At 50.0% G+C, this 57,671-nt stretch carries 51 protein-coding genes, 1 tRNA gene and 2 rRNA genes; 28 read left to right on the forward strand and 26 right to left on the reverse strand.

The genetic code is table 11. The features are described 5' to 3' along the window. Positions 1-7 precede the first annotated feature (7 nt). From rrf (BEB54_RS18870) to rrf (BEB54_RS18880), 3 genes are all read left to right on the forward strand, one after another. Positions 8-123, forward strand: a 5S ribosomal RNA gene (gene rrf / locus BEB54_RS18870). 153 nt (positions 124-276) lie between these two features. Beyond that, positions 277-352 (forward strand) — tRNA-Thr (locus tag BEB54_RS18875). 39 nt (positions 353-391) lie between these two features. Next, positions 392-507: ribosomal RNA gene (rrf, locus tag BEB54_RS18880) — 5S ribosomal RNA — on the forward strand. Positions 508-738: 231 nt separating this feature from the next. On the opposite strand, the gene BEB54_RS18885 is transcribed toward rrf (BEB54_RS18880), so the two are convergent. The 7 genes from BEB54_RS18885 to acrE form a co-directional block, all read right to left on the reverse strand. Then, positions 739-1,497 carry an amino acid ABC transporter ATP-binding protein gene (locus BEB54_RS18885; protein WP_032185228.1) on the reverse strand — a complete coding sequence of 253 codons (759 nt, stop codon included), beginning with the start codon at positions 1,495-1,497 and terminating at the stop codon, positions 739-741. Between the two features lie 7 nt (positions 1,498-1,504). Further along, on the reverse strand, positions 1,505-2,608 hold the full coding sequence (locus BEB54_RS18890; protein ID WP_032185227.1) for an amino acid ABC transporter permease: 1,104 nt from the start codon (positions 2,606-2,608) through the stop codon (positions 1,505-1,507). Positions 2,609-2,617: 9 nt separating this feature from the next. Continuing rightward, positions 2,618-3,799: an amino acid ABC transporter permease gene (locus tag BEB54_RS18895; RefSeq protein ID WP_105276818.1), complete on the reverse strand. Its 1,182-nt coding sequence runs from the start codon at positions 3,797-3,799 to the stop codon at positions 2,618-2,620. A gap of 67 nt (positions 3,800-3,866) precedes the next feature. Then, entirely contained in the window at positions 3,867-4,892 is a 1,026-nt protein-coding gene (locus BEB54_RS18900; RefSeq protein WP_000738584.1) for an amino acid ABC transporter substrate-binding protein, read from the reverse strand. Between the two features lie 430 nt (positions 4,893-5,322). Then, a complete protein-coding gene (locus BEB54_RS18915; RefSeq protein WP_000825639.1) occupies positions 5,323-5,544 on the reverse strand; it encodes a membrane protein in 222 nt (73 codons plus the stop codon). Between the two features lie 252 nt (positions 5,545-5,796). Next, positions 5,797-8,901, reverse strand: coding sequence for a multidrug efflux RND transporter permease subunit AcrF (gene acrF / locus BEB54_RS18920; protein ID WP_001273306.1), 3,105 nt, complete (start codon positions 8,899-8,901; stop codon positions 5,797-5,799). 11 nt (positions 8,902-8,912) lie between these two features. Further along, on the reverse strand, positions 8,913-10,070 hold the full coding sequence (gene acrE, locus BEB54_RS18925) for a multidrug efflux RND transporter periplasmic adaptor subunit AcrE (RefSeq protein ID WP_000160362.1): 1,158 nt from the start codon (positions 10,068-10,070) through the stop codon (positions 8,913-8,915). A 397-nt stretch (positions 10,071-10,467) separates the two neighbouring features. Between acrE and acrS the strand changes: the two genes are divergently transcribed. After that, positions 10,468-11,130, forward strand: coding sequence for a multidrug efflux transporter transcriptional repressor AcrS (gene acrS / locus BEB54_RS18935; RefSeq protein WP_001129503.1), 663 nt, complete (start codon positions 10,468-10,470; stop codon positions 11,128-11,130). Positions 11,131-11,132: 2 nt separating this feature from the next. On the opposite strand, the gene BEB54_RS18940 is transcribed toward acrS, so the two are convergent. From BEB54_RS18940 to BEB54_RS18980, 9 genes are all read right to left on the reverse strand, one after another. Then, entirely contained in the window at positions 11,133-11,312 is a 180-nt protein-coding gene (locus BEB54_RS18940; RefSeq protein WP_001295275.1) for a DUF2556 family protein, read from the reverse strand. A gap of 83 nt (positions 11,313-11,395) precedes the next feature. Beyond that, positions 11,396-12,280, reverse strand: a complete 885-nt coding sequence (yhdJ, locus tag BEB54_RS18945; RefSeq protein WP_001258939.1) for an adenine-specific DNA-methyltransferase — start codon at positions 12,278-12,280, stop codon at positions 11,396-11,398. An 85-nt stretch (positions 12,281-12,365) separates the two neighbouring features. Next, on the reverse strand, positions 12,366-12,662 hold the full coding sequence (gene fis, locus BEB54_RS18950) for a DNA-binding transcriptional regulator Fis (RefSeq protein WP_000462905.1): 297 nt from the start codon (positions 12,660-12,662) through the stop codon (positions 12,366-12,368). 25 nt (positions 12,663-12,687) lie between these two features. Next, entirely contained in the window at positions 12,688-13,653 is a 966-nt protein-coding gene (dusB, locus tag BEB54_RS18955; protein WP_063114703.1) for a tRNA dihydrouridine synthase DusB, read from the reverse strand. A gap of 328 nt (positions 13,654-13,981) precedes the next feature. Next, complete coding sequence (prmA, locus tag BEB54_RS18960; RefSeq protein WP_032185218.1) at positions 13,982-14,863, reverse strand: 50S ribosomal protein L11 methyltransferase; 882 nt, start codon at positions 14,861-14,863, stop codon at positions 13,982-13,984. A gap of 11 nt (positions 14,864-14,874) precedes the next feature. Continuing rightward, a complete protein-coding gene (gene panF, locus BEB54_RS18965) occupies positions 14,875-16,326 on the reverse strand; it encodes a sodium/pantothenate symporter (RefSeq protein ID WP_039021315.1) in 1,452 nt (483 codons plus the stop codon). Beyond that, a complete protein-coding gene (locus BEB54_RS18970; protein ID WP_062891041.1) occupies positions 16,316-16,558 on the reverse strand; it encodes a YhdT family protein in 243 nt (80 codons plus the stop codon). Before BEB54_RS18970 ends, panF begins: the two co-directional genes overlap by 11 nt. 92 nt (positions 16,559-16,650) lie before the next feature. Further along, positions 16,651-17,586 carry a sugar kinase gene (locus tag BEB54_RS18975; RefSeq protein WP_105276817.1) on the reverse strand — a complete coding sequence of 312 codons (936 nt, stop codon included), beginning with the start codon at positions 17,584-17,586 and terminating at the stop codon, positions 16,651-16,653. Positions 17,587-17,617: 31 nt separating this feature from the next. Continuing rightward, a complete protein-coding gene (locus tag BEB54_RS18980) occupies positions 17,618-18,448 on the reverse strand; it encodes a DeoR/GlpR family DNA-binding transcription regulator (protein WP_105276816.1) in 831 nt (276 codons plus the stop codon). A 341-nt stretch (positions 18,449-18,789) separates the two neighbouring features. On the opposite strand from BEB54_RS18980, the gene BEB54_RS18985 reads away from it, so the two are divergent. From BEB54_RS18985 to BEB54_RS19010, 6 genes are read left to right on the forward strand one after another with little or no spacing between them, the layout of a single operon-like run. Next, positions 18,790-19,644, forward strand: a complete 855-nt coding sequence (locus tag BEB54_RS18985; RefSeq protein ID WP_000275531.1) for a tagatose bisphosphate family class II aldolase — start codon at positions 18,790-18,792, stop codon at positions 19,642-19,644. Between the two features lie 35 nt (positions 19,645-19,679). Next, complete coding sequence (locus BEB54_RS18990) at positions 19,680-20,570, forward strand: substrate-binding domain-containing protein (protein ID WP_024212244.1); 891 nt, start codon at positions 19,680-19,682, stop codon at positions 20,568-20,570. Between the two features lie 60 nt (positions 20,571-20,630). Beyond that, complete coding sequence (locus BEB54_RS18995) at positions 20,631-22,130, forward strand: sugar ABC transporter ATP-binding protein (protein ID WP_105276815.1); 1,500 nt, start codon at positions 20,631-20,633, stop codon at positions 22,128-22,130. After that, positions 22,131-23,120, forward strand: a complete 990-nt coding sequence (locus tag BEB54_RS19000) for an ABC transporter permease (RefSeq protein ID WP_000137049.1) — start codon at positions 22,131-22,133, stop codon at positions 23,118-23,120. A 21-nt stretch (positions 23,121-23,141) separates the two neighbouring features. Then, positions 23,142-24,104 carry a sugar kinase gene (locus tag BEB54_RS19005; protein ID WP_000048610.1) on the forward strand — a complete coding sequence of 321 codons (963 nt, stop codon included), beginning with the start codon at positions 23,142-23,144 and terminating at the stop codon, positions 24,102-24,104. Then, the gene (locus BEB54_RS19010; RefSeq protein ID WP_105276814.1) at positions 24,101-25,147 is read left to right on the forward strand and encodes an aldose 1-epimerase family protein; all 1,047 of its coding nucleotides are present in this window, start codon (positions 24,101-24,103) and stop codon (positions 25,145-25,147) included. Before BEB54_RS19005 ends, BEB54_RS19010 begins: the two co-directional genes overlap by 4 nt. Before the next feature lie 91 nt (positions 25,148-25,238). On the opposite strand, the gene accC is transcribed toward BEB54_RS19010, so the two are convergent. From accC to acuI, 3 genes are all read right to left on the reverse strand, one after another. Continuing rightward, the gene (gene accC, locus BEB54_RS19015; protein ID WP_000884620.1) at positions 25,239-26,588 is read right to left on the reverse strand and encodes an acetyl-CoA carboxylase biotin carboxylase subunit; all 1,350 of its coding nucleotides are present in this window, start codon (positions 26,586-26,588) and stop codon (positions 25,239-25,241) included. A 10-nt stretch (positions 26,589-26,598) separates the two neighbouring features. After that, positions 26,599-27,069 carry an acetyl-CoA carboxylase biotin carboxyl carrier protein gene (gene accB, locus BEB54_RS19020; protein ID WP_000354622.1) on the reverse strand — a complete coding sequence of 157 codons (471 nt, stop codon included), beginning with the start codon at positions 27,067-27,069 and terminating at the stop codon, positions 26,599-26,601. A gap of 977 nt (positions 27,070-28,046) precedes the next feature. Further along, positions 28,047-29,021: an acrylyl-CoA reductase (NADPH) gene (gene acuI, locus BEB54_RS19030; protein ID WP_032185207.1), complete on the reverse strand. Its 975-nt coding sequence runs from the start codon at positions 29,019-29,021 to the stop codon at positions 28,047-28,049. A gap of 151 nt (positions 29,022-29,172) precedes the next feature. On the opposite strand from acuI, the gene csrD reads away from it, so the two are divergent. The 8 genes from csrD (at position 29,173) to tldD (ending at position 41,648) form a co-directional block, all read left to right on the forward strand. After that, positions 29,173-31,113 carry an RNase E specificity factor CsrD gene (gene csrD / locus BEB54_RS19035; protein ID WP_105276813.1) on the forward strand — a complete coding sequence of 647 codons (1,941 nt, stop codon included), beginning with the start codon at positions 29,173-29,175 and terminating at the stop codon, positions 31,111-31,113. A 304-nt stretch (positions 31,114-31,417) separates the two neighbouring features. Continuing rightward, the gene (mreB, locus tag BEB54_RS19050) at positions 31,418-32,461 is read left to right on the forward strand and encodes a rod shape-determining protein MreB (protein ID WP_000913396.1); all 1,044 of its coding nucleotides are present in this window, start codon (positions 31,418-31,420) and stop codon (positions 32,459-32,461) included. 65 nt (positions 32,462-32,526) lie between these two features. Next, a complete protein-coding gene (gene mreC, locus BEB54_RS19055; protein ID WP_000802511.1) occupies positions 32,527-33,630 on the forward strand; it encodes a rod shape-determining protein MreC in 1,104 nt (367 codons plus the stop codon). Next, entirely contained in the window at positions 33,630-34,118 is a 489-nt protein-coding gene (gene mreD / locus BEB54_RS19060; RefSeq protein WP_000179409.1) for a rod shape-determining protein MreD, read from the forward strand. The genes mreC and mreD overlap by 1 nt, the downstream gene beginning before the upstream one ends. Before the next feature lie 8 nt (positions 34,119-34,126). Further along, positions 34,127-34,720: a nucleoside triphosphate pyrophosphatase YhdE gene (gene yhdE / locus BEB54_RS19065; RefSeq protein WP_000203103.1), complete on the forward strand. Its 594-nt coding sequence runs from the start codon at positions 34,127-34,129 to the stop codon at positions 34,718-34,720. After that, positions 34,710-36,179 (forward strand): ribonuclease G, encoded by a 1,470-nt coding sequence (gene rng / locus BEB54_RS19070; RefSeq protein WP_000123197.1) that lies wholly within the window; start codon positions 34,710-34,712, stop codon positions 36,177-36,179. The genes yhdE and rng overlap by 11 nt, the downstream gene beginning before the upstream one ends. Positions 36,180-36,246: 67 nt before the next feature. After that, on the forward strand, positions 36,247-40,047 hold the full coding sequence (yhdP, locus tag BEB54_RS19075; RefSeq protein WP_105276812.1) for an AsmA2 domain-containing protein YhdP: 3,801 nt from the start codon (positions 36,247-36,249) through the stop codon (positions 40,045-40,047). Positions 40,048-40,202: 155 nt separating this feature from the next. Further along, on the forward strand, positions 40,203-41,648 hold the full coding sequence (gene tldD, locus BEB54_RS19080) for a metalloprotease TldD (RefSeq protein WP_088491887.1): 1,446 nt from the start codon (positions 40,203-40,205) through the stop codon (positions 41,646-41,648). Positions 41,649-41,775: 127 nt separating this feature from the next. On the opposite strand, the gene aaeR is transcribed toward tldD, so the two are convergent. Then, the gene (gene aaeR, locus BEB54_RS19085) at positions 41,776-42,705 is read right to left on the reverse strand and encodes an HTH-type transcriptional activator AaeR (RefSeq protein WP_000440317.1); all 930 of its coding nucleotides are present in this window, start codon (positions 42,703-42,705) and stop codon (positions 41,776-41,778) included. Positions 42,706-42,887: 182 nt separating this feature from the next. On the opposite strand from aaeR, the gene aaeX reads away from it, so the two are divergent. The 4 genes from aaeX to BEB54_RS19105 all read left to right on the forward strand — a co-directional run bounded on the left by aaeX (position 42,888) and on the right by BEB54_RS19105 (position 46,368). Then, the gene (gene aaeX, locus BEB54_RS19090) at positions 42,888-43,091 is read left to right on the forward strand and encodes a p-hydroxybenzoic acid efflux pump operon protein AaeX (RefSeq protein WP_000051841.1); all 204 of its coding nucleotides are present in this window, start codon (positions 42,888-42,890) and stop codon (positions 43,089-43,091) included. Between the two features lie 7 nt (positions 43,092-43,098). Beyond that, entirely contained in the window at positions 43,099-44,031 is a 933-nt protein-coding gene (gene aaeA, locus BEB54_RS19095; RefSeq protein ID WP_000854033.1) for a p-hydroxybenzoic acid efflux pump subunit AaeA, read from the forward strand. 5 nt (positions 44,032-44,036) lie between these two features. Then, complete coding sequence (gene aaeB / locus BEB54_RS19100; protein WP_000510964.1) at positions 44,037-46,004, forward strand: p-hydroxybenzoic acid efflux pump subunit AaeB; 1,968 nt, start codon at positions 44,037-44,039, stop codon at positions 46,002-46,004. Positions 46,005-46,095: 91 nt separating this feature from the next. Then, positions 46,096-46,368: a barstar family protein gene (locus BEB54_RS19105; RefSeq protein WP_001029013.1), complete on the forward strand. Its 273-nt coding sequence runs from the start codon at positions 46,096-46,098 to the stop codon at positions 46,366-46,368. A 55-nt stretch (positions 46,369-46,423) separates the two neighbouring features. Here BEB54_RS19105 and yhcN read toward each other — a convergent pair whose 3' ends face one another. Both yhcN and argR read right to left on the reverse strand, forming a co-directional pair. Then, on the reverse strand, positions 46,424-46,687 hold the full coding sequence (gene yhcN / locus BEB54_RS19110) for a peroxide/acid stress response protein YhcN (RefSeq protein ID WP_000695690.1): 264 nt from the start codon (positions 46,685-46,687) through the stop codon (positions 46,424-46,426). Between the two features lie 364 nt (positions 46,688-47,051). Next, the gene (argR, locus tag BEB54_RS19115; RefSeq protein WP_001257846.1) at positions 47,052-47,522 is read right to left on the reverse strand and encodes a transcriptional regulator ArgR; all 471 of its coding nucleotides are present in this window, start codon (positions 47,520-47,522) and stop codon (positions 47,052-47,054) included. A gap of 434 nt (positions 47,523-47,956) precedes the next feature. On the opposite strand from argR, the gene mdh reads away from it, so the two are divergent. Beyond that, positions 47,957-48,895, forward strand: a complete 939-nt coding sequence (gene mdh / locus BEB54_RS19120) for a malate dehydrogenase (RefSeq protein ID WP_001352905.1) — start codon at positions 47,957-47,959, stop codon at positions 48,893-48,895. A gap of 62 nt (positions 48,896-48,957) precedes the next feature. On the opposite strand, the gene degS is transcribed toward mdh, so the two are convergent. The 3 genes from degS to zapG form a co-directional block, all read right to left on the reverse strand. Then, the gene (gene degS / locus BEB54_RS19125; RefSeq protein ID WP_000497723.1) at positions 48,958-50,025 is read right to left on the reverse strand and encodes an outer membrane-stress sensor serine endopeptidase DegS; all 1,068 of its coding nucleotides are present in this window, start codon (positions 50,023-50,025) and stop codon (positions 48,958-48,960) included. Positions 50,026-50,114: 89 nt separating this feature from the next. Then, positions 50,115-51,482, reverse strand: a complete 1,368-nt coding sequence (gene degQ, locus BEB54_RS19130; RefSeq protein ID WP_001316675.1) for a serine endoprotease DegQ — start codon at positions 51,480-51,482, stop codon at positions 50,115-50,117. A gap of 153 nt (positions 51,483-51,635) precedes the next feature. Continuing rightward, on the reverse strand, positions 51,636-52,034 hold the full coding sequence (zapG, locus tag BEB54_RS19135) for a Z-ring associated protein ZapG (protein ID WP_001295270.1): 399 nt from the start codon (positions 52,032-52,034) through the stop codon (positions 51,636-51,638). 193 nt (positions 52,035-52,227) lie between these two features. Here zapG and zapE point away from each other — a divergent pair, with 193 nt between their 5' ends. From zapE to sspB, 5 genes are all read left to right on the forward strand, one after another. Further along, a complete protein-coding gene (gene zapE / locus BEB54_RS19140) occupies positions 52,228-53,355 on the forward strand; it encodes a cell division protein ZapE (protein WP_044721164.1) in 1,128 nt (375 codons plus the stop codon). 218 nt (positions 53,356-53,573) lie between these two features. After that, positions 53,574-54,002 carry a 50S ribosomal protein L13 gene (gene rplM, locus BEB54_RS19145; protein WP_000847559.1) on the forward strand — a complete coding sequence of 143 codons (429 nt, stop codon included), beginning with the start codon at positions 53,574-53,576 and terminating at the stop codon, positions 54,000-54,002. Between the two features lie 15 nt (positions 54,003-54,017). Beyond that, positions 54,018-54,410 carry a 30S ribosomal protein S9 gene (rpsI, locus tag BEB54_RS19150; protein WP_000829818.1) on the forward strand — a complete coding sequence of 131 codons (393 nt, stop codon included), beginning with the start codon at positions 54,018-54,020 and terminating at the stop codon, positions 54,408-54,410. A gap of 393 nt (positions 54,411-54,803) precedes the next feature. Then, the gene (gene sspA / locus BEB54_RS19160) at positions 54,804-55,442 is read left to right on the forward strand and encodes a stringent starvation protein SspA (RefSeq protein WP_000257293.1); all 639 of its coding nucleotides are present in this window, start codon (positions 54,804-54,806) and stop codon (positions 55,440-55,442) included. 5 nt (positions 55,443-55,447) lie between these two features. Then, positions 55,448-55,945 (forward strand): ClpXP protease specificity-enhancing factor, encoded by a 498-nt coding sequence (sspB, locus tag BEB54_RS19165; protein ID WP_000366126.1) that lies wholly within the window; start codon positions 55,448-55,450, stop codon positions 55,943-55,945. Positions 55,946-55,988: 43 nt separating this feature from the next. On the opposite strand, the gene dcuC is transcribed toward sspB, so the two are convergent. Next, positions 55,989-57,356 carry an anaerobic C4-dicarboxylate transporter DcuC gene (gene dcuC, locus BEB54_RS19170; RefSeq protein WP_105282250.1) on the reverse strand — a complete coding sequence of 456 codons (1,368 nt, stop codon included), beginning with the start codon at positions 57,354-57,356 and terminating at the stop codon, positions 55,989-55,991. Between the last annotated feature and the right edge of the window lie 315 nt (positions 57,357-57,671).

Below are 57,671 nucleotides of genomic sequence, written 5' to 3' on the forward strand. Positions count from 1 at the left end.
GAATTTGCCTGGCGGCCTTAGCGCGGTGGTCCCACCTGACCCCATGCCGAACTCAGAAGTGAAACGCCGTAGCGCCGATGGTAGTGTGGGGTCTCCCCATGCGAGAGTAGGGAACTGCCAGGCATCAAATTACGAAGAATGGCACTGACCTTTGAGGCAGTTCACTACTCGATAAGAGAGTAGGACAAAAGCGAAAGCTTTTGAACGTTGCGAAGCAACGGCCCGAAGGGTGAATCGCGAAGTGATTCATAAACTGCCAGGCATCAAATTTAGCGTGCTGATATGGCTCAGTTGGTAGAGCGCACCCTTGGTAAGGGTGAGGTCCCCAGTTCGACTCTGGGTATCAGCACCACTTTTTAGGTTAAAGTTCGGCAGATTAGAAAAGAATTTGTCTGGCGGCAGTAGCGCGGTGGTCCCACCTGACCCCATGCCGAACTCAGAAGTGAAACGCCGTAGCGCCGATGGTAGTGTGGGGTCTCCCCATGCGAGAGTAGGGAACTGCCAGACATCAAATAAAACAAAAGGCCCAGTCGGAAGACTGGGCCTTTTGTTTTATCTGTTGTTTGTCGGTGAACACTCTCCCGAGTAGGACAAATCCGCCGGGAGCGGATTTGAACGTTGCGAAGCAACGGCCCGGAGGGTGGCGGGCAGGACGCCCGCCATAAACTGCCAGACATCAAATCAAGTGAAAGGCCATCCGAAAGGATGGCCTTTTTGCGTTCAGAATCCATGTAAAACTTAATGGATTACCTGCGATAAAAATGCCCTCGTACGCTCTGATTTAGGATGCGCAAAAAACTCATCCGGTGCAGCTTGTTCCACTATCTCCCCACGATCCATAAAAATCACCCGATCAGCGACGGTTCGCGCAAACCCCATCTCGTGCGTTACGCACAACATTGTCATACCTGACTGCGCCAGCCCAATCATTGTATCCAGCACTTCTTTCACCATCTCCGGATCGAGCGCAGACGTAGGTTCGTCAAACAGCATGATCTTTGGTTTCATACAAAGTGAACGTGCTATGGCAACACGTTGCTGCTGACCACCAGAAATCTGTCCCGGAAACTTCTGGGCATGTTCGGCAATTCTCACCCGCTCAAGGTAATGTATCGCCAGAGCTTCAGCCTCTTTCTTAGGCATCTTGCGTACCCAAATCGGTGCCAGGGTACAGTTCTGTAGAACGGTCAGATGAGGGAAGAGATTGAAATGCTGAAAGACCATTCCCACTTCCTGCCTGACGCGCTCAATATTGCGGATATCTTCATTAAGTTCGATGCCATCCACCACGATCCGTCCCTGTTGATGTTCTTCCAGATGATTAATACAACGAATGGTTGTCGATTTACCGGAACCAGAAGGGCCACACAGAACGATCCGTTCTCCCGGTTGCACGGTTAAATTTATATTTTTCAAAACATGGAATTGCCCATACCATTTATTGACGTTTTCCAGCGTAATCATCGCGTTAGCAGGTTGCAGTAAAATTTGGCTCATAGTGTCCTCAATGCGGTGTACGCCCGGTGTTAAAACGTTTTTCCAGATGTTGGCTATAACGTGACATGCTGAAACAGAAGATCCAGTAGATCAGTGCGGCGAAAACATACCCTTCCGTCGACATACCCAACCAGGCGGGATCAACGGTTGCCTGCTGAACGCTACTGAAAAGATCGAACAACCCGATGATGATCACCAGGCTGGTATCTTTGAAGAGTGCGATGATGGTATTTACCAGCCCAGGAATCACCAGCTTCAACGCCTGTGGCAGAATAACCAGCCCCTGGGTTTTCCAGTAACCCAACGCCAGCGACTCTGCCGCTTCATATTGCCCTTTAGGCAGCGCCTGTAATCCGCCTCGCACGACTTCCGCAACATATGCTGACTGAAACAGGATCACGCCAACCAGCGCGCGGATCAATTTGTCGATACTGGTGCCTTCTGCCATAAACAACGGCAGCATGACCGAAGACATAAACAGAACGGTAATCAGCGGTACACCGCGCCAGAACTCGATAAAAATGACCGATAAGATACGCACAATCGGCATATGGGAGCGGCGACCTAACGCCAGTAAGATCCCCCACGGCAGCGCCCCCGCAATCCCAACTGATGCAATAATTAAAGTGAGCGTCAGCCCGCCCCATTGCCTGGTTTCAACCCGTTCAAGACCAAGAAACCCGCCATACATCAGCCACCAGACAATCAGTGGGTAAATCACCGCCCAGACCGCAATATAGCGACCGCGATGCGGGAGTATTTTCCAGAACATTGGTGCGATAGAAACAAGGCCAATCAGTAATGCCAGGTTAATTCGCCAGCGTTGGTCGTGTGGGTAAAGCCCATACATAAACTGACCAAATCGTTCGTGGATGAAGACCCAACAGGCACCTGCTTTTGTGCAGTCGGCACGCGTTGAGCCAACCCAGTTAGCCTGCAAAAATGCCCAGTTCAGCAATGGTGGGATCAGTTCCCACATCAACCATATGCAGCCAATAGTCAGCAGGCTATTGCTCCAGCTGGAGAACAGATTTTTCCGCACCCACACCATCGCGCGGCTTGTGTTATGGCTCGCCGGGCGCGGGGGATGAGACAGCAATACTTTTGTCATCATGACTCCTTAGCGTTCAACGATCGCGATGCGGCGGTTATAAATATTCATCAGCAGCGAGATAGTCAAACTGATAATCAGATAGACCGACATGGTCATGGCTATAGTCTCGATGGCTTGCCCCGTCTGGTTTAGTACGGTGCCAGCAAACAGCGAAACCATATCCGGATAGCCAATAGCGGCGGCAAGAGAGGAGTTTTTGACGATGTTGAGATACTGGCTGGTTAATGGAGGAATAATCACTCGCAGTGCCTGAGGAATAATGACCTGGCGTAGCGTAACCGGGTTGGGCAATCCCAGTGACCTGGCAGCTTCATGTTGACCATAAGGCACCGCCTGAATCCCGGCGCGGATAATCTCGGCGATAAATGCAGAGGTATAAACCGAAAGCGCCAGCGTTAAGGCTGCCAGTTCAGGAATTAAAACCATCCCGCCGCGGAAATTAAAACCTTGTAGGGCTGGAACATCCCAGTGCAGTGCCGCGCCAAAAAGCCATTGCGCCAGTAAAGGCAAGCCAATGATTAATCCAACGGCGAACGGCCAGGTTCGGCGCAGTTGTCCGGTCTTTATCTGGTGTTTTTTATTAAAGCGATATAGCCCAACAGAAATGGCTATAGCCATAACAACAGTCAGGATAAACGCAATAAATCCGTCTCCCAGCTGCGGCGACGGAATATAAAGCCCACGATTGCTCAAAAAGGCCAGATCAAACGCACTCACTGCCTGGCGTGGTCCGGGCAAATTGCGCAACACGGCAAAGTACCAGAAGAAGATTTGCAGTAGCGGCGGAATATTACGGAAGATCTCAATATAAATTGTGGAAAGCTTTCGTAGCAGCCAGTTATCCGAAAGTCGTGCCAGACCGATAAAGAAGCCCAGAACAGAAGCGAATACAATACACAATGCAGAAACCAGCAGCGTATTGAGTAAGCCAACAATGAAAACGCGTCCGTAGGTATCACCCTGCTGGTAATCGATCAAATGCTGGACAATACCGAAGCCAGCGCCGCGATCCAGAAAGGCAAAACCCGAAGTAATGCCACGATTACTGAGATTCGTCACAGTGTTGTGAAATAGCCAACCAACAATGCCGACAACAGCAACAACGGCAAGGATCTGGAATAACCAGGCGCGAACCGTAGGGTTGGCAAAGGAGAGTGAGCCTTTAACGGTTGAGCGGCGATGAGACATAGAAACCTCGGAAAGCATAACGCTGAAGAGAGCGCCGCCGTAGCGACGCTCATTACCTCACACCGACTTAACGCACGGGCGGCGCGTACTGAATACCGCCGTTATTCCAGAGATTATTTTGCCCACGTTTAATCTTCAGGGGGCTTTCTGAACCTACGTTACGCTCAAAAATTTCCGAGTAATTACCCACCTGTTTGATGATGTTGTAAGCCCATTTATTATCCAGCTTCAGATCTTTACCGTAATCGCCCTCTTTACCCAGCAGATGCGCCATATCAGGCGTTGCAGGATTAGCCGCTTTTTCATCAACGTTTTGCGAATTAACGCCCATCTCTTCAGCATTCAGCATGGCGAAAAGCGTCCAGCGCACTATAGAGAACCATTCATCATCGCCACGACGAACTACCGGCCCAAGCGGTTCTTTAGAGATAACTTCCGGTAAAACAATCCATTCAGCTGGGTTGCTTAATTTGATGCGCAGGGCATACAGTTGTGATTGATCCGAGGCCAGCGTATCGCAGCGGCCAGATTCCAGTGCCTTCGCGGATTCGTCAGAGCGATCGAAAGTCACTGGTGTGTACTTCATATTGTTTGCCTTGAAGTAATCGGCGACGTTGAGTTCGGTATCAGTACCCGCCTGAATACAGACTGTTGCGCCATCCAGTTCTTTCGCGCTTTTTAATCCCGCTTTATCGTGCGTCAGGAAACCAATGCCGTCATAATAAGTGACGCCAGTAAATGCCATTCCCATACCGGCATCGCGAGAGGAAGTCCAGGTCGTATTACGGGAGAGCAAATCCACCTCCCCTGACTGTAAAGCCGTGAAGCGTTCTTTTGCAGTGAGCGGGGTATATTTCACTTTCGTGTCGTCACCAAATACAGCTGCCGCAACACCACGACAAACATCTACATCAATACCTGAAAACTTACCGTCAGCATCGGCATAAGAGAACCCAGGTAATCCATCACTGATCCCGCATTGCACAAAACCTTTTTTCTGAACGGCATCAAGCGTCGCGCCAGCATGCGCCTGATTTGCAACGGCAAGCAGCACGCTGGCGGCAGCCAGTGTGGCTATCATCATCTTTTTCATAATGCTTCCTGTGAGGCGAAAATTATCGTTATAGGACGTTTGGGAAACGTCTTTTACCTGTCTGTGGCCATCCTCTTATAAGCAAAAGTAGTGCCAGCTTTTGCGCACGATTTCGCGTCGCAATAAGCTGAGTGTAGACAGGAAATAATAAAAACAGCGCCCCGCAATGGTGCGAAAATGAAACATGCGCCACATTTTGGCGCAAAATATTTACGCATTTTTTACTAAGCAGAATAATGATTGTTAGCGTGAGTATATTTCTGGTAGGAAGTGTGAAAATTAAATTGATGCGTTATTTCGAAAGCAGCGAAATAACGCGATATAACATGCTAAATCAGCAGGGAATTACCCAGCAGAATATAGCAATATTTTATCTTATGGAGAGATACTGTATCGTTAAACAGAGCGCGGTACTCCGCGCCCTGTTCAGTTATTTCGACAGAGCGATGATCCCCATCGTCAGGCCAGCAACAGCTGCTGCCCCGCCAGCAATAGCCCCAGCCGTTTCCCAGTTATCCTGAGTCGTGCCTTTCATACAGGTATTGGTGTGAACCAGTCGACCCTGATCGTCATAAACCGGAACGCAGGGCGAATCGTGAGCACAGCCCGCCAGCAATGCGGTGAGCAATGCTACAGGAATTAATCTTTTCATGGTGTTACCTCAGTAATAAACGCTAACGCTTAATAAGTTAACTCTCTTATTAACGAGCTGAATGCCATTTTATCACTGGAGGTTATAAATCTTGCGGCATGAATAATGACAAATTATGTGAATTGTAAAAATAGTGAAGGGAGCGGGAACTATAGAAAGTTTTTAAAGAGTGAGTAGAAGAATATCTTATTAATTTTTATGGGTTTCACTGAAAATAATAAAGGCACCCGAAAGCGCCTTTATGTTTCTGATTTATCCTTTAAAGCAACGGCGGATAACCACAAAGAACACCGGCACGAAGAAGATTGCCAGCAACGTTGCAGAGACCATCCCGCCCATTACCCCGATACCCACTGCGTTCTGCGCGCCACTGCCGGCACCGTTACTGATAGCTAGCGGTAATACGCCGAGAATAAAGGCGAGAGAGGTCATCAGGATAGGACGCAGACGCATACGTACTGCCACCAGTGTCGCTTCAACAACACCTTTACCCTCTTTCTCCATGAGATCTTTAGCGAACTCAACAATCAAAATAGCGTTTTTGGCCGACAAGCCAATTGTCGTTAGCAAGCCCACCATAAAGTAGACGTCATTTTTTTGATTAAAGAGTGTCGCCGCCAGTAGCACGCCGACAATCCCTAACGGCACGACTAACATAACCGAGACAGGAATTGACCAGCTTTCATAGAGTGCAGCAAGGCACAGGAAAACAACCACAAAGGAAATTGCTACCAGAGCGGGAGCTTGGTTTCCCGATAAGCGTTCCTGATATGACATACCCGTCCAGTCATAACCAATGCCAGCTGGTAATTGTGATGCAAGGTTTTCCATCAACGCCATGGCATCGCCGGAACTGGTTCCTGGCGCGGCTTCCCCCTGAATCTCCATTGACGGCAGACCGTTGTAGCGCTCCAGTCGCGGAGAGCCATACACCCAATGTGCAGTGGTAAAGGCAGAGAATGGCACCATTTCGCCGTTGGCGCTGCGGACATAAAGTTTATCGACATCTTCTGGCAGCATACGGAATTTGGCATCCGCCTGAACATACACCTTTTTCACGCGACCACGGTCAATGAAGTCGTTAACGTAAGTCCCACCCAACGCCGTTGAAATGGTCTGATTGATGTCAGAAAGTGAAACACCTAATGCCTGCGCCTTTTCCTGGTCAACTTCCAGTTTAAACTGCGCGGTGTCTTCCAGACCATTAGGACGCACGCTGACTAAGCTGGCAGGATGTTGCGCCGCCATGCCAAGCAACTGGTTACGGGCCTGGGTCAGGGCATCGTGACCCAGCCCAGCCTGATCAATTAACTCAAAGTCGAAACCCGTTGCCGTGCCCAGTTCAACAATGGCTGGCATATTGAATGGAATGACAAAACCGTCGCGGATCTTGCCCAATTCCATTTTGGCACGATGGATTACCGCTTCCGCACTGTTTTCGTCACCACTACGCTCTTCCCACGGTTTCAGACTGACGAAAGCCATACCGGCATTTTGTGCCTGGCCGCTGAAGCTAAAGCCGTTAACCGTAAAGACACTTTCTACGTTCGCTTTCTCGTTCTTCAGATAGTAATCCGTCACTTGATCCAACACTTTTTGCGTCCGCTCTTGCGTCGCGCCAGCGGGTAACTGAATCATAGTCAGAAAGACACCCTGATCCTCTTCAGGTAAGAAGGAAGACGGAAGACGTAAAAACAACACCACCATTCCAGCAACAATTAGTGCATAGATCAGTAAATATCGTCCTGTGGAACCGAGGATTTTGCCGACGCTGTTGGTGTAGTGGTTAACGCTATGATCGAAGGTGGTATTAAACCAGCCGAAGAAACCGCCCTTATTTTCGTGATGCTCAGCAGAGACGGGTTTGAGCAGTGTTGCACATAACGCTGGGGTAAGAATCAATGCCACCAGAACAGAAAGCGCCATTGCCGAAACGATGGTGATAGAGAACTGGCGGTAAATTGCCCCAGTAGAACCGCCGAAGAATGCCATTGGAATAAATACCGCTGACAGCACCATCGCGATACCCACCAGTGCGCCCTGGATTTGCGACATTGATTTTTCCGTCGCTTCTTTTGGCGGGAGCTTATCCTCCATCATCACGCGCTCGACGTTCTCCACCACCACTATCGCATCATCGACGAGCAGCCCGATGGCAAGCACCATCCCGAACATAGTTAGTGTATTGATGGAGTAACCAAAAGCGGCGAGGATGGCAAACGTCCCTAACAACACCACGGGTACCGCAATGGTGGGGATCAGCGTTGCTCGCATATTCTGCAAGAACAGATACATCACCAGGAACACCAGCATAATGGCTTCGAACAGCGTTTTTACCACTTCGTGAATAGAAAGCTGGACGAATGGTGTGGTGTCATAAGGGTAGAGAACCTTCATTCCCTGCGGGAAGAATGGCTGTAATTCCGCCAGTTTTGCCTTAATGGCTTTCGCGGTATCGAGAGCATTCGCGCCGGTTGCCAGCTTAATACCCAGGCCCGCCGCCGGTTTACCGTTGATGCGAGCGATAACGTTATAGTTTTCACCGCCAAGTTCAACCCGTGCGACATCTTTCAGGCGTACCACCGAGCCGTCACTGTTTACGCGCAGGGTCACTTTGCCGAATTCTTCCGGATTTTTTAACCGCGTCTGAGCAATAATCGAGGCGTTCAACTGTTGCCCTGGTAACGCTGGCGTTCCGCCCAACTGTCCGGCAGCGATCTGATCGTTCTGTACCTTCAACTGGTTAATCACATCAACCGGCGTCAGTTTATATTTGTTTAGCAGATCGGCGTCCAACCAGATACGCATCGCATACTGTGCGCCGAAAAGCTGTACGTCACCGACGCCATTCAGACGGCTGAGCGTATCTTTAACGTTAGAGGCCACATAGTCCGAGATATCGTCCTGTGTGGTGCCTGGGTTATCAGAGACAAAGCCCGCCACCATCAAATAGCTGCTACTGGACTTTTCAACACTGATCCCCTGCTGCTGAACCTCTTGCGGCAGCAACGGCGTGGCGAGCTGGAGTTTGTTCTGCACCTGCACTTGCGCGATATCTGGATCGGTCCCGGACTGGAAGGTAAGGGTAATTGTCACGCTACCGGCGGAATCGCTGGTGGAGGACATATACATCAGGTTATCGATACCATTCATATTCTGTTCGATAACCTGCGTCACCGTATCCTGCACGGTCTGCGCATCAGCGCCCGGATAGTTTGCCGAAACAGAAACTGCAGGCGGCGCAATGGTTGGGTATTGGGCGACGGGCAATTGTAGGATCGCCAGTACACCCGCCATCATCAGAATAATGGCCAGCACCCATGCAAATATCGGTCGTCGAATAAAAAAGTTTGCCATGTCAGATTGCCTTACTTCGATGCAGTATCTGCGGGGGTATCGGTAGTGGCTTTAACCTGCTCTCCCGGACGCGCTTTTTGCAGGCCGCTGACAATGACTTGATCGCCAGATTTCAGCCCTTCGCTAATCAACCATTTATCGCCAATCGCCTGGCTGGCAACGACAGGGCGCGCTTCAACCTGACTTTTATCGTTAACAATCAGCACGGTTGCATCACCACGCGGTGTGCGGCTAACGCCTTGTTGCGGGATAAGAATGGCATCAGGTTGGACGCCTTCATCAATCCGTGCGCGCACAAACATACCAGGTAAAAGCGTATGTTGCGGGTTAGGGAAGACGGCACGTAGGGTTATGGAGCCGGTGCTTTCATCAACGGTAACATCGGAGAATTGCAGCGTACCTTTCAGGGGATAGGTTTGACCGTTCTCCATGACCAACTCTACGTTGCTGGTGGCGTTCTCCTTATGCAAATTTCCTTGCTCTACGGATTGCTTCAGCCTCATAAAATCGTTGCTGGATTGGGTCACATCAACGTAGATAGGATCGAGCTGCTGGACAGTCGCCAGTTCAGTCGTTTGCCCATTAGTGACAAGAGCGCCTTCGGTCACAGTAGATTTGCCGATACGTCCGCTAATTGGCGCAGTCACTTTGGTATAAGCGAGATTGATGCGAGCGCTTTCGACCGTGGCTTTTGCGGCAATCACGGCGGCATCGGCCTGGCGAGCATCAGCAATGGCCTGGTCGTACTCCTGCTGACTGATGTATTTCGTACCCACGAGCGGAACGTAACGTTTTACCGTCAAATGCGCGATGGCGGCGGCGGCTTCACTTTTCGCCAGTTCGCCTTTCGCGCTGTCATAACTTGCCTGATAGGTCGCGGGATCGATCTGGTACAGAGACTGGCCTGCTTGCACATCGCTGCCTTCAGTGAAATTGCGACTCAGTACGATCCCGCTAACCTGTGGGCGAACTTCGGCTATACGGTAAGCATTGGTGCGGCCTGGTAATTCAGTCTTAACTTCTAACGGGGCCGTTTTCACAATATGAACGGTAACCTGCGGTTCACCGACGTGAGCTTTCTCTTCTCCCTTATCGTTACAACCGGCGATTAAAGCCGCGGAGATCAGAATAAAGGAGGGCAGGAGGAAAAACCTGGCATGTTTCGTCATTACTATTCCTCAAAAAACCAAAAGCGCGTTATTTACCCAAAAAGGCAACGCGTTAACTCGCAGAAAGAAAAATACAGTTCGCTATCCTACAAATTATCATTCGTCGATGTAAGGAATAGTTATGAATACTGGCGTCTCAAGGCACATAAACACAAAAAAGATTAATATTTTACTGTTTTATTTTGACGCGGGTTGAAAGAGGTAGAATCAAATCCTCGTAAATTGAAATATATATTGATAGAGTGAATGTATTTTAGGTAAATAATAAACGTTATTTATTTGACGATTTATAGCAACTCAATATTAGCCTCTCGTATAAATATACATTAGGTGATAGATTAACCTTCGCTATTTTCTCATCCTGTGTCGAATATATTTATTTCCTGAATAATTAATCATGGCAAAAAGAACCAAAGCTGAAGCCCTGAAGACCCGGCAAGAACTGATTGAAACTGCCATCGCCCAGTTTGCGCAGCATGGCGTAAGCAAGACGACGCTCAACGACATTGCCGACGCCGCTAACGTTACGCGTGGCGCTATCTACTGGCACTTCGAGAACAAGACCCAACTGTTTAATGAGATGTGGTTGCAACAGCCTTCATTGCGGGAGTTAATCCAGGATCACTTGACTGCTGGGTTAGAGCATGACCCGTTTCAGCAATTGCGTGAAAAATTGATTGTTGGCTTGCAATATATTGCCAAAATTCCCCGCCAGCAGGCGTTGCTGAAAATCTTATATCACAAATGTGAATTTAATGATGAGATGCTGGCAGAGGGAGTGATACGCGAAAAGATGGGCTTTAATCCGCAGACTCTCCGCGAAGTATTGCAGGCATGTCAGCAACAAGGTTGTATAGCAAATAATCTCGATTTAGATGTTGTGATGATTATTATTGATGGAGCCTTCAGCGGTATTGTTCAAAACTGGTTAATGAATATGGCGGGTTATGATCTTTATAAACAAGCACCCGCACTGGTCGATAACGTATTAAGAATGTTCATGCCAGATGAAAACATAACGAAATTAATTCATCAAACGAATGAATTAAGTGTCATATAAATTCACATTCTGTCCTGAAAATTCAGTTCGTCACAGTTAACCAGTTTTAGTGGATTAACTGAGTTCATATTGCGGCATTTGTCTGTTTCTGTTGCCAGCAGTTCAATCCACTGCATCAGTAAAGTATCAAACAGAAAAACGAAGACAGCGAAAACGACGAGCCACCAATACTTGCGAATCATTACCTGAGCCTGTGCATGTTTAACCAAGTCTGGCAGGAAATATACACGAAATGAATAATCTGAAAACCAGGCTTACACTTCCTTTACTTTGCAATGAGATCGGGGTCAACTTCGCTTAACCGGCTTCGTTTTGACAGGTTGCCGGTCTTTCTTTTTTTCACTTTCGCCAGTTCTTCCGCAGAGTAATGCGACGCGACATCCAGCCGTCGAAGCCCCATTTTGATGTACTCGCTGTTGATCTCAATACCAATGAATTTTCGCCCGCTGGCGGCGGCTACGGCACCGGTAGTAAAGCTACCGGCAAACGGGTCGAGAACGATATCGCCTGGGTTGGAAGAGGCGAGAATAATGCGTTTCAGTAAGGCTTCCGGTTTTTGCGTCGGGTGATTCTCATATTCATCCATCAAATAACGCACGCGCGGAAAATCCCAGACGTTACCCGGTACTTTTTGATGATTGTAAGGCTGTGGAGGATTTTTGCGATAATCGATCAACGCGCGCTGCGATCCGGTTTTGGCTTCTACCAGAATAGCATCACCGTTGAACGTGTAGTTCTTTGCGTCTTTCACCATCATCAGGATGGGTTCGTACATGGAGCCGTAGTGTTTTTTCGCCTGCACTCCAGAACTGTCATATGACCAGACGATGCGACTTTTGATGGTAAAAAGCTTGCGGCACTGGAGATCGATAAAGGGCATGTTTTCCGTGCTGTTCATGATGTACATGCTGCCCTGCTTTTTCAGAACGCGGTGGCACTCTGCAATCACTTCAAACAGCCAGTCGATAAACAGATCTTCTTTCCAGGCTTCGATCAGACCATCAAAATTTTTACCGATGTTATACGGTGGGTCGGCAAAGATCAGATCTACACTTTCGGCGGGGATCTTTTTAAGTTCGGTTAATGCATCACCCTGGATGATGGTCTTTGCTTCATTACCAAATCGGGTCGGTTCACATCCTGTTCTCATGGTCACTCCCTTTGTGACACCTATAAAAAAGGCGCTTCCCCATGCCGAGTAGCGCCTTTTTAATCAAGCATTTAGCTAACCTGAATTAGTTCATGCCGTATTTTTTCAATTTTTTACGCAGCGTACCACGGTTGATGCCCATCATCAGCGCAGCACGGGTCTGGTTACCACGGGTGTATTGCATCACCATGTCCAACAGGGGCTGTTCTACTTCAGCCAGTACCAGCTCATAGAGGTCATTCACATCCTGACCGTTCAGTTGAGCAAAATAGTTCTTCAGTGCCTGTTTAACCGAGTCACGCAGGGGTTTTTGGGTTACCTGATCCTGAGAGTTAACGGTAGAAACGGTCAGTACGTCAGAATTTACGCGTTGTTCGAACATAGTTCTGTCAGCTCTTTATTTCTGTTTACGCAAAATTTTCGAAGTATGCCTCCAACGCCTCCAGCTGTTCGCTGGCATCCTCAATGGCGTTGAATGTGCGCCGAAACTGGTCATTTGGAGCGTGTTCCTGGAGATACCAGGAAACGTGTTTACGTGCAATTCGGTACCCTTTTGCCGGACCATAAAAGTCATGCAGTTCCCGAACGTGCGCGCAAAGCAAGCGCTTAACCTCTGCCAAAGGCTGCGGGGGCAGCAACTCCCCAGTGTCCAGATAATGCTGGATTTCCCGAAAGATCCAGGGTCTTCCCTGAGCTGCGCGGCCTATCATCAGGGCATCCGCCCCTGTATAGTCGAGCACAGCTCTGGCTTTAAGCGGGTCAGTAATGTCGCCATTCGCGATAACCGGAATGGAAACTTTCTGCTTAACTGCCCGAATACTGTCGTACTCAGCTTCTCCATTGAACAAACAGGCGCGTGTTCGGCCATGAATGGTCAGAGCCTGAATGCCACAGTCTTCAGCCAGTTGGGCAATCTCTTCGCAGTTACGGTGTTCCGGCGCCCAGCCGGTGCGAATCTTCAGGGTAACAGGAACGTCCACTGCATTGACGACCTCGGTAAGGATCGATTTAACGACATCCGGGTACTGCAAGAGGGCTGAACCTGCGAGCTTGCGATTCACTTTTTTAGCCGGGCAACCCATATTGATATCAATAATCTGGGCACCGCTTTCCACGTTAATACGTGCTGCATCCGCCATTTCTTTCGGATCGCTACCGGCAATTTGCACGGTGCGAATACCGGGTTCATCAATGTGCACCATCCGTAAACGAGATTTGTCGCTTTCCCAAACCTGTGGGTTAGAAGACATCATCTCGGATACTGTCAATCCGGCTCCCATCTCGTAGCACAACGTCCGAAAAGGTCTGTCTGTAATGCCAGCCATGGGCGCTGCGATCAGGCGATTTCTGAGCTGATATTGTCCGATGCGCATGAGTTAAGAAATGACCATACTGTGACTGCAAGGCGGCGTATATTACGCATTTTTTGCACGAGATGAAAGGCCAAACTTTGACCAATCCTCTGAGATGGATCAAAGAATTGCATTTAAAATGAGCTTAGCGCGATAATTACTCATAAAAATCATCATATTAGAAAATAGTGACTAAAATTTACACTCCAAGAAATTTGAGTAAGTTCTCAATTTTTCTTTATGAATGAAAATTTTGGCACGCAAATCTGCGTAAATAATCGGCAAATTAACGTGCCTTTTGTGACCTTGCTCGCACTTCGCCTTGCGTCACCATACGGCGATGCGAAGGTTAATTCTTACGACCGGTAATGCGGCACCACTCTTCTTTTTCCACGACCGGGTCCAGAGCGAAGCTGTCGGCATAAGCTTCACAAACGCTCTCTGCCTGGCTTGCCAGAATACCGGAAAGGCCCAGCAAGCCACCTGAAACCGGCAGGACGCTGATTAACGGTGCCAGTTCACGTAATGGGCCTGCAAGGATGTTAGCGACCACCACGTCGGCTTTCATTTCTTCTGGCTGATCTTTCGGTAAGTAGAGTTCCAGACGGTCAGAAACGCCATTACGTTCGGCGTTATCGCGGCTGGCCTGAATCGCCTGCGGGTCGATATCAATACCAATGGCTTTTGCTGCACCCAGCTTCAGCGCCGCGATAGCCAGAATGCCGGAACCGCAGCCAAAGTCGATGACCGTTTTACCGGTTAAATCGAGGCTGTCGAGCCATTGCAGGCACAGAGAGGTAGTTGGATGAGTCCCTGTACCAAACGCCAGACCTGGGTCTAACATTACGTTGACGGCGTTTTCGTCCGGCACATCACGCCAGCTTGGGCAGATCCACAGTCGTTCACCAAAGCGCATCGGGTGGAAATTATCCATCCATTCGCGCTCCCAGTCTTTATCTTCCAGTTGTTCGATTTTGTGCGCGAAGCCTGCGCCGAGCAGCGGATGATTCTCCAGAATCGCCACTACTTCATTCATGTCGGTTTCAGCATCGAACAGACCAATCACATCGGTGTCGCCCCACAGGCGCGTTTCGCCCGGCAGCGGCTCAAATACAGGCGTATCGTGGGTATCCTGAAAAGTGATAGAAACGGCACCCGCTTCCATCAGCGCATCGCTAAGTTCTTCAGCATTCGCGCCGGTAGTGTTCAGTTTCAGTTGGATCCAAGGCATGGCAAAACTCTTTATTTATCAGTAGTCAAAACGGTAGCTTGCGGGACGGATGTACCGAAACGGTTTCCGACCAGGAAAGCCAGCAAACTTAGTAGTAACGAGGGCACGATAGGGTGGAAGCCCAGGTACTGAATATTCAGCGTCGCGAGTACGGCATACAGTACGCCGCCAACGATCATCGCACTTAGCGCGCCTTTGGCGTTGGCGCGTTCCCAGTAAAGACCCAGCACCAGCGGCCACAGGAAAACGGCTTCCAGCCCACCGAAGGCCAGCAAATTCAGCCAGATGATCATTTCTGGTGGCTTCCAGGCGGCAAGCAGCAGCAACGCACCGAGAACCAACGTGATCACCGCCGACATCCGCTTCAGACGCGTCTCGTTTTGCATTTGATCCGGACGGATATTCAGATAGAGATCTTTAATGATCGTAGCGGAACTTTGCAGCAACTGGGCATTGATCGTCGACATGATCGCAGCCATAGGTGCAGCCAGGAAGATCCCGGCAGCAAACGGTGGCAGCACTTTTACCATCAACGTCGGGATCACCAGGTCCGGTACGGTGAGATCGGGGATCACCGCCCGACCTAACGCTCCGGCCAGGTGCATACCGAACATCAGGATTGCGACCACAATCGTACCGATGATGATCCCCCGATGTACGGCTTTGCTGTCTTTATAAGAGATACAGCGCACCGCAGTATGCGGCAGGCCAATCACGCCAAAACACACCAGCACCCAGAACGACGTCATAAACGCAGGTGACAGAATATCGTCAGCGCCTTGTGGCGTAACCAGTTGCGGATCGATGGTTTGCAGCGTCTCTACTGCATTGCTTAAGCCGCCAGCAGCATGGACTACGCCAATAAGCAGCACAATGGTGCCAATCAGCATCACCAACCCTTGCATGGTGTCGTTCAGCACGCTGGCGCGAAAGCCGCCAAAGGCGGTGTAGAGCGCAATGCTGATGCCAAAAATCAGCAAACCTGTTTCATAAGGGATACCCGCCGCGGTTTCCAGCAGGCGCGCACCGCCGATAAACTGCACGGTCATCGCACCAACGAACGCAACCAGCAAACTCAAACTCGCCAGCCACACCAGCAGGCGACTCTGGTAGCGGGCAAACAGCATATCGTTCAGCGTCACCGCATTGTAGCGGCGCGCGAGAATTGCGAACTTCTTGCCGAGAATACCGAGCGAAAGCCAGACCGCAGGTAGCTGAATCATTGCCAGCAATACCCAACCCAGGCCGTATTTATAAGCAGCTCCTGGCCCGCCGATAAACGAACTGGCACTGATATAGGTCGCGGTGAGCGTCATCGCCAGCACAATACCGCCCATAGAACGGCTGCCGAGGAAATACTCATTGAGGAAGGTGCCGGTGTTCCGTTTACGCATTGCATAAACTGAAATCCCGAACACCACCACCAGATAGGCGACCAGCGGTAGAATCACTTCAAGCTGCATCGTCATCCTCCAGCGGGATATCGCGATAGATAAATTTCACCATCGCCCAGCACAGTCCAATAAACAGCAGCGGCGTCAGGATGCAAGCCATCTCAAACCAGCGTGGAAAGCCGGTAAAACCGGGGGCAACGCCAGGTAAGTAAGCGGCCACTAACCATGCCGCCAGATACAAAAGGGTCAGCCCCAGCGCCCAGCGCGCCTCTTTATGGGCCTGAACAAAACGAGTGTCCACGGAAGGGGTCCTCCTCATGGGGGGATACGAGAAACGGGCAATTCTACGGCAACTCTTCAGGCAGGGAAAATAATCTGACAGAAAATTGCCATTCAGTGCTGCTGCAAAAAGTCTTCAATGTCAGTCAGTGAGGATATCCCTTCCATCGGACCTTGCCGCATTACGGCGAGCGCGCCGCTGGCGTTAGCATATTGCAGCGCCTTATGTGCCGGGAAACCTGATAAGAAAAGAGTGATAAACGTTGCGCCAAAACAGTCGCCAGCACCCGTTGGATCGATTATTTCGATATCGTGGCCTGCAACATGCTGGGCATGTAATGTACCGTTTTTTATCTTGTAATAGCTGGCTCCATGCTGGGCGCGTTTTATCGCTACATGTTTTACGCCGCCGTGTAGAAGATCGCTAACAATCTGTTCTTCTGACAGATTTTTGTGACGCGCGAAGAAAGGGAGTTCGCTTTCGCTGGGGATAAAAATATCCGTATATTCAATCAAATAATCGAGAGCCTGCGCCATTTCAGGAATACTCAGCATCTCTTTGCGAATATTGGGATCGAAAGAAACGGTGCCGCCAGCCGATTTGATCGTCGTTATTGCTTTACGCATGACATCGATCATGCGAAATGAGAACAATGATGAGCCCACAATATGCAGATGGTTACACTGTTTTAGCAGATCCTTATCAATGTGCTCGGCAGTAAACAAACCGCAGGCGCTGTTAGGGATATTAAAGACGAAATCCCGCTGCTGTGGATTTTGATAACTTACGAACGCCGTACCTGTCACGGCATTGTTCATCACGTGGATCCCATCGGTAATGACACCTTCATGACGAAGACGTTCTACAATGAGTCGGCCAAAATCATCATTACCAACACATCCGAAGAAGATGGCCCGATGGGACAGTTTTGCCACTTGAGCTGCAAAAATTGCAGGCGCACCGCTAGGAAATGGCCCGATAAACTCCCCCGGCTGAGTGAATTTTTGATGTGGGTTGCGGGACAAAAACTCGGCCAGCAATTCGCCCATAGCGCAGATAGTTATTGTCACAAAACCCCTCTCATTCCTGAAGCCTTTCGCGATTGGACCAGGTAAAGCACTCATTACTGGTATAAAGGATAACGAAATCAGCCGACTGCAATTGTTGCTGATATTGTTCGTTAATGCTGCGGCTGACGATCACATTTTCTGCCTGATGCAAATGTCCAATGGCTACCGTTGATGGCGCAGGATCGGCGGCAACGATAACCGTCTTATTCTGGGCATTATCGAAACAGAGCTGCCAGGCAGCGGCAAGTCTGGGAGCGTTGGTATTTAAAGTACCATCAGTATCCAGATGGCTGATTTCCAGAATGCTATGTGTAATGGTGAAATGCTGAAGTGCCTGTTCGAGCGGTTTTCCGGCCAATGCGGTGTCGGGGCGTAGCATTTCACTGCCAGCCAGTATTATTTCGCCATCAATAAACTGATTTGCCAGCAGCGCATGTTCGGGATCGTTGGTGATCAGACGCAGTTTTTTCACTTCGCTGAGCAAGGGAATGATCTTACGGCAGATTATGCCATGTCCAAGAAATAGCGTGTCACGATCGCGAATTAACCGTGCGCAATGTCGCGCTATTTCCATTTGTTGTGCCAGAGACAACGGCGCAATCGGTTGTATCGCTTCTGGTTCAGAGGAGAGGGGTGTCGCAATAGCACCGCCAAATGATCGCTTTAAATATCCCTGTTGCTCCAGATAACTGAGATCGCCGCGGATCGTCACGCCAGAGACACCAAGTTGCGCAGATAAGTCATCAACTTTGATTTCACCCTGGGCGGCAACAATTTCTGCAATTTTTAATCTGCGTTTCAGTAGGTTAGACGATTTTCTCGGCACGTTAACACTCTTCATTGGCCTTTAATGCGTAACACTATAGCCCCTTGTATTTTTCTTTGAAAGTTACCCTTCAATAATATCGACAATTCGAAAATAAAAGCATAGGGCAAAAATTGCAGCAAAAATAGCTTAATGCATTGAAAATAAATGAATATTTCCATATCTGTCCAAAGGCATCATTGGTTTCATTTTCAAAGTGAAAAATAAATTAAGTTATTTTTTTGTAAGTTATTTTGATGATATTCGACATGCGTCACGCTTTTTACCGCTTTTGCTGTGCTAGTTTGCTTTCAAAATGAAAGTGAAGATTCTCTTTCTTCATTTTGTAAGGTGAACGACAAATATCAGGAGCTGCGATGTACATCATTTCAAGCAAAAACATGCTGAAAAAAGCCCAGTCAGAGGGATATGCCGTCCCTGCTTTCAACATTCATAACCTTGAAACTTTACAGGTAGTTGTTGAGAGCGCTGCACAACTTCGCTCTCCCGTTATGCTGGCGGGAACACCGGGTACTTATCGTTATGGCGGCGTGGGAAGTTTGATTTCGTTAGTACAATCGCTGGCTCGCGAGTACAACCTACCGTTAGTCCTGCATCTCGATCATCATGAAGAGTGTGATGACATTTTTAACAAGGTCCGCGCAGGGATCCGTTCTGTCATGATTGATGGTTCCCATTTGCCATTTGAAGACAACATTGCGCGAGTGCAAGAAGTTACCGCCTTTTGCCATCGCTTTGATGTTAGCGTTGAGGCCGAGCTAGGGCGTCTTGGCGGTCAGGAGGACGATCTGCTGGTGGATGAAAAAGATTCAGCTTATACCTCACCAGCCGCAGCTGCAGAGTTTGTTCAACGTACCCAAATTGACTCTCTGGCGGTAGCAATAGGCACTGCACATGGTTTATATGCGCATGAACCACGTCTGGATTTTGTGCGGCTGGAACAAATTCGCCAGCTGGTGGAAATTCCGCTGGTGTTGCATGGAGCTTCAGGCCTATCGGAACAGGACGTTCAGCTCTGTATTCGCCACGGTATTTGTAAAGTAAATGTCGCGACAGAATTGAAAATTGCGTTTGCCGATGCATTAAAAGGATATTTCTACAACAATCCAGCGGCAAATGATCCTCGTCATTATATGCAGCCGGCAAAGGCCGCTATGAAGGAAGTTGTAACCCGCATTATTGGCGTCTGTGGCAGTGAAGGAAAAATTTAAGACGTTGTACCCTACAAAAACAATGAGGATTGTTTATGAAAAATATTAAATTACTTGGTTCCGCTATGATGGTGAGCCTGGCATTGTTCTCGCAAAGTTCATTGGCAAAAGAGTATAAAATTGGAGCTTCATTATTAACACAGCAACACCCTTTTTATATCGACCTCGCAAATGCAATGAAAGAAGAGGCGAAAAAAGACAATGTCAATTTAAGTGTCTCTATTGCCAATCAGGATTTAAACAAACAGCTTTCTGATGTTGAGGATTTTATTACTAAAAAGGTAGATGCCATTATTATCTCTCCGGTCGATTCGAAAGGTGTCCAGGCAGCGATAATTAAAGCCGATAAGGCTGGTATTCCCGTTATCACCGTTGACGTTGCCGCGGAAGGCGTTCCGGTCGTATCGCATGTTGCGACCGATAATTACGCGGGAGGCGTTGAAGCTGGTAAGTTAATGGGCAAACTTTTGAATGGTAAAGGTACTGTAGCCATTATTTCTTATCCGGCACTACAATCGGTGGTTGCGCGCGTTGATGGTTTTAAGAAAGGGTTAAGCGAGACACCGGATATTAAAATTGTTGCTGAACAGCCTGGTATAACGCGGGCTGAAGCGTTAACGACTGCGCAAAACATTATGCAGGCCAACGCCAACCTGAATGGTCTGTTTGGCTTTGGTGATGATGCGGCGCTGGCGGCGGTTATAGCGGCGAAATCTGCGCATAACGACAACATCAAAATCATTGGTTTTGATGGTATGAAAGAAGCGCGAGATGCCGTTGATAGTGAAAAAACGTTTGCGGCCGTGATTCGGCAATATCCCGATCAAATGGGTGCTAAAGCCATTGATGCCGCTGTTGATCACCTCAATGGTAAACCGGTAGAGAAAATGATCCCGGTACAACCCGGCGTTTATACAGGTAAATAATAAACATCTTCATTTCACAACAAAACGTTATCGACGTTTTGTTGTGACACCGAGGTCATTATGACGGATGTTATTCTTGATGTTTCGCATATTGCGAAGACATTTGGTCATGTTCAGGCATTAAAAGATATTACACTCTCTTTACGTAAAGGGCGGGTACATACTTTATTAGGTGAGAATGGTGCCGGTAAATCGACATTAATGAAAATATTGGCCGGTGTTTATCCGCCAACCCAGGGAACAATAAAACTACGTGGTGAAACTATCACAATTAATAATCCGCAGCATTCACGTCAGTTAGGGATTGCTATTATTTTTCAGGAACTGAGCCTGAGTAATAATATGACAGTGGCGGAAAATATTTATGCCAATAATGAACCGCGACGTTTTGGCATTATTAACGATAAAAAAATGCTCGCAGATTGCCAGAATCTCCTCGCGGAACTGGGCATCCCACTGGATCCGCTGGAAATGGTCGGCAATATGTCGATGGCACATAGGCAACTGGTAGAAATTGCCAAAGCCTTAAGCTATGCAGCAGATGTCGTGATTATGGATGAACCGACATCTTCGCTAAGTGATAATGAAGCAGAGATTCTGTTTAACATTATTGAGAAATTAAAGCAGCGAGGTTGTGCGGTTATTTATATCTCTCATCGCATGGATGAAATTATGCGGATTTCAGATGATATTTCGGTGATCCGCGACGGTGAGTATATCGCTACGCATGAAAAGAAAAACAGTGATATCCAGCATTTGATTGCCCAAATGGTTGGTCGGGAAATGAAAAACATTTGGCCAGCACGTCTTGGGGAAAAGCCGGATGAAAATGTTCCTGCAAAACTGGAAGTAAAAAACCTTTCCCATCCTTCGCTTTTTAAAGAGGTCAGTTTCGCTGTGCGTCCGGGGGAAGTCCTCGGATTTTTTGGCCTGGTGGGGGCCGGGCGTTCCGATGTGATGAAGGCGCTATTTGGCCTCGTTTCGTATCACGGGACAGTGTTGATCGATGGTAAGGAAGTCAGGATCGCTAATCCCAAACAGGCTATTGATCATGGCATTGCTTTTGTGACCGAAAACCGCAAGGAAGAAGGGTTAGTGCTGATGCACGACGTCAATATGAACACGCACCATGTGGCGTTTCAATATAACGCTTCGCGGATGGGACTCATCAATCACCGACAAGAAGAGGCGAAGACGCTGCAATCTATTGCCAGAATGAATACTAAAGTGAGTTCTGTACATCAGGCTGTGGGGGCGCTAAGCGGCGGTAATCAACAGAAAATCGTGTTATCGAAGTGGCTGGAGAAAACCCCACGTATTTTATTGCTCGATGAGCCTACGCGCGGAGTGGATGTCGGCGCAAAATTTGAAATCTATCACGTGATACGTCAACTGGCTGCGGCAGGAACAGCAATTATTCTGGTGTCCTCTGAACTGCCTGAAGTCATGGCACTTAGCGATCGTCTGGTGGTAATGCGTAATAAAACGATTGCCGATATTTATTCATGTGAAAATTTAACGCAGACACAGGTAATGACCGCTGCAACAGGAGTACGTTAAATGACAGAGAAAACTCTTGCCAGTCCGAAACCTTCGGAAATTCCCATTGCAAATAATTTTAAAAAAGTCTTCAGGCAATATGGCGGTATCCTCAGTGGAATGGTGGTGTTAATCATTCTGTTCAGTTTTATTAATGACAGTTTTTTTACTGCCAATAACATTACTAATATTATTCTTCAGGTTTCGATAATTGCAATTACCGCCTATGGAATGACTTATGTACTTTTGCTTGGCGATATTGATTTATCAGTCGGTTCAACCATTGCATTGATTGGCACATTTGCTGCGCTTGGGGCTTCATGGGGAATTCCATTTATTTTATTGGTCCCATTATCCATTATTGCAGCCCTGGCTCTGGGGATGATAAATGGTGGCTTGACGGCTATAGCGGGTATCCCTTCGTTTATTGTCACCGTTGCTACAATGGGGATCTTCCGTGGTATCGCTTATATAGTGACCGATGGTATGCCCATCATGATTAAAGATGATGCCTTTCTGGCGCTGGGGAATGGAGAATTTCTCTATATACCTATTCCTATCTGGATATTAATCATCTTATTGCTGATTAACCACTTCATTCTTACTAAAACAACCTTTGGACGAAAAATTTATATCACTGGTGGTAATAAAGAAGCGGCAGTTTATTCAGGGATAAATGTCACCCGCTTGAAAATTAAAGTCTTTATGATTACAGCCGTGCTGGCAGGTATCAGCGGGATGATCCTCGCCTCACGCCTCTATTCCGGGCAACCGAATTCCGCGTTGAGCTACGAACTGGATGCTATTGCCGCGGCTGTACTGGGAGGCACCAGCCTGAACGGCGGCTATGGAACGGTGGTGGGGACGGTAATCGGGGCATTAACCATCGGCGTTATTAATAATGGCATGAACTTAATGAATGTTCCCTATTTCTATCAGATGGTGGTTAAAGGATTAGTCATTCTTGTAGCCGTTTATTTTGACGTAAGAAATAAAAGAAAACGTAGCTAATCATTTCAAGGAATTAATTATATGAGTAAGGTCTTCACAATTGGAGAAATTCTGGTTGAAATTATGGCGAGTAAAATCGGCCAGCCATTTGATCAACCCGGAATTTGGAACGGTCCTTATCCCAGTGGCGCGCCCGCTATTTTTATCGATCAAGTGACACGTCTTGGCGTTCCGTGCGGCATCATTAGCTGTGTGGGGAATGATGGCTTTGGTGATATTAATATACATCGTTTGGCTGCTGATGGTGTGGATATTAGGGGGATTTCAGTCTTACCTCTGGAAGCCACCGGTAGCGCCTTTGTTACTTATCATAACTCTGGCGATCGTGATTTTATTTTTAATATCAAGAATGCCGCTTGCGGTAAATTATCGGCGCAGCATGTTGATGAAAATATTCTGAAGGACTGTACCCATTTTCATATTATGGGTTCATCCCTGTTTTCATTCCATATGGTAGACGCAGTAAAAAAAGCAGTAACCATCGTTAAAGCAAATGGTGGCGTTATTTCTTTCGACCCTAATATTCGTAAAGAGATGCTCGATATTCCAGAAATGCGTGACGCCCTCCACTTTGTTCTTGAGTTAACAGATATCTATATGCCCAGCGAGGGAGAAGTGTTGCTCTTGTCGCCACACTCGACACCGGAGCGTGCAATCGCTGGTTTTCTTGAAGAAGGTGTTAAAGAGGTGATTGTGAAGCGCGGCAATCAAGGTGCCAGTTACTACTCCGCGAATGAGCAGTTTCATGTTGAGAGCTATCCGGTGGAAGAAGTTGACCCGACCGGTGCGGGAGACTGCTTTGGTGGCGCGTGGATTGCCTGCCGCCAGCTAGGGTTTGACGCCCATCGGGCATTACAATATGCCAACGCCTGCGGTGCACTGGCGGTAACCCGACGTGGCCCAATGGAGGGAACGTCTCGCCTTGCGGAAATCGAAGCGTTCATCCAGCGCCATGACATGTCCATTCGGGAAGCAGCACAATGAAAAACGAAATTTGGTCGTGGATTGGCGATCTCTCGCAGGTTGCCGGAATTAAACACTATGAGTTACGCAGTGGCAGATCAAAGGGGACAGAAGCGTTTGATGTCCGTACTGGTGCGGGATTGGCATTTACGGTGGTAAAAGATCGCGCGCTGGATATTGCATGGGCCAGCTACAAGGACACTGCGCTCTCTTTTATCACCCCCAACGGCATTGTCGCCCCCGCTTTTTTTGAGTCTCAGGGCAACGGGTTTTTACGTAGCTTCTACGCGGGGTTACTGACTACCTGCAGACTTAGCTACATTGGCACGCCCTGTGAGGATAACGGAGAAACGCTGGGGTTACACGGGCGTTTGGCTGCGACTCCAGCAGAAGAGGTGGGGTATCGCACAGAACGGACCGACGACGGCATTGAATTTGTCATCAATGGCAAAGTACGGGAAACACGATTGTTCGGTGAAAATCTGACGCTGGAAAGGACCATTCGCTGCCGTTATGGCGAAAATGTGCTGCGCATTGAAGACAAGGTGACTAATCATGGTTTCACCCGCCAGCCGCTGCAAATTCTTTATCACTTTAATTACGGCTGGCCTTTATTATCGCCACAGGCAGAAATCTTGCTGTCGGCTAAAAGCGTAACGCCACGAACCCCGCATGCGGCGGAAGGGTTAACCAGTCATCTGGAGATTTGTACCCCACAGCCCGGTTTTGACGAGCAGGTTTACTATCTCACGTTGAATAGCGACAGTCAGGGGATGAGTAAAGTTGCGCTGGTGAACGCCGAACTGGGGTGGGGAATTTACGAGAAATTCGACACCATGCAGCTACCCAACTTTATCCAGTGGAAAAATTTAGGCGCGGGTGAATATGTTATGGGGCTGGAGGTCAGCAATAGTTTTCCTGACGGTCGTGATAAAGAACGAGCGCAGGGGCGTCTGCCCTTTATAGAGCCAGGGGAAACAAAGACATACTGCTTTGAGCTGGGAATTGTTGATGGCGATGCTGAAATTAGCGCGTTGAAAGCGGAAATTGCAAGCTACCGTTAGCTAACGGCAATAAAAACGCCGGGCAGCGTTAACAGGCCCGGCGTTGATTACGTTCTTTGCTAAGCGCGATGAAAACACCGCGCGTCACAAATTATTTTTCCTGAAGACCGAGTTTTTTCTCCAGATAGTGGATGTTAGTGCCACCATGCTGGAAGTTCTCGTCATTCATGATGCGGATCTGCAGATCAACGTTGGTTTTGATACCGTCGATGATCAGCTCCTGCAGCGCATTCTTCATGCGGGCAATCGCCACGTCACGGTTTTCACCGTAGCAAATCAGCTTACCGATCATTGAGTCATAGTACGGCGGTACGGTGTAGCCCGCGTAGATATGAGACTCCCAACGCACGCCAAAACCGCCAGGTGCATGGAAACGGGTGATTTTGCCCGGGCTTGGCAGGAAGGTGTTAGGATCCTCGGCGTTAATACGGCATTCCACCGCATGGCCGCGAACGTGAACTTCTTCTTGCTTGATCGACAGCGGTTGACCAGCAGCAATACGCAGTTGTTCTTTGATCAGGTCAACACCGGTGATCATTTCAGTAACCGGGTGTTCTACCTGAATACGGGTGTTCATTTCGATGAAATAGAACTCGCCGTTTTCGAACAGAAACTCGAAAGTACCTGCACCGCGATAGCCGATATCAACACACGCTTTAGCACAACGTTCACCGATGTAGCGACGCAGTTCCGGGGTAATGCCCGGTGCTGGCGCTTCTTCGACCACTTTCTGGTGACGACGCTGCATAGAGCAGTCACGTTCCGCCAGATAGATAGCGTTGCCCTGACCGTCCGCCAGTACCTGGATCTCGACGTGGCGAGGATTTTCCAGGTATTTCTCCATGTAAACCATGTCGTTATTGAAAGCAGCTTTCGCTTCCGCACGGGTCATGGAGATGGATTGTGCCAGTTCAGCGTCGCCGCGTACTACACGCATACCACGACCGCCGCCGCCGCCGGAGGCTTTGATAATCACCGGGTAACCAATGCGTTTTGCAATGGCGCGGTTTTTATCCATATCGTCGCCCAGCGGGCCGTCAGAACCTGGTACGCAAGGAACGCCCGCTTTTTTCATCGCGGCGATTGCGGATACTTTGTCACCCATCAGGCGAATGGTGTCTGCTTTCGGGCCGATGAAGATAAAGCCGGAGCGTTCAACCTGCTCGGCAAAATTGGCGTTCTCGGAGAGGAAGCCGTAACCCGGATGGATTGCTACTGCGCCGGTGATTTCAGCGGCGCTGATGATTGCCGGGATGTTCAGATAACTTTTTACTGACGGAGCAGGGCCGATACAGACCGTTTCGTCTGCCAGTAATACGTGTTTTAGATCGCGATCCGCACTGGAGTGCACAGCGACAGTCTTGATGCCCAGTTCTTTACAGGCACGAAGAATACGCAATGCAATCTCGCCGCGGTTGGCAATAACAATTTTATCCAGCATGTTCGCCTCGTTACTCGATGACGACCAGCGGCTCGTCAAATTCTACCGGTTGTCCACTTTCGACCAGAATTGCTTTCACGGTACCGGATTTGTCCGCTTCGATCTGGTTCATCATTTTCATGGCTTCAACGATGCACAGGGTATCGCCCACGTTGACTTTCTGACCCACTTCGATGAACGCTTTTGCGTCCGGGCTTGGGGTGCGGTAGAAAGTACCAACCATCGGGGAACGTACGATGTGACCACTGATTTCCGCTGCTGCTGGCGCTTCCATGGAAGGAACGGTCGCCGGAGCGGCTGCGTTAGATTGAGCTGGCTGCTGCATCATTGGTGCAGCGTAAGCTTGTTGCATCACAGGGAAACTTGCGGCAGGAGCTGCACGGCTGATGCGTACTGACTCTTCGCCTTCGGAGATTTCCAGTTCGGAGATGCCTGATTCTTCAACCAGCTCGATCAGTTTTTTAATCTTACGAATATCCATGAGTGGGTTCCGTACTCTTTGTTTAGTGTGATTGTGACAGGCGTTTCACCGCCGTCTGTAAAGCGTATGCCCCGACAGCTGTATGCATAGCGATAAATTCCAGCAGGCCGGGACGCCGGTCTATTTTGCCCCAGAGTGTCAATGTTAGACTTGACGGACATTGTGCAGCGATCTGCTGCTATCCTCCGGCAAAAAACAAAATATACCTTCGTTGCGCCAATGTCACCTTTTCCGCAGCGCAAAAACTGCGTCAGGGAGAACGAGGTCGCACATTATAACGATTTCGTAGCAATTGGCAGCTAAATACTGGTCTTATCAGGGAAGATAATCAACAGCTAACATGTAAATAACCTTCAACACCGTGTAATTTGCAACAAGCCGCACAATTCACGAAATTAGCGCCATCATCGACGGAACTTCTTATAACGTAAGGCTAAAAGTTGTAAAGCCAGCCCTGCGAAGATGAGGGGCTGCAATGAGATAATCTTCACAGACCACAAATAATGTAGGGATGCCAGGATCGCGACAAGATAGACGACATTACGCAGCGGTTGCTGGGGATTGCCCAATTTTCACTGCATCGTCTGGATAAACGTGAATGCTAAAGCGCGCAAAATCAACAAACTGACAATGCTCAGCATCAAATACGTTCGAGTGGTTAATTTGTAGGCAAATAAAATCAGATTATTCACCCCATGGTACCAGAAATCAGTAACAGGTTAAGCGTAGCGTCGCCCAGGCAAAGCACCATAAACCTAACAGGCGACGGAGGCGTATCAATAATGGCTGTTTAGTGGAGTAACAGTGCGCATCAATTTATGGTCAGTCGAAATCATGACTTTCCAGTTTGGATGATGTTGTACAACTTCATGACCAAGATGTTCGACAAAAGCTGTCCGGCTAACCGCTTTTCCCGTTAACCGATTGAATAATGATTTCAAAATGAGTTCCCTCTCTTATTATTCCCTGCTAAATGGTTAGTTAACCTTCACCAGCGTGCGACCCTGGATCTGGTTATTAATGATGGCCTCGGCAAATTTCGGTGCCTCTGCCAGAGATATCTCTTTTGCCGCTTGGGTATAGAATGATTCCGGTAAATCGGCGACCAGTCGCTGCCAGGCTTGTGCGCGGCGTGCTGGTGGCGTCATCACTGAATCCACCCCCTGTAAACGGACATTACGCAGAATAAATGGCATGACCGTGGTTGGCAGAGTAAAACCACCCGCCAGACCACAGGCCGCCACGCAGCCGCCGTAATTCATTTGCGCCAGCACTTTCGCCAGCACTTTGTCGCCAACGGTGTCAATTGCCCCAGCCCAGAGTTGTTTTTCCAGAGGACGGGATTCGGCAAACTCATCGCGAGGGAGAATACGGCTGGCACCTAAACTTTTCAGATATTCATGGGTACTTTCGCGACCGGAAACGGCAACGACCTGATAACCCAACCTATGCAGCAGCGCCACGGCGGTACTGCCGACGCCACCACTGGCACCCGTTACGACAATCTCGCCGTCCTGCGGGCGAACACCGGCATCTTCCAGCGCCATCACACACAGCATGGCGGTAAAACCGGCAGTACCGATAATCATTGCTTTACGCGCGTCCAGCCCTTGCGGCATGGCAACCAGCCAGTCACCTTTCACTCGCGCCTGCTCCGCCAGCCCACCCCAGTGGTTTTCACCAACGCCCCAGCCAGTGAGTAATACGTCCTGACCGGCATGAAAACGCGGATCTTCGCTGGTGCGTACAGTTCCGGCAAAATCGATCCCAGGAATCATCGGAAAATTACGGATGATTTTTCCCTTACCGGTAATTGCCAGCGCATCTTTGTAGTTCAGGCTCGACCAGTGAACATCAACCGTGACATCGCCCTCCGGCAGGCGACTTTCGTCCAGAGTCTGTACCGATGCGAGAGTTTTGCCGTCCTGCTGTTCTAAAAGTAACGCCTGCATAAGTGGTCCTCATGTGCATGATGGATTGGAAAATAATTTCTGAAGACTATACTCGCTAATGGAAAAGCAAAGCCGATGAAGCGCAATAAATTGCGAGATAAATCTGATTTGCTAGTATGCCCGCTTCCTCACTATCGGAGTTAACACAAGGATGAGATTAACGACGAAATTTTCGGCCTTTGTTACGCTGCTCACCGGGTTAACAATTTTTGTGACTTTGTTGGGCTGTTCGCTAAGTTTCTACAACGCCATTCAGTATAAGTTTAGTCATCGCGTTCAGGCGGTGGCGACGGCGATTGATACCCACCTTGTGTCGAATGACTTCAGCGCATTAAGGCCACAAATTACCGAATTAATGATGTCAGCAGATATCGTTCGTGTAGACCTGCTGCATGGTGATAAACAGGTTTATACCCTCGCCAGAAATGGTAGTTATCGTCCGGTTGGCACCAGCGATCTGTTTCGCGAACTGAGCGTTCCGTTGATAAAGCATCCGGGGATGTCGCTGCGTCTGGTTTATCAGGATCCGATGGGCAACTATTTCCATTCGTTGATGACCACCGCGCCGCTCACGGGGGCGATTGGCTTTATCATTCTTATGCTCTTCCTGGCGGTACGCTGGTTACAACGGCAACTTGCCGGGCAAGAATTGCTGGAAACCCGGGCTACTCGTATCTTAAACGGTGAGCGTGGCTCTAATGTGTTGGGAACCATCTATGAATGGCCGCCCAGAACCAGCAGTGCGCTGGATACGCTGCTTCGTGAAATTCAGAACGCACGCGAACAACACAGCCGTCTTGATACGCTGATCCGCTCTTATGCCGCCCAGGACGTGAAAACCGGCCTCAATAACCGACTCTTTTTCGATAATCAGTTAGCAACGTTACTGGAAGATCAGGAGAAAGTAGGTACCCACGGGATCGTGATGATGATTCGTCTGCCGGATTTTAATATGTTGAGTGATACCTGGGGGCACAGCCAGGTTGAAGAACAGTTCTTCACTCTGACGAATCTGCTGTCGACATTTATGATGCGCTACCCTGGCGCACTGCTGGCGCGTTACCACCGTAGTGATTTTGCTGCGCTGTTGCCGCACCGGACGTTAAAAGAGGCAGAGAGCATAGCCAGTCAGTTAATCAAAGCCGTCGATACCTTGCCGAACAATAAAATGCTCGATCGCGACGATATGATCCACATTGGTATCTGTGCCTGGCGTAGTGGTCAGGATACCGAGCAGGTAATGGAACATGCAGAGTCTGCCACGCGTAATGCGGGATTGCAGGGCGGCAATAGCTGGGCTATTTACGATGACTCGTTGCCTGAAAAAGGACGCGGTAATGTTCGCTGGCGTACGCTTATCGAGCAAATGCTCAGTCGCGGCGGCCCGCGCCTTTATCAAAAACCGGCGGTTACTCGCGAAGGCCAGGTTCATCATCGCGAACTCATGTGCCGCATCTTCGATGGTAATGAAGAGGTTAGCTCGGCTGAGTATATGCCGATGGTCTTGCAGTTTGGCTTATCGGAAGAGTATGACCGCCTGCAAATCAGCCGTCTGATTCCACTATTGCGTTACTGGCCGGAGGAAAATCTGGCGATTCAGGTTACCGTTGAGTCGCTGATTCGCCCGCGTTTTCAGCGTTGGCTGCGAGATACGTTAATGCAATGTGAAAGATCGCAACGAAAACGCATAATTATTGAACTTGCAGAGGCCGATGTAGGTCAACATATCAGTCGTTTACAACCTGTTATTCGTTTAGTGAATGCTTTAGGGGTACGGGTAGCCGTCAACCAGGCTGGTTTGACGCTGGTAAGCACCAGTTGGATCAAAGAACTTAATGTTGAGTTACTCAAGCTCCATCCGGGGCTGGTCAGAAACATTGAGAAGCGAACGGAGAATCAGCTGCTGGTTCAAAGCCTGGTGGAAGCCTGCTCCGGGACCAGCACCCAGGTTTACGCCACCGGCGTGCGTTCGCGAAGCGAGTGGCAGACCCTGATTCAGCGCGGTGTTACAGGTGGGCAAGGGGATTTTTTCGCGTCCTCACAGCCACTTGATACTAACGTGAAAAAATATTCACAAAGATACTCGGTTTAACCTGCCGTTTAATCCGTTTTCACGTAGAATAACGCGCGCTGCGTCTCATGGGAGTGTGCTTGTCTGCTCGCCAGATTGTTGCAGCACATATGCAGATGAATGACCTTACGCGGTTGCAAACAGGCGAGGAATGCTGCTGATGCATTAAGCCTTTCTGGACTCAGGCAGAGATTTGTAACAAAGGAAACGAACTGCACTAATTTTCACCGTAGCAGATGATTTTTGCGCCTTGTCGCTGCTGCGTGTGGTTGGTAAAGTAAGCGGATTTTCTTTTCCGCCCCAGCTTTCAGGATTATCCCTTAGTATGTTGAAAAAATTTCGTGGCATGTTTTCCAATGACTTGTCCATTGACCTGGGTACTGCGAATACCCTCATTTATGTAAAAGGACAAGGCATCGTATTGAATGAGCCTTCCGTGGTGGCCATTCGTCAGGATCGTGCCGGTTCACCGAAAAGCGTAGCTGCAGTAGGTCATGACGCGAAGCAGATGCTGGGCCGTACGCCGGGCAATATTGCTGCTATTCGCCCAATGAAAGACGGCGTTATCGCCGACTTCTTCGTGACTGAAAAAATGCTCCAGCACTTCATCAAACAAGTGCACAGCAACAGCTTTATGCGTCCAAGCCCGCGCGTTCTGGTTTGTGTGCCGGTTGGCGCAACCCAGGTTGAACGCCGCGCAATTCGTGAATCCGCGCAGGGCGCTGGTGCCCGTGAAGTCTTCCTGATTGAAGAACCGATGGCTGCCGCAATTGGTGCTGGCCTCCCGGTTTCTGAAGCGACCGGTTCTATGGTGGTTGATATCGGTGGTGGTACCACTGAAGTTGCTGTTATCTCCTTGAACGGCGTGGTTTACTCCTCTTCCGTGCGCATTGGTGGTGACCGTTTTGATGAAGCTATCATCAACTATGTGCGTCGTAATTACGGTTCTCTGATCGGTGAAGCCACCGCAGAACGTATCAAGCATGAAATCGGTTCGGCTTACCCGGGCGATGAAGTCCGTGAAATCGAAGTTCGTGGCCGTAACCTGGCAGAAGGTGTTCCACGCGGTTTTACCCTGAACTCCAACGAAATCCTCGAAGCACTGCAGGAACCGCTGACCGGTATTGTGAGCGCAGTAATGGTTGCACTGGAACAGTGTCCGCCGGAACTGGCTTCCGACATCTCCGAGCGCGGCATGGTGCTCACCGGTGGTGGCGCACTGCTGCGTAACCTTGACCGTTTGTTAATGGAAGAAACCGGCATTCCAGTCGTTGTTGCTGAAGACCCGCTGACCTGTGTGGCGCGCGGTGGCGGCAAAGCACTGGAAATGATCGACATGCACGGCGGCGACCTGTTCAGCGAAGAGTAATCGGATACAGGCAGGGGAAGCGTCTGTTTACCCTGCCTGGTCTGATACGAGAATACGCATAACTTATGAAGCCAATTTTTAGCCGTGGCCCGTCGCTACAGATTCGCCTTATTCTGGCGGTGCTGGTGGCGCTCGGCATTATTATTGCCGACAGCCGCCTGGGGACGTTCAGTCAAATCCGTACTTATATGGATACCGCCGTCAGTCCTTTCTACTTTGTTTCCAATGCTCCTCGTGAATTGCTGGATGGCGTATCGCAGACGCTGGCCTCGCGTGACCAACTAGAACTTGAAAACCGGGCGTTACGTCAGGAACTGTTGCTGAAAAACAGTGAACTGCTGATGCTTGGACAGTACAAACAGGAGAACGCGCGTCTGCGCGAGCTGCTGGGTTCCCCGCTGCGTCAGGATGAGCAGAAAATGGTGACTCAGGTTATCTCTACGGTTAACGATCCTTATAGCGATCAAGTTGTTATCGATAAAGGTAGCGTTAATGGCGTTTATGAAGGCCAGCCGGTCATCAGCGACAAAGGTGTTGTTGGTCAGGTGGTGGCCGTCGCTAAACTGACCAGTCGCGTGCTGCTGATTTGTGATGCGACCCACGCGCTGCCAATCCAGGTACTGCGCAACGATATCCGCGTAATTGCAGCCGGTAACGGTTGTACGGATGATTTGCAGCTTGAGCATCTGCCAGCGAATACGGATATTCGTGTTGGTGATGTGCTGGTGACTTCCGGTCTGGGCGGTCGTTTCCCGGAAGGCTATCCGGTGGCGGTTGTCTCTTCCGTAAAACTCGATACCCAGCGCGCTTATACTGTGATTCAGGCGCGTCCGACTGCGGGACTGCAACGTTTGCGTTATCTGCTGCTGCTGTGGGGCGCGGATCGTAACGGCGCTAACCCGATGACGCCGGAAGAGGTGCATCGTGTTGCTAATGAACGTCTGATGCAGATGATGCCGCAGGTATTGCCTTCGCCAGACGCGATGGGGCCAAAGTTACCCGAACCGGCAACGGGGATCGCTCAGCCGACTCCGCAGCAACCGGCGACAGGAAATGCAGCTACTGCGCCTGCTGCGCCGACACAGCCTGCTGCTAATCGCTCTCCACAAAGGGCTACGCCGCCGCAAAGTGGTGCTCAACCGCCTGCGCGTGCGCCGGGAGGGCAATAGTGGCGAGCTATCGTAGCCAGGGACGCTGGGTAATCTGGCTCTCTTTCCTCATTGCGCTGTTGCTGCAAATCATGCCCTGGCCGGACAACCTGATTGTTTTCCGGCCAAACTGGGTGTTGCTTATTCTGTTGTATTGGATCCTGGCCTTGCCCCATCGCGTAAATGTGGGCACAGGTTTTGTGATGGGTGCCATACTGGATCTGATTAGCGGCTCGACGCTTGGCGTACGCGTGTTGGCGATGAGCATCATTGCTTACCTGGTGGCGCTGAAATATCAGCTTTTCCGCAACCTCGCATTATGGCAGCAGGCGCTGGTCGTCATGTTGCTTTCGCTGGTGGTGGATATTATTGTTTTCTGGGCAGAGTTTTTAGTGATTAACGTCTCTTTCAGACCGGAAGTGTTCTGGAGTAGTGTAGTCAATGGAGTGCTCTGGCCGTGGATTTTCTTGCTGATGCGTAAAGTCCGTCAGCAGTTTGCAGTGCAATAAAGGTTTCTATGACTTCTCTGTATTTAGCTTCCGGTTCTCCGCGTCGTCAGGAGTTACTTGCGCAACTTGGCGTGACCTTTGAACGTATTGTTACGGGCATTGAGGAGCAGCGTCAGCCGCAGGAGAGCGCGCAGCAATATGTTGTGCGTCTGGCGCGCGAGAAAGCACAGGCGGGTGTCACGCACACGGCGCAGGATCTCCCGGTGCTGGGTGCGGATACTATCGTTATCCTGAATGGAGAAGTGCTGGAGAAACCGCGCGACGCAGAACATGCGGCGCAGATGTTGCGCAAATTATCGGGCCAGACCCATCAGGTGATGACGGCAGTGGCGTTGGCCGACAGTCAGCACATTCTCGATTGCCTGGTGGTCACCGATGTGACTTTCAGAACGTTAACAGACGAAGACATCGCGGGCTATGTCGCCAGCGGAGAACCGTTAGATAAAGCAGGTGCATACGGTATTCAGGGGTTGGGTGGCTGTTTTGTCAGGAAGATAAATGGCAGCTACCACGCCGTAGTCGGCTTACCGCTGGTTGAAACGTATGAATTATTAAGTAATTTTAACGCACTGCGTGAGAAAAGGGATAAACATGACGGCTGAATTGTTGGTAAACGTAACGCCTTCGGAAACGCGAGTGGCGTATATTGATGGCGGTATTCTGCAGGAAATTCATATTGAACGTGAGGCGCGACGCGGAATAGTAGGCAATATCTACAAGGGTCGTGTAAGTCGTGTACTTCCGGGTATGCAGGCGGCTTTTGTAGATATTGGGCTGGATAAAGCCGCGTTTCTTCATGCATCCGATATCATGCCGCACACTGAATGTGTGGCGGGTGAAGAACAAAAGCAATTCACGGTGCGCGACATCTCGGAACTGGTCCGTCAGGGGCAAGATCTGATGGTGCAGGTGGTGAAAGATCCGCTTGGTACTAAAGGTGCGCGCCTGACCACCGATATCACTCTGCCATCTCGCTATCTGGTTTTTATGCCAGGTGCTTCTCATGTTGGGGTTTCCCAACGTATCGAAAGCGAATCCGAACGTGAACGCCTGAAAAAAGTGGTCGCGGAGTATTGCGACGAGCAGGGCGGGTTTATCATCCGTACTGCAGCGGAAGGTGTTGGTGAGGCTGAACTGGCCTCCGATGCCGCTTATCTGAAACGTGTCTGGACCAAAGTCATGGAGCGTAAAAAGCGCCCGCAGACCCGTTATCAGCTGTATGGCGAACTGGCGTTGGCGCAGCGTGTTCTGCGTGATTTCGCTGACGCCGAGCTGGACCGCATTCGCGTTGACTCGCGCCTGACTTACGAAGCATTGCTGGAGTTTACTTCGGAGTACATTCCCGAGATGACAAGCAAGCTGGAGCATTACACCGGACGCCAGCCGATTTTCGATCTCTTTGATGTCGAAAACGAAATCCAGCGAGCGCTGGAACGCAAAGTAGAACTGAAATCCGGTGGTTATCTGATTATCGACCAGACCGAAGCGATGACCACCGTGGACATCAATACCGGAGCGTTTGTCGGTCATCGCAATCTGGACGACACCATCTTCAATACCAATATTGAAGCGACGCAGGCTATTGCTCGCCAGTTACGGTTGCGTAACCTGGGCGGGATCATCATTATTGATTTCATCGATATGAATAATGAAGATCACCGTCGCCGCGTACTGCATTCGCTGGAACAAGCGTTGAGCAAAGACCGGGTGAAAACCAGCGTTAATGGTTTTTCGGCGCTGGGGCTGGTGGAGATGACGCGTAAACGCACTCGCGAAAGCATTGAGCACGTACTATGTAACGAATGCCCAACCTGTCACGGTCGCGGAACGGTGAAAACCGTGGAAACGGTATGCTATGAAATCATGCGCGAGATTGTTCGTGTACACCATGCTTACGATTCCGACCGTTTCCTGGTCTATGCTTCTCCGGCAGTAGCCGAAGCCTTGAAAGGCGAAGAGTCACACTCGCTGGCGGAAGTGGAAATTTTCGTTGGCAAACAGGTTAAAGTACAAATTGAACCGCTCTATAACCAGGAGCAGTTTGACGTCGTAATGATGTAAACAGATGCTGGGCCGCCATCCGGCAAAGGGTTTTTGAGTCACATTTTTAGCAGACAAGGAGTGACGGGTGAGGCGATTGCCGGGGATTTTACTGCTTACTGGAGCCGCGCTCGTTGTGATCGCTGCCCTGCTGGTTAGCGGCCTGCGTATTGCTTTACCGCATCTTGACGCCTGGCGTCCGGAAATCCTTAACAAAATAGAATCCGCGACTGGCATGCCGGTTGAAGCCAGTCAGCTCTCAGCCAGCTGGCAGAATTTTGGCCCGACGCTTGAAGCGCACGACATCCGTGCAGAACTAAAAGATGGCGGCGAATTTTCGGTTAAACGCGTTACTCTGGCGCTGGATGTTTGGCAAAGCCTGTTACATATGCGCTGGCAGTTTCGTGATCTCACTTTCTGGCAGCTGCGCTTTCGCACCAACACTCCTATCACCAGCGGTGGTGGTAATGATAGCCTGGAAGCCAGTCACATCAGCGATCTGTTTCTTCGTCAATTCGACCATTTCGATCTCCGCGACAGTGAAGTCAGTTTCCTGACGCCATCCGGTCAGCGCGCCGAGCTGGCGATCCCACAACTCACCTGGCTGAACGATCCACGTCGACACCGTGCGGAAGGCCTGGTAAGCCTCTCCAGCCTTACCGGACAGCACGGCGTGATGCAGGTGCGCATGGATTTGCGCGATGATGAGGGGTTGTTAAGCAATGGTCGCGTCTGGCTCCAGGCGGATGACATCGACCTGAAGCCGTGGCTCGGTAAATGGATGCAGGACAATATTGCGCTGGAAACGGCACAGTTCTCCCTTGAAGGCTGGATGACGATCGACAAAGGCGATGTAACCGGCGGTGACGTCTGGCTGAAACAGGGCGGTGCCAGCTGGTTGGGCGAGAAGCAAACGCATACGCTGTCGGTGGATAATCTTACCGCGCATATTACGCGTGAAAACCCGGGCTGGCAGTTCTCTATTCCCGACACACGGATCACGATGGACGGCAAACCCTGGCCGAGCGGAGCATTGACGCTGGCCTGGATACCGGAACAGAACGTTGGCGGCAAAGACAATAAACGCAGTGACGAACTCCGGATTCGCGCCAGTAATCTGGAGCTGGCAGGCCTGGAGGGCGTACGCCCGCTGGCCGCGAAACTTTCACCTGCACTTGGTGATGTTTGGCGCTCCACACAACCGAGCGGCAAGATTAACACTCTGGCGCTGGATATCCCGCTTCAGGCGGCAGACAAGACCCGTTTTCAGGCATCGTGGAGCGATCTGGCCTGGAAGCAATGGAAATTATTACCGGGTGCGGAACACTTCTCCGGGACGCTTTCCGGCAGCGTAGAAAATGGTTTGCTTACCGCGTCGATGAAGCAGGCAAAGATGCCTTACGAAACGGTATTCCGTGCGCCACTGGAAATCGCAGACGGCCAGGCTACGATAAGCTGGCTGAACAATGACAAAGGTTTCCAGCTGGATGGGCGTAATATTGACGTTAAAGCCAAAGCCGTCCATGCGCGCGGCGGTTTTCGTTACCTGCAACCTGCTAACGATGAACCCTGGCTGGGTATTCTGGCTGGCATCAGTACCGATGATGGTTCACAAGCCTGGCGCTATTTCCCGGAAAACTTGATGGGTAAAGACCTGGTTGATTACTTAAGTGGCGCGATTCAGGGCGGTGAAGCGGATAACGCGACGCTGGTTTATGGTGGCAATCCGCAACTCTTCCCCTATAAACACAACGAAGGTCAGTTTGAAGTGCTGGTGCCGCTGCGCAACGCGAAGTTTGCCTTCCAGCCGGACTGGCCTGCGTTAACGAACCTCGATATTGAACTGGACTTTATTAACGACGGTTTATGGATGAAAACCGATGGCGTTAATCTGGGCGGTGTGCGGGCCACTGATCTCACCGCAGTGATCCCTGACTACTCAAAAGAAAAACTGCTGATTGACGCTGACATTAAAGGTCCGGGTAAAGCCGTTGGCCCTTACTTTGATGAGACACCGTTGAAAGATTCTCTGGGTGCGACCCTGCAAGAACTCCAGCTCGACGGCGATGTGAATGCTCGCTTACATCTCGATATTCCGCTTAACGGCGAACTGGTTACCGCGAAAGGTGAAGTGACGCTGCGTAACAACAGTCTGTTTATCAAACCACTCGACAGCACCCTGAAAAATTTGAGTGGCAAATTTAGCTTTATCAATGGCGACCTGCAAAGTGAACCACTGACAGCGAACTGGTTTAATCAGCCGTTGAACGTGGATTTTTCCACCAAAGAAGGGGCAAAAGCCTACCAGGTCGCGGTGAATCTCAACGGTAACTGGCAACCAGCGAAAACCGGCGTTCTGCCTGCAGCGGTGAACGAAGCATTAAGTGGCAGCGTGGCGTGGGATGGTAAAGTGGGCATTGAGCTGCCTTATCATGCTGGCGCGACGTATAACGTAGAGCTAAACGGCGATTTGAAGAATGTGAGCAGTCACTTACCTTCACCGTTAGCCAAACCTGCGGGTGAACCACTGCCGGTAAACGTTAAGGTTGATGGCAATCTCAACAGCTTTGAATTAACCGGACAGGCTGGCGCGGATAACCATTTCAATAGCCGCTGGTTGCTTGGTCATAAGCTGACGCTCGATCGTGCTATTTGGGCGGCAGACAGTAAAACGCTCCCGCCGTTGCCGGAACAAAGTGGCGTTGAACTCAATATGCCACCGATGAATGGTGCCGAGTGGCTGGCCTTGTTCCAGAAAGGCGCGGCGGAGAGCGTCGGTGGTGCTGCGAGTTTTCCACAACACATTACGTTACGTACCCCCATGTTGTCGCTGGGAAATCAGCAATGGAATAACCTGAGCATTGTTTCGCAACCGACGGCAAATGGTACCCAGGTTGAGGCGCAAGGACGTGAAATCAACGCTACGCTGGCGATGCGTAATAACGCGCCGTGGCTGGCGAATATCAAATATCTTTATTACAACCCGAGCGAGGCGAAAACTCGTGGTGATTCAACGCCGTCATCACCTTTCCCGACAACGGAGCGCATTAACTTCCGTGGCTGGCCGGACGCACAAATACGATGCGCAGAGTGCTGGTTCTGGGGGCAAAAATTCGGTCGTATTGACAGTGATCTCACCATTTCTGGCGATACATTAACGCTGACCAATGGACTGATTGATACCGGTTTCTCGCGGCTCACTGCCGATGGTGAATGGGTTAATAATCCGGGGAATGAACGTACCTCGCTGAAAGGAAAACTGCGCGGGCAGAAAATTGATGCCGCCGCAGAATTTTTTGGTGTCACGACGCCCATACGGCAGTCGTCATTTAATGTGGATTACGATTTACACTGGCGTAAAGCACCGTGGCAGCCAGATGAGGCGACGTTGAATGGCATCATTCATACTCAGCTGGGTAAAGGCGAAATTACCGAAATCAATACCGGACATGCCGGGCAATTGCTGCGCTTATTGAGCGTAGATGCCCTGATGCGTAAGCTGCGTTTTGATTTCAGAGACACTTTTGGCGAAGGGTTCTATTTTGACTCCATTCGCAGCACCGCGTGGATTAAAGACGGCGTTATGCACACCGACGACACGCTGGTGGATGGCCTGGAGGCGGATATCGCCATGAAAGGGTCGGTAAATCTGGTACGTCGCGACCTGAATATGGAAGCGGTTGTCGCACCAGAGATTTCTGCGACGGTGGGCGTGGCTGCGGCTTTTGCGGTTAACCCCATTGTTGGAGCGGCAGTATTTGCAGCCAGTAAAGTGCTGGGGCCGCTGTGGAGCAAAGTCTCCATTTTGCGCTATCACATTTCGGGTCCGCTGGACGATCCGCAAATCAACGAAGTGTTGCGCCAACCGCGTAAAGAAAAAGCGCAATGATTTGACGAGGGCGCGTAATTGCCCCAATCTCATATGATAATCGTTGCCAAAGGCCAACGAGCCGGAACATAACCGTAGGCCGGACAGGGCGTTCACGCCGCATCCGGCAGCCGTAAAAAATCCTCTACTGCAGTAACTAACGAGTAGCAAAAACGATGAGTCTGAACCTGGTAAGTGAACAATTGCTAGCGGCGAACGGCCTGAAACATCAGGACTTGTTCGCGATCCTCGGTCAACTGGCCGAACGTCGCCTTGATTATGGCGATCTCTATTTTCAGTCGAGCTATCACGAATCCTGGGTTTTAGAAGACCGCATTATTAAAGATGGTTCTTACAACATCGATCAGGGTGTTGGTGTGCGTGCAATCAGCGGTGAAAAAACCGGATTTGCTTACGCAGACCAAATCAGCCTGCTGGCGCTGGAACAGAGTGCGCAAGCGGCGCGCACCATCGTCCGTGATAGTGGTGATGGCAAAGTACAGACGCTGGGCGCGGTAGAGCATAGCCCGTTGTATACCTCGGTAGATCCGCTGCAAAGCATGAGCCGTGAAGAGAAGCTGGATATCCTGCGTCGAGTCGATAAGGTTGCCCGCGAAGCGGACAAGCGCGTACAGGAAGTGACTGCCAGCCTCAGCGGCGTTTATGAATTAATTCTGGTTGCGGCCACCGACGGCACGCTGGCGGCGGATGTTCGTCCGCTGGTGCGTCTTTCCGTGAGCGTTCTGGTCGAAGAAGATGGCAAACGCGAACGCGGTGCCAGTGGCGGCGGCGGTCGTTTTGGTTATGAGTTCTTCCTTGCCGATCTCGACGGTGAAGTCCGTGCGGATGCGTGGGCAAAAGAAGCAGTGCGTATGGCGTTGGTCAATCTTTCTGCCGTTGCTGCACCAGCGGGCACCATGCCGGTAGTACTTGGCGCAGGTTGGCCGGGCGTACTGTTACATGAGGCGGTGGGTCACGGTCTGGAAGGCGACTTCAACCGCCGTGGCACTTCAGTATTTAGTGGACAGGTCGGGGAGTTGGTGGCTTCAGAACTGTGTACCGTGGTTGATGACGGCACGATGGTCGATCGCCGTGGTTCGGTGGCGATTGATGACGAAGGTACGCCAGGCCAGTACAACGTGCTGATTGAGAATGGCATCCTGAAAGGCTACATGCAGGATAAACTCAACGCGCGTTTGATGGGAATGACGCCGACTGGCAACGGTCGCCGTGAATCTTACGCTCATCTGCCGATGCCGCGTATGACCAACACCTATATGCTGCCGGGTAAATCGACCCCGCAGGAAATTATTGAATCCGTTGAGTACGGTATCTATGCACCGAACTTTGGTGGCGGTCAGGTGGATATTACATCCGGCAAATTCGTTTTCTCCACTTCAGAAGCGTATCTGATTGAAAACGGTAAAGTAACGAAGCCGGTGAAAGGCGCGGCGTTGATTGGTTCCGGTATCGAAACCATGCAGCAGATTTCGATGGTGGGCAACGACCTGAAACTGGATAACGGCGTGGGTGTCTGCGGTAAAGAAGGGCAAAGTTTGCCGGTTGGCGTGGGCCAGCCAACGCTGAAAGTTGATAACCTGACTGTTGGCGGTACCGCGTAATAATTTCAGTATTTTCAGAAGGATAATTAATCCTTCTCCGTGTACGAACGGTCCCCTCGCCCCTCTGGGGTTAGGGTGAGGGGAACCCGTTGGCACAGGTTTGTACTACGTAACAGTACAATATTAATTACTTCTCTTTCCCGCGCCCGTGCATCTCCTGAAACAATTTACCGACCTCAACAAAATAATCCGTTAGCGAGTTGATCACGACTTGTACCTTCAGCGGCAGCTTATCTTTTTCGGTATATAACGCATAAACCGGGCGTGGATCTGACTGGTAACGTGGTAGCAGGATCTCGAGTTCCCCGCGATTGATCTCGTTGATCACCCACATCAGCGGCACGTAGGCGATCCCAGCGCCTGCAGTCAGCCAGCGCACCAGCGTCATCGGATCATTAGTCACAAATCTCCCTTGCGGGATCAGGCGAGTCGAGATCCCTTCCGGTGCGATCAGTTCAAATTCATTGTCGGGCCGCACGCTGTATTCAAGCCATGAATGGCTACTTAAATCGGCGGGTTTTTCCGGTATGCCGTATTGTGTGAGATAGCTTTTTGCGGCGCACACCACCATTGGCATCGCGCCCAGACGGCGGGAAAACAGGCTGGAATCTTGCAACGCGCCGACGCGGATCACCACATCCAGACCGTCGGCAATCAGGTCGGGGGCAGGAATTCCGGTAACCAGATTAACGCTCAAACCTGGGTATTCTTTCAGCATTTTGGCTGTTAGCCCGGCGAGAACATTTTGTGCCATAGTTGAAGAACAGCCAATGCGCAGCGTCCCGATGGGGGTGTTATTGAAGGCATACAGTTGCTCATGAACATCCTGCACTTCATGAAGCATCCGACGGCAGCCCTGGTAGTAAATTCTACCGGCTTCGGTCAGGCCAATGCTGCGTGTGCTACGGTTTAACAGCTTTACCTGCAACTCATCTTCCAATTTTGACACCGTCTGACTGATGGACGAAACGCTCATCTGTAGCTGTCTGGCGGCGGCGGTAAAAGAGCCAAATTCAACTACTTTGGCAAACACCGACATGCGTTTTAGTCGTTCCATTATTCACTCTGACTTAAAAGTGATTTAGATCACATAATATAGATAACAGCATAACAGTTACGTTAATATATTAAATATCAATCTACAGCAATGTTGCTCTCGCCCGGCTTTCCATGCCCTTCTCTGCGGCGACAGATGCTGAAAATAATAACGCCTGCTCTCTCTATACAACCAAGGTCAACATGAGTCTGTTTCCCGTTATCGTGGTGTTTGGGCTGTCCTTCCCACCGATATTTTTCGAATTGCTTTTATCACTGGCGATTTTCTGGCTGGTGCGCCGGGTACTTGTGCCAACAGGTATCTACGACTTTGTCTGGCATCCGGCGTTGTTCAACACCGCGCTCTATTGCTGCTTGTTTTATTTGATATCGCGACTGTTCGTTTGAGGTTGAAGTGAAAACACTAATAAGAAAATTCTCCCGTACGGCCATCACGGTCGTATTAGTCATTCTGGCCTTCATCGCAATTTTTAATGCCTGGGTCTATTACACCGAATCCCCGTGGACGCGTGACGCGCGCTTTAGCGCTGACGTCGTTGCGATCGCGCCGGACGTTTCTGGACTCATTACCCAGGTGAATGTTCATGATAACCAGCTGGTGAAAAAAGGACAGGTACTGTTCACCATCGACCAGCCGCGTTATCAAAAGGCGCTTGAGGAAGCGCAAGCCGATGTTGCTTATTATCAGGTACTGGCACAGGAGAAACGCCAGGAGGCCGGACGTCGTAACCGTCTCGGTGTGCAGGCGATGTCTCGCGAAGAGATCGATCAGGCCAACAACGTACTACAAACGGTTCTGCATCAGTTAGCGAAAGCGCAGGCGACCCGCGATCTGGCAAAACTGGATCTTGAACGCACGGTGATCCGCGCGCCAGCAGATGGCTGGGTGACCAACCTCAACGTCTATACCGGTGAGTTTATTACCCGTGGATCAACGGCGGTTGCGCTGGTGAAACAGAACTCCTTCTATGTACTGGCCTATATGGAAGAAACTAAGCTGGAAGGGGTGCGCCCTGGGTATCGTGCAGAGATCACGCCGCTTGGCAGTAACAAAGTGCTGAAAGGGACTGTTGATAGTGTTGCCGCTGGGGTCACCAACGCCAGCAGCACGCGTGACGACAAAGGGATGGCGACCATCGACTCTAACCTTGAATGGGTGCGTTTGGCGCAACGTGTTCCGGTTCGTATTCGTCTCGACAACCAGCAAGAGAACATCTGGCCTGCGGGCACTACTGCTACAGTGGTGGTCACTGGCAAACAAGATCGCGACGAAAGCCAGGATTCGTTCTTCCGTAAAATGGCCCATCGCCTGCGTGAGTTTGGTTAATCACGATGGGTATTTTCTCCATTGCTAACCAACATATTCGCTTTGCGGTAAAACTGGCGACCGCCATTGTACTGGCGCTGTTTGTTGGCTTTCACTTCCAGCTGGAAACGCCACGCTGGGCGGTACTGACAGCGGCGATTGTTGCCGCCGGTCCAGCCTTTGCTGCGGGAGGTGAACCGTATTCTGGCGCTATTCGCTATCGTGGCTTTTTGCGCATCATCGGCACATTTATTGGCTGTATTGCCGGACTGGTGATCATCATTGCGATGATCCGCGCACCATTATTGATGATTCTGGTGTGCTGTATCTGGGCCGGTTTTTGTACCTGGATATCCTCGCTGGTACGAATAGAAAACTCGTATGCGTGGGGGCTGGCCGGTTATACCGCGCTGATCATTGTGATCACCATTCAGCCGGAACCATTGCTTACGCCGCAGTTTGCCGTCGAACGTTGTAGCGAGATCGTTATCGGTATTGTGTGTGCAATTATGGCGGATTTGCTCTTTTCTCCGCGATCGATCAAACAAGAAGTGGATCGAGAGCTGGAAAGTTTGCTGGTCGCGCAATATCAATTAATGCAACTCTGTATCAAGCATGGCGATGGTGAAGTTGTCGATAAAGCCTGGGGCGATCTGGTGCGACGCACCACGGCGTTACAAGGTATGCGCAGCAACCTGAATATGGAATCTTCCCGCTGGGCGCGGGCCAATCGACGTTTAAAAGCGATCAATACGCTATCGCTGACGCTGATTACCCAATCCTGCGAAACTTATCTTATTCAGAATACGCGCCCGGAATTGATCACTGATACTTTCCGCGAATTTTTTGACACGCCGGTAGAAACCGCGCAGGACGTCCACAAGCAGCTCAAACGCCTGCGGAGAGTTATCGCCTGGACCGGGGAACGGGAAACGCCTGTCACCATTTATAGCTGGGTCGCGGCGGCAACGCGTTATCAGCTTCTCAAGCGCGGCGTTATCAGTAACACAAAAATCAACGCTACTGAAGAAGAGATCCTGCAAGGCGAACCGGAAGTCAAAGTAGAGTCAGCCGAACGTCATCATGCGATGGTTAACTTCTGGCGAACCACACTTTCCTGCATTCTGGGGACGCTTTTCTGGCTGTGGACGGGCTGGACTTCCGGCAGTGGTGCAATGGTGATGATTGCGGTAGTGACGTCACTGGCAATGCGTTTGCCGAATCCACGCATGGTGGCGATCGACTTTATTTATGGGACGCTGGCGGCGCTGCCGTTAGGGCTACTCTACTTTTTGGTGATTATCCCTAATACCCAACAAAGCATGTTATTGCTGTGTATTAGCCTGGCAGTGCTGGGATTCTTCCTTGGCATTGAAGTACAGAAACGGCGATTGGGCTCGATGGGGGCGCTGGCCAGCACCATAAACATTATCGTGCTGGATAACCCGATGACTTTCCATTTCAGTCAGTTTCTCGACAGCGCATTAGGGCAAATCGTCGGCTGTGTGCTCGCGTTCACCGTTATTTTGCTGGTGCGGGATAAATCGCGCGACAGGACTGGACGTGTACTGCTTAATCAGTTTGTTTCTGCCGCTGTTTCCGCGATGACTACCAATGTGGCACGTCGTAAAGAGAATCACCTCCCGGCACTTTATCAGCAGCTGTTTTTGCTGATGAATAAGTTCCCAGGGGATTTGCCGAAATTTCGCCTGGCACTGACGATGATTATCGCGCACCAGCGCCTGCGTGATGCGCCGATCCCGGTTAACGAGGATTTATCGGCGTTTCACCGGCAAATGCGCCGCACAGCAGACCATGTGATATCTGCCCGTAGCGATGATAAACGTCGTCGGTACTTTGGCCAGTTGCTGGAAGAACTGGAAATCTACCAGGAAAAGCTACGCATCTGGCAAGCACCACCGCAGGTGACGGAACCAGTACATCGGCTTACGGGTATGCTCCATAAGTATCAACATGCGTTGACCGATAGTTAAGTCAAAACCGACGCCAAAAGCGTCGGTTTTTTCATGGCTATACTTAGCAATGAACGGCAGAACTCGCCGCGAAACGTGACGGTGGCAACAGATGAATATTTATACCTTTGATTTTGATGAGATTGAGAGTCAGGAGGATTTTTATCGCGACTTTAGCCAAACCTTTGGTCTGGCAAAAGATAAAGTACGCGATCTCGACTCTCTATGGGATGTGTTAATGAACGATGTCCTGCCGCTACCACTTGAGATTGAATTTGTTCATCTGGGAGAGAAAACGCGTCGCCGTTTTGGCGCATTAATATTGCTGTTTGATGAGGCAGAGGAAGAGCTGGAAGGGCATTTGCGTTTTAATGTTCGTCATTAGCGCAAAAAAAAGCCCCCGGACCGGGGGCAATATCGTCGGACAAGACGATGAGGGTTTATTTGTACAGTTCAGCCGTAGCGTGCCAGGTGTCACCGCTACGAGCTTCAGTAATCTGGTAGGCCGTTGCGCCTTTCTCTTCCGCTTTTTTGTTCAGCATTTCACGCATATCCATTGGCGAAGACGCCACACCACTTACGGATACGGTCCCGATTGCTTCACGATTTTGTGCTTGTGCAGCATCAATGGAGTCGGCAGCGAATGCACCGAAAGAGAGAACAGAAAGTACGCTTAATGCAGCAACAGTGGTTTTGATTTTCATGATTTTTACCTCGACATAATCTTTTAGCTGGGCCTTTGTTTCGTGACCCATATCACAAAATCAAGTATACACTAATTATTGAACTAATTAATACCACGCTAACTGTTTCAGTTGATACTAAGTGTTAAAAGTGTGAGTTTTAATAACAAAAAAGAATTAAAAACACGGTTATTTATTATTAATTCTATTATTTTCAATTAGATAATGAATTTTGCATAATGTGCTTTTTTTAATTCATGTATTCATTATGTGAATGATATGTCGCGCTAAAACGCACTATTCGTTAAATTAATCGTAGGAGAAAGCAGGGGGATGAGAGGGAAAAGCAACATTTTCCCCGCCGCCAGAAGCGACGGGGCAGAGATTAAAGCTCCTGGTCGAACAGCTCTAAAATCGCTTCGTACAGGTCTTTGACGGTGAAACCGTTAGCAGGGGTAGTAAAGATGGTGTCATCGCCAGCGATGGTGCCCAGAATACCTTCTGCTTTGCCCAGTGAGTCCAGCAGGCGAGCAATTAACTGCGCCGCGCCAGGGCTGGTATGAATCACGACAACTGCATCGTTGTAGTCTATATCCAGCACCAGATTCTTCAATGGACTGGAGGTAGTTGGTACACCCAGTTCAGCTGGCAGGCAGTAAACCATTTCCATTTTGGCATTGCGTGTACGTACAGCACCAAACTTGGTCAACATCCGCGAGACTTTAGACTGATTAATATTGTCAAAGCCTTGCTCCTGCAACGCGGCGACGATTTCGCCCTGGGAGCTAAATTTCTCTTCTTTAAGTAATGCTTTAAATGCTTTAACTAGTTCTTCTTGCTTAGCCGAGCTTCGCATAAGTCACCCGATATGGTGGTTGATACAACATTATTGTGCATACAGATGAATTTTTATGCAAACAGTCAGCCCTGAAGAAGGCTGAAATAATGTTATGAAAGAGCGGGATTTTATCAAATTTCGTTATTGAGAAACATGCCTGCGTCACGGCATTCAAATTCTGCTTAAAAGTAAATTAATTGTTATCAAATTGATGTTGTTTTGGCTGAACGGTAGGGTATATTGTCACCACCTGTTGGAATGTTGCGCTAATGCATAAGCGACTGTTAATTACGTAAGTTAGGTTCCTGATTACGGCAATTAAATGCATAAACGCTAAACTTGCGTGACTACACATTCTTGAGATGTGGTCATTGTAAACGGCAATTTTGTGGATTAAGGTCGCGGCAGCGGAGCAACATATCTTAGTTTATCAATATAATAAGGAGTTTAGGATGAAAGTCGCAGTCCTCGGCGCTGCTGGCGGTATTGGCCAGGCGCTTGCACTACTGTTAAAAACCCAACTGCCTTCAGGTTCAGAACTCTCTCTGTATGATATCGCTCCAGTGACTCCCGGTGTGGCTGTCGATCTGAGCCATATCCCTACTGCTGTGAAAATCAAAGGTTTTTCTGGTGAAGATGCGACTCCGGCGCTGGAAGGCGCAGATGTCGTTCTTATCTCTGCAGGTGTAGCGCGTAAACCGGGTATGGATCGTTCCGACCTGTTTAACGTTAACGCCGGCATCGTGAAAAATCTGGTACAGCAAGTTGCGAAAACCTGCCCAAAAGCGTGCATTGGTATTATCACTAACCCGGTTAACACCACAGTTGCGATTGCTGCTGAAGTGCTGAAAAAAGCCGGTGTTTATGACAAAAACAAACTGTTCGGCGTTACCACGCTGGATATCATTCGTTCCAACACCTTTGTTGCGGAACTGAAAGGCAAACAGCCGGGCGAAGTTGAAGTGCCGGTAATTGGCGGTCACTCTGGTGTTACCATTCTGCCGCTGCTGTCACAGGTTCCTGGCGTTAGCTTTACCGAGCAGGAAGTGGCTGAACTGACCAAACGTATCCAGAACGCGGGTACTGAGGTGGTTGAAGCGAAAGCCGGTGGCGGGTCTGCAACCCTGTCTATGGGCCAGGCAGCCGCACGTTTTGGTCTGTCTCTGGTTCGCGCACTACAGGGCGAACAAGGCGTTGTCGAATGTGCCTACGTTGAAGGCGACGGTCAGTACGCACGTTTCTTCTCTCAACCGCTGCTGCTGGGTAAAAACGGCGTGGAAGAGCGTAAATCTATCGGCACCCTGAGCGCATTTGAACAGAACGCGCTGGAAGGTATGCTGGATACGCTGAAGAAAGATATCGCCCTGGGCGAAGAGTTCGTTAATAAGTAATTGATTAGCGGATAATAAAAAACCGGAGCACAGACTCCGGTTTTTTGTTTTGAGCGCACGACTTAATTGGTTGCCGGATATTCCTGAATGGTGACCTGCAACGTTAACTGCTTATCGTCACGCATCACGACAACCGGGATCACCGAGCCAGGGCGAATTTCCGCCACCTGATCCATCGTCTCCAGAGCAGAGATGGCCGGTTTGTTATCCACCGAAATAATCAGATCGTTGACCTGTATACCCGCATTCGCCGCCGGGCCGTCAGGCGACACTTCATTAACTACGATACCTTGCAGTTGATCTATGCCACCGCCCTGCGCATGCAGTGGTGCGATCTCACGTCCGCCGATACCAATGTAGCCGCGGATCACGCGACCATCGCGGATCAGCTTATCCATAATTTTGGTTGCTAACTGGAAAGGAATCGCAAAGCCGATACCTTCCGGCGTTTCGCCATCGTTACTCTTATCAAACGACAGCGTGTTAATGCCCATCAGTTCGCCCAGCGAGTTCACCAGCGCGCCGCCAGAGTTACCGTGGTTAATGGAAGCATCGGTTTGCAGGAAGTTTTGCCGCCCGGTCGGGTTCAGACCAATTCGACCCGTGGCACTAATAATCCCCTGGGTAATGGTCTGCCCGAGGTTGTACGGGTTACCGATCGCCAGTACCACGTCACCAATGTGCGGTACGCGACGTGCATTGATTGGAATGGTAGGTAAACCGCCAGTGGCATTAATTTTAAGTACCGCCAGATCGGTTAGAGAGTCAGATCCCACCAGCAATGCTTCAAATACACGTCCATCTTGTAAGGCGACGATGATCTGATCGGCGTCGTTGATGACGTGTTTATTGGTGATGATATAACCGCGTTGATCCATGATTACACCGGATCCCAGGGTGCGGATCTCAAGCTGGTTGTGAGAGTTGGTGTTCAAACCACGGTTGTAAACGTTAACCACCGCTGGCGCGGCGCGGCGAACCGCCAGATTATAGCTGGCAGGCGTCTCATCGGTACTGTCAAATTGCGGAGTGGAAAGCGGGTTAAGGCTGCGCAGCGAAGGCATGGCAACCAGCAGAATAGCGCCGACAATTAATCCAATCGCAACGGAACGTAAGAGCTTCACAAACATGATGGAGGCGTCATTAAAAAAGGGAACGGCAGCAGCATACCACGAGTTAACCGGACATCACACGTCAGCCTGATGCCCGGTTTACGACATTAACGCATCAGCAAATAGATGCTTTCATTGCCGCGTACAATTTGCAGGGCGATGATGGCCGGTTTTGCCGCCAGCACTTTACGCATTTCAGCAATCGAGTTCACCCGATCGCGGTTGACGCCAATGATCACATCGTCTTTTTGCAAGCCTGCCTGAGCAGCTGGGCTTCCTTTGACAACCTCATCGATCTTAATACCTTTGCCGCCATCTTTTAGCTGACCATCGCTCAACGTTGCACCTTCAAGCGCTGGCGTGATCATTTCAGCGCTGGCCGACGAAGAGGTGCTGGTATCGAGCGTCACTTCTACTTCCAGTGGTTTGCCGTTACGCAGCAGGCCAAGCTTCACTTTCGTGCCCGGCTCGGTGGTTGCGATACGAGAGCGCAACTCAGCAAAGCTATTCAGCGGTTTGCCGTTGAGGCTGGTAATAATATCGCCCGCTTTGATGCCCGCTTTTGCCGAGCCAGAACCTGGCAACACTTCGCTGACAAACGCGCCACGCTGCACGTCAAGGTTGAAGGCTTTGGCGATATCGGCACTCATCTCGGTGCCTTTGATGCCTAACAGACCGCGTTTGATTTCACCAAAGTCGATAAGCTGCTGCGCCAGTGTTCGCGCCATATTACTGGGGATGGCAAATCCAATCCCGACGCTCCCACCGCCAGGCGCAAGGATTGCAGTGTTGATGCCAATTAACTCACCGTTAAGGTTTAACAACGCACCGCCGGAGTTACCGCGGTTAATGGAAGCATCTGTCTGGATAAAGTTTTCCAGACCTTCAAGATTCAATCCGCTGCGGCCTAATGCGGAAACAATGCCAGAGGTGGCGGTTTGCCCAAGGCCAAATGGGTTACCGACTGCCACGGCAAAATCACCGACGCGCAGTTTGTCTGAGTCGGCAATGGCGATTTGCGTTAATTTACTCGGGTTTTGAATTTGCAACAGGGCGATATCGCTCTGGTCATCGCTACCAATCAGTTTTGCATCAAACTCGCGCCCATCATTGAGCTGAATACTGATTTTCTGTGCCTGATTAATCACATGGTTGTTAGTCAGCACATAGCCTTTACTGGCGTTGATGATGACACCGGAGCCTAAACCTTCGAAGGGTTGTGCAGGTTGATCCGGTAAATCATCACCAAAAAACTTTTTGAATTCTTCCGGGATTTTCTGTCCCTGACTGGCCGTTCCTTCCACCCGTACGCTCACCACTGCCGGAAGCACTTTTTCTAGCATTGGAGCCAAACTGGGGAGGGGGGCCTGATCGGCAACCTGGCCTGGAATCGACGCGACGGCCTGAAATGACGCCGAGAGAGTTAACCCGACACTTAACGCTAATGCACTCAACAGCTGGGTTTGTTTTTTCATTATTCCTGCTCTCGTACCTGAATGATAAGAAAAGAGATTCAAAACGGTTTGATGTTATTGAATTTTCAGACGGCTAACAATGAGACACCAGATTAAATGATAGTCGGGGAGGGAAAGAAGAGGAGGGCGCAATGGCTGCGCCCGAAAAATAAATTAGTCGCGCTTCGCGCCAGTACGCAGCAGGCCTGACGCGCCTTCAGAATAGTCGCGAGGCATCTGCACCGGTGCCTGATCGTTGCTGGCTTCAGACTCTGCCAGACGATTACGGAACGGGTTTGCTTCAGCAGACAGTTCCGGCAGCAGGCTGCTGGAGCTTTTCGCCATGTGTTGATACAGCTGGCGATAGTCGTGCGCCATGGTATCCAGTAATTCCGCGCTGCGGGCAAAGTGGCTAACCAGCTCTTCGCGATACTCGTCCAGTTCAGCTTTATTCTTTTCCAGTTCGTACTGCAACGCCTGTTGCTGGCGTAGTTTACGATTACCAAAACGCATGGCCACAGCACCAATAATGATGCCGACGACTAACCCAATTAGCGCATATTCCCAGGTCATGAACATCTCCCGTTGTCTTTTGTTTCCGTAGGGTGTTGGCTTCAGGCTCCATGCCTGCGGCTGATTATGCCACTATAACCGTTAATTCCACAGAAGTGGAATCCCGACTGCATATCGCGTAGTGTAGAACGGCCTTTTTTTCGTCAACCGTGAACAACGGCGCACCGATTATTCAAGGAATAACAATAAGATCATGCAAAGCGTTACCCCAACATCGCAATACCTGAAGGCGCTCAATGAAGGCAGCCATCAACCCGACGACGTTCAAAAAGAGGCCGTCAGCCGCCTGGAAATTATTTATCAGGAACTCATCAATAGCACGCCTCCAGCCCCCAGGACGAGTGGGCTAATGGCGCGGGTCGGTAAGCTGTGGGGTAAACGCGAAGACACACAGCATACGCCAGTGCGTGGCTTATATATGTGGGGCGGGGTAGGACGCGGGAAAACCTGGCTGATGGACCTTTTCTATCAAAGCCTGCCGGGAGAGCGGAAACAGCGTCTGCACTTTCACCGTTTTATGCTGCGGGTACATGAAGAGCTAACTGCTTTGCAGGGGCAGAGCGATCCGCTGGAAATTATTGCCGATCGCTTTAAAGCAGAAACTGACGTGCTCTGTTTTGACGAATTTTTTGTTTCTGATATTACCGATGCCATGCTACTTGGCGGCTTGATGAAAGCCCTGTTCGCCCGCGGTATTACCCTGGTAGCGACGTCAAATATTCCGCCGGACGAACTTTATAGAAATGGCCTGCAACGTGCGCGTTTTTTGCCTGCAATCGATGCCATTAAACAGCATTGTGATGTAATGAACGTGGACGCCGGTGTTGATTATCGACTGCGTACGCTCACTCAGGCGCACCTGTGGCTTTCGCCACTCAACGATGAAACCCGGACGCAAATGGACAAACTATGGTTGGCGCTGGCGGGGGCGAAACGAGAAAATTCACCGACGTTAGAAATCAACCATCGGCCATTGGCGACAATGGGCGTCGAGAACCAGACGCTGGCGGTCTCTTTTACTACGCTGTGCGTCGACGCCCGCAGTCAGCATGACTATATTGCGCTCTCACGTCTCTTTCACACGGTCATGTTGTTTGATGTGCCGGTCATGACGCGGTTGATGGAGAGCGAGGCGCGGCGCTTTATTGCGCTGGTGGATGAGTTTTACGAGCGCCATGTCAAATTAGTGGTGAGTGCAGAAGTGCCGCTGTATGAAATTTATCAGGGCGATCGGCTGAAGTTTGAGTTCCAGCGTTGCCTGTCACGTCTGCAAGAGATGCAAAGCGAAGAGTATCTGAAGCGCGAGCATTTGGCGGGTTAAAACCTGCCACAAATCACAAAAAGGGGTCGATCTTTGACCCCGACTTCTCTATAATCCTGCGACCCCACGTTACAAGAAAGTTTTTTTCCCAAAACTTTTTGTGTGCTGGCATAGGCTATTCGAAGGGGTAGGTTTGCCGGACTTTGTCGTGTGAACCTCAACAATTGAAGACGTTTGGGTGTTCACCAACGTGTAACTATTTATTGGGTAAGCTTTTAATGAAAACTTTTACAGCTAAACCAGAAACCGTAAAACGCGACTGGTATGTTGTTGACGCGACCGGTAAAACTCTGGGCCGTCTGGCTACTGAACTGGCTCGTCGCCTGCGCGGTAAGCACAAAGCGGAATACACTCCGCACGTAGATACCGGTGATTACATCATCGTTCTGAACGCTGACAAAGTTGCTGTAACCGGCAACAAGCGTACTGACAAAGTGTACTATCACCACACCGGCCACATCGGTGGTATCAAACAAGCGACCTTTGAAGAGATGATTGCTCGCCGTCCTGAGCGTGTGATTGAAATCGCGGTTAAAGGCATGTTGCCAAAAGGCCCGCTGGGTCGTGCTATGTTCCGTAAACTGAAAGTTTACGCGGGTAACGAGCACAACCACGCGGCACAGCAACCGCAAGTTCTTGACATCTAATCGGGATTATAGGCAATGGCTGAAAATCAATACTACGGCACTGGTCGCCGCAAAAGTTCCGCAGCTCGCGTTTTCATCAAACCGGGCAACGGTAAAATCGTAATCAACCAACGTTCTCTGGAACAGTACTTCGGTCGTGAAACTGCCCGCATGGTAGTTCGTCAGCCGCTGGAACTGGTCGACATGGTTGAGAAACTGGACCTGTACATCACCGTTAAAGGTGGTGGTATCTCTGGTCAGGCTGGTGCGATCCGTCACGGTATCACCCGCGCTCTGATGGAATACGACGAGTCCCTGCGTTCTGAACTGCGTAAAGCTGGCTTCGTTACTCGTGACGCTCGTCAGGTTGAACGTAAGAAAGTCGGTCTGCGTAAAGCACGTCGTCGTCCGCAGTTCTCCAAACGTTAATTGGTTTCTGCTCCGGCAGAAAACAATTTGCGAAAAAAACCCGCTTCGGCGGGTTTTTTTATGGCTAAAATCTGAATCAGCGTAAAAAAAGGAATGTTGATTTTTGCTGTCGCCTGACAGACAGAAAACAAAAACCACATCGCCGATAAGGGACTAAGTCAACCATTTCAGACTAAAGCGCATCTCTTTTTCCCCATTTCCGGCATCGACTCACCACAAAGGTCGCAAAATCTGGTAAACTATCATCCAATTTTCTGCCCAAATGTCGGGTATTGCTCATTTTTTGTTTGATTTTCGAACAAAGAGAGTCGTTCCTTACTGGGTAACACAACTTCTGACTGGCCACCTGGTGGCTGGTAGCAGTAAAAATTCTGACTATACCTGGAGGTTTTCATGGCTGTCGCTGCCAACAAACGTTCGGTAATGACGCTGTTTTCCGGTCCTACTGACATCTATAGCCATCAGGTCCGCATTGTGCTGGCTGAGAAAGGTGTAAGTTTCGAGATCGAACACGTGGAAAAGGACAATCCGCCTCAGGATCTGATTGACCTCAACCCGAATCAGAGCGTTCCGACCCTGGTGGATCGTGAGCTGACCCTGTGGGAATCTCGCATCATTATGGAATATCTGGATGAGCGTTTCCCGCATCCGCCACTGATGCCTGTTTACCCGGTAGCTCGCGGTGAAAGCCGTCTGTACATGCATCGCATCGAAAAAGACTGGTACACGCTGATGAACACCATCATCAACGGTTCAGCTTCTGAAGCAGATGCCGCACGTAAGCAACTGCGCGAAGAACTGCTGGCGATTGCGCCGGTCTTCGGTCAGAAGCCGTACTTCCTGAGCGATGAGTTCAGCCTGGTCGATTGCTACCTTGCTCCGCTGCTGTGGCGTCTGCCGCAACTGGGCATCGAGTTCAGCGGTCCGGGTGCGAAAGAGCTGAAAGGCTATATGACCCGCGTCTTTGAGCGTGACTCTTTCCTTGCTTCTTTAACTGAAGCAGAACGTGAAATGCGTCTGGGCCGGAGTTAATCTGTATGGATTTGTCACAGCTAACACCACGTCGTCCCTATCTGCTGCGTGCATTCTATGAGTGGTTGCTGGATAACCAGCTCACGCCGCACCTGGTGGTGGATGTGACGCTCCCTGGCGTGCAGGTTCCTATGGAATATGCGCGTGACGGGCAAATCGTACTCAACATTGCGCCGCGTGCTGTCGGCAATCTGGAACTGGCGAATGATGAGGTGCGCTTTAACGCGCGCTTTGGTGGCATTCCGCGTCAGGTTTCTGTGCCGCTGGCTGCCGTGCTGGCTATCTACGCCCGTGAAAATGGCGCAGGCACGATGTTTGAACCTGAAGCTGCCTACGATGAAGATGCCAGCATCATGAATGATGAAGAGGCATCGGCAGACAACGAAACCGTTATGTCGGTTATTGATGGCGACAAGCCAGATCACGATGATGACACTCATCCTGACGATGAACCACCGCAGCCACCGCGCGGTGGTCGACCAGCATTACGCGTTGTGAAGTAATACTAAAACAGGCCCTGGCGGCCTGTTTTGTCTTTTTAATCGCTTAATAAAATAGCGTGATAGTGGCAATCATATTCACCACGAAACCGACTGACATGGGGATCGCTGTCCGCTTCACTACCGCAAAAGGCGAAACGCCTGCAATTCCTGACGTAACGACCACCACCGCAGTAATCGGCGAAACAGCGCGCGCTAGCGTCGTGGCAAAATGCATCGGCATAATCATTACAACCGCTGGTACATGTAGTCCGGCTGCGATATTCGGAATAAGACTGGCAAATGACATAAATGGCGCATTGCCTGAGCCCATCACAATGGCACAAATGGCAATGACCAGCGCCATAATAATCATCACGCCAATACCGCCCAGACCAGAATGCTCCGCACCCCTGATAACCGCATCGACAGTGCCAATCGTCGTTAAGCCTTTCGCAAATATTTCACCCGCGACCACCAGCGTTACCACGTTGGCAAACTGCGTACCCATGCCGTCAAAAAACGCCTGCACATCGTCCATTGTTTCGCGCAAGTTATGCTTGCGGAAGAACTCAACAAACATCGTCACCGTCAAACTCAGTAACATCACCACCACCAGATGCAGTTCTGACTGCATCAGCCCGACGTGGGCGAGGAACAGCGAGCCGAGCATCAGGATTAACGGCATCACCGGTAAAATGGCGTAATAGAGCGGCGGGACATTATCGAGAGCTTTTTGCTCTGCCTGTTCGTGATTGATATTTTTATCTTTTTTGTCGAAAGCGCGTTGCACGAAAAAGTGGGAGATCGCCACCGAGATAATGACGCAAGAGGCGACCGGAAGCTGGTAGTGGAAGAAGTAAGTGGCAATTTTCATTCCTGCCACCTGAGCCGCAAAAATAGAGTTCGTTTCCAGAATCCCCCACTCAATGGACATCGTGGTTGCGATAACTGCCACCGCAGAGAGTCGACTTACTCCCAGACTCACTAGTGTTGGAAATAAGGTGACCATCAGCAACATACCCAGACCGGAGGCGCTGGTAATAAACTGCGCCATGATTTGGCCGATAACGTAAGTTGCCGACAGAATAAGATACGGCGAGCGAATGAGTTTTAACGGGCGGCTTAACAAGCTCACCATCGCCCGACTGGCTCCTATGCGCTCCATGTAGCGGGCATACCCGCCCACCGCCATAATCGACAACCCTAACCCGGCAATGCGGTTGGACAGCATGCGCAGGATTTCATTATAAATATCGACGATCAAGTAGCCGCTGCTTTTGGCGGGATCGAGCACACCACCGAACCCTAACCAGACACCGCACATCATCAGGAAGATACCTGCGGCAGCCAGCACCACCTGAGGTTTGTAGTTTTTCAGGATCAAATAGCCCATCGTAATTAATACGATGACAGATATAATTATGCCGAACATTGTTGAACTCCGTGTCAAAAGAAAACGGTCAATCCCATAAACGGCAGATTGAAAACAGTGATGTTATATTTTTTGCAAGGCTATTTATGGTGTTGGTGTCGTATTTTTTAATTCTGGATGAGGCAATTTTTCATTATAAAATATGCATTTATGATTATTTTGTAAGAACATATTCGTAATATTCATAATGCTTGTGAATAGTCTTATGAATAATTCATTCAGGATGTTTTTATCTGCGTTACACTAATTTTCGCAATAGTTAATTATTACGTTAATTATGATAATAATGAGACACAAAGAGAAAATCCCGCCATT

Source organism: Escherichia sp. MOD1-EC6021 (assembly GCF_002965245.1).
Taxonomy (GTDB): domain Bacteria; phylum Pseudomonadota; class Gammaproteobacteria; order Enterobacterales; family Enterobacteriaceae; genus Escherichia; species Escherichia coli_F.

Bases quoted from the DNA above. Each gene is read 5' to 3' on its own strand.
- BEB54_RS18885 (WP_032185228.1), bottom strand. From the start codon at position 1,497: ATGAGCCAAATTTTACTGCAACCTGCTAACGCGATGATTACGCTGGAA.
- BEB54_RS18890 (WP_032185227.1), bottom strand. From the start codon at position 2,608: ATGACAAAAGTATTGCTGTCTCATCCCCCGCGCCCGGCGAGCCATAAC.
- BEB54_RS18895 (WP_105276818.1), bottom strand. From the start codon at position 3,799: ATGTCTCATCGCCGCTCAACCGTTAAAGGCTCACTCTCCTTTGCCAAC.
- BEB54_RS18900 (WP_000738584.1), bottom strand. From the start codon at position 4,892: ATGAAAAAGATGATGATAGCCACACTGGCTGCCGCCAGCGTGCTGCTT.
- BEB54_RS18915 (WP_000825639.1), bottom strand. From the start codon at position 5,544: ATGAAAAGATTAATTCCTGTAGCATTGCTCACCGCATTGCTGGCGGGC.
- acrF (WP_001273306.1), bottom strand. From the start codon at position 8,901: ATGGCAAACTTTTTTATTCGACGACCGATATTTGCATGGGTGCTGGCC.
- acrE (WP_000160362.1), bottom strand. From the start codon at position 10,070: ATGACGAAACATGCCAGGTTTTTCCTCCTGCCCTCCTTTATTCTGATC.
- acrS (WP_001129503.1), top strand. From the start codon at position 10,468: ATGGCAAAAAGAACCAAAGCTGAAGCCCTGAAGACCCGGCAAGAACTG.
- BEB54_RS18940 (WP_001295275.1), bottom strand. From the start codon at position 11,312: ATGATTCGCAAGTATTGGTGGCTCGTCGTTTTCGCTGTCTTCGTTTTT.
- yhdJ (WP_001258939.1), bottom strand. From the start codon at position 12,280: ATGAGAACAGGATGTGAACCGACCCGATTTGGTAATGAAGCAAAGACC.
- fis (WP_000462905.1), bottom strand. From the start codon at position 12,662: ATGTTCGAACAACGCGTAAATTCTGACGTACTGACCGTTTCTACCGTT.
- dusB (WP_063114703.1), bottom strand. From the start codon at position 13,653: ATGCGCATCGGACAATATCAGCTCAGAAATCGCCTGATCGCAGCGCCC.
- prmA (WP_032185218.1), bottom strand. From the start codon at position 14,863: ATGCCTTGGATCCAACTGAAACTGAACACTACCGGCGCGAATGCTGAA.
- panF (WP_039021315.1), bottom strand. From the start codon at position 16,326: ATGCAGCTTGAAGTGATTCTACCGCTGGTCGCCTATCTGGTGGTGGTG.
- BEB54_RS18975 (WP_105276817.1), bottom strand. From the start codon at position 17,586: ATGGGCGAATTGCTGGCCGAGTTTTTGTCCCGCAACCCACATCAAAAA.
- BEB54_RS18980 (WP_105276816.1), bottom strand. From the start codon at position 18,448: ATGAAGAGTGTTAACGTGCCGAGAAAATCGTCTAACCTACTGAAACGC.
- BEB54_RS18985 (WP_000275531.1), top strand. From the start codon at position 18,790: ATGTACATCATTTCAAGCAAAAACATGCTGAAAAAAGCCCAGTCAGAG.
- BEB54_RS18990 (WP_024212244.1), top strand. From the start codon at position 19,680: ATGAAAAATATTAAATTACTTGGTTCCGCTATGATGGTGAGCCTGGCA.
- BEB54_RS18995 (WP_105276815.1), top strand. From the start codon at position 20,631: ATGACGGATGTTATTCTTGATGTTTCGCATATTGCGAAGACATTTGGT.
- BEB54_RS19000 (WP_000137049.1), top strand. From the start codon at position 22,131: ATGACAGAGAAAACTCTTGCCAGTCCGAAACCTTCGGAAATTCCCATT.
- BEB54_RS19005 (WP_000048610.1), top strand. From the start codon at position 23,142: ATGAGTAAGGTCTTCACAATTGGAGAAATTCTGGTTGAAATTATGGCG.
- BEB54_RS19010 (WP_105276814.1), top strand. From the start codon at position 24,101: ATGAAAAACGAAATTTGGTCGTGGATTGGCGATCTCTCGCAGGTTGCC.
- accC (WP_000884620.1), bottom strand. From the start codon at position 26,588: ATGCTGGATAAAATTGTTATTGCCAACCGCGGCGAGATTGCATTGCGT.
- accB (WP_000354622.1), bottom strand. From the start codon at position 27,069: ATGGATATTCGTAAGATTAAAAAACTGATCGAGCTGGTTGAAGAATCA.
- acuI (WP_032185207.1), bottom strand. From the start codon at position 29,021: ATGCAGGCGTTACTTTTAGAACAGCAGGACGGCAAAACTCTCGCATCG.
- csrD (WP_105276813.1), top strand. From the start codon at position 29,173: ATGAGATTAACGACGAAATTTTCGGCCTTTGTTACGCTGCTCACCGGG.
- mreB (WP_000913396.1), top strand. From the start codon at position 31,418: ATGTTGAAAAAATTTCGTGGCATGTTTTCCAATGACTTGTCCATTGAC.
- mreC (WP_000802511.1), top strand. From the start codon at position 32,527: ATGAAGCCAATTTTTAGCCGTGGCCCGTCGCTACAGATTCGCCTTATT.
- yhdE (WP_000203103.1), top strand. From the start codon at position 34,127: ATGACTTCTCTGTATTTAGCTTCCGGTTCTCCGCGTCGTCAGGAGTTA.
- rng (WP_000123197.1), top strand. From the start codon at position 34,710: ATGACGGCTGAATTGTTGGTAAACGTAACGCCTTCGGAAACGCGAGTG.
- tldD (WP_088491887.1), top strand. From the start codon at position 40,203: ATGAGTCTGAACCTGGTAAGTGAACAATTGCTAGCGGCGAACGGCCTG.
- aaeR (WP_000440317.1), bottom strand. From the start codon at position 42,705: ATGGAACGACTAAAACGCATGTCGGTGTTTGCCAAAGTAGTTGAATTT.
- aaeX (WP_000051841.1), top strand. From the start codon at position 42,888: ATGAGTCTGTTTCCCGTTATCGTGGTGTTTGGGCTGTCCTTCCCACCG.
- aaeB (WP_000510964.1), top strand. From the start codon at position 44,037: ATGGGTATTTTCTCCATTGCTAACCAACATATTCGCTTTGCGGTAAAA.
- BEB54_RS19105 (WP_001029013.1), top strand. From the start codon at position 46,096: ATGAATATTTATACCTTTGATTTTGATGAGATTGAGAGTCAGGAGGAT.
- yhcN (WP_000695690.1), bottom strand. From the start codon at position 46,687: ATGAAAATCAAAACCACTGTTGCTGCATTAAGCGTACTTTCTGTTCTC.
- argR (WP_001257846.1), bottom strand. From the start codon at position 47,522: ATGCGAAGCTCGGCTAAGCAAGAAGAACTAGTTAAAGCATTTAAAGCA.
- mdh (WP_001352905.1), top strand. From the start codon at position 47,957: ATGAAAGTCGCAGTCCTCGGCGCTGCTGGCGGTATTGGCCAGGCGCTT.
- degS (WP_000497723.1), bottom strand. From the start codon at position 50,025: ATGTTTGTGAAGCTCTTACGTTCCGTTGCGATTGGATTAATTGTCGGC.
- degQ (WP_001316675.1), bottom strand. From the start codon at position 51,482: ATGAAAAAACAAACCCAGCTGTTGAGTGCATTAGCGTTAAGTGTCGGG.
- zapG (WP_001295270.1), bottom strand. From the start codon at position 52,034: ATGACCTGGGAATATGCGCTAATTGGGTTAGTCGTCGGCATCATTATT.
- zapE (WP_044721164.1), top strand. From the start codon at position 52,228: ATGCAAAGCGTTACCCCAACATCGCAATACCTGAAGGCGCTCAATGAA.
- rplM (WP_000847559.1), top strand. From the start codon at position 53,574: ATGAAAACTTTTACAGCTAAACCAGAAACCGTAAAACGCGACTGGTAT.
- rpsI (WP_000829818.1), top strand. From the start codon at position 54,018: ATGGCTGAAAATCAATACTACGGCACTGGTCGCCGCAAAAGTTCCGCA.
- sspA (WP_000257293.1), top strand. From the start codon at position 54,804: ATGGCTGTCGCTGCCAACAAACGTTCGGTAATGACGCTGTTTTCCGGT.
- sspB (WP_000366126.1), top strand. From the start codon at position 55,448: ATGGATTTGTCACAGCTAACACCACGTCGTCCCTATCTGCTGCGTGCA.
- dcuC (WP_105282250.1), bottom strand. From the start codon at position 57,356: ATGTTCGGCATAATTATATCTGTCATCGTATTAATTACGATGGGCTAT.